Origin of the sequence: Sphingobium vermicomposti, assembly GCF_011762025.1 — a bacterium.
Lineage (GTDB): Bacteria > Pseudomonadota > Alphaproteobacteria > Sphingomonadales > Sphingomonadaceae > Sphingobium > Sphingobium vermicomposti.
The window spans coordinates 1-57,671 of sequence record NZ_JAASQR010000002.1 but is presented as its reverse complement, the minus strand read 5'-3'; the positions used below and the strand labels follow the sequence as shown (position 1 = coordinate 57,671).

At 61.6% G+C, this 57,671-nt stretch carries 53 protein-coding genes (1 of these 53 running past the window's edge); 11 read left to right on the top strand and 42 right to left on the bottom strand.

The genetic code is table 11. From position 1 onward, the window contains the following. Positions 1-180 carry the 3' portion of a ferredoxin FdxA gene (gene fdxA, locus FHS54_RS05115; RefSeq protein WP_167302765.1) on the top strand. Its footprint begins 159 nt before the window's first position, so only the last 180 of its 339 coding nucleotides appear in the window; its start codon lies beyond the left edge, outside the window; it ends in the stop codon at positions 178-180. A 297-nt stretch (positions 181-477) separates the two neighbouring features. Beyond that, entirely contained in the window at positions 478-1,005 is a 528-nt protein-coding gene (locus FHS54_RS05110; RefSeq protein WP_167303551.1) for a CarD family transcriptional regulator, read from the top strand. A gap of 118 nt (positions 1,006-1,123) precedes the next feature. Here the strand turns inward: FHS54_RS05110 and FHS54_RS05105 are convergent, their stop codons facing one another. The 9 genes from FHS54_RS05105 to FHS54_RS05065 all read right to left on the bottom strand — a co-directional run bounded on the left by FHS54_RS05105 (position 1,124) and on the right by FHS54_RS05065 (position 11,090). Further along, positions 1,124-1,633: an asparaginase domain-containing protein gene (locus tag FHS54_RS05105; RefSeq protein WP_167302764.1), complete on the bottom strand. Its 510-nt coding sequence runs from the start codon at positions 1,631-1,633 to the stop codon at positions 1,124-1,126. A gap of 75 nt (positions 1,634-1,708) precedes the next feature. Continuing rightward, on the bottom strand, positions 1,709-2,521 hold the full coding sequence (locus tag FHS54_RS05100) for a pyrroline-5-carboxylate reductase family protein (protein WP_167302763.1): 813 nt from the start codon (positions 2,519-2,521) through the stop codon (positions 1,709-1,711). A gap of 6 nt (positions 2,522-2,527) precedes the next feature. Continuing rightward, the gene (locus FHS54_RS05095) at positions 2,528-3,034 is read right to left on the bottom strand and encodes a type III secretion system chaperone family protein (protein ID WP_167302762.1); all 507 of its coding nucleotides are present in this window, start codon (positions 3,032-3,034) and stop codon (positions 2,528-2,530) included. Positions 3,035-3,142: 108 nt separating this feature from the next. Beyond that, entirely contained in the window at positions 3,143-3,442 is a 300-nt protein-coding gene (locus FHS54_RS05090; RefSeq protein ID WP_167302761.1) for an accessory factor UbiK family protein, read from the bottom strand. 49 nt (positions 3,443-3,491) lie between these two features. After that, positions 3,492-4,040 carry a TspO/MBR family protein gene (locus FHS54_RS05085; RefSeq protein ID WP_167302760.1) on the bottom strand — a complete coding sequence of 183 codons (549 nt, stop codon included), beginning with the start codon at positions 4,038-4,040 and terminating at the stop codon, positions 3,492-3,494. Between the two features lie 16 nt (positions 4,041-4,056). After that, positions 4,057-7,167 carry an efflux RND transporter permease subunit gene (locus FHS54_RS05080; RefSeq protein ID WP_167302759.1) on the bottom strand — a complete coding sequence of 1,037 codons (3,111 nt, stop codon included), beginning with the start codon at positions 7,165-7,167 and terminating at the stop codon, positions 4,057-4,059. Positions 7,168-7,178: 11 nt separating this feature from the next. Next, entirely contained in the window at positions 7,179-8,243 is a 1,065-nt protein-coding gene (locus FHS54_RS05075) for an efflux RND transporter periplasmic adaptor subunit (protein ID WP_167302758.1), read from the bottom strand. Positions 8,244-8,331: 88 nt separating this feature from the next. Beyond that, on the bottom strand, positions 8,332-9,069 hold the full coding sequence (locus FHS54_RS05070) for a TlyA family RNA methyltransferase (protein WP_167302757.1): 738 nt from the start codon (positions 9,067-9,069) through the stop codon (positions 8,332-8,334). Then, positions 9,069-11,090 (bottom strand): protein-disulfide reductase DsbD family protein, encoded by a 2,022-nt coding sequence (locus FHS54_RS05065; RefSeq protein WP_167302756.1) that lies wholly within the window; start codon positions 11,088-11,090, stop codon positions 9,069-9,071. Before FHS54_RS05065 ends, FHS54_RS05070 begins: the two co-directional genes overlap by 1 nt. A 78-nt stretch (positions 11,091-11,168) precedes the next feature. On the opposite strand from FHS54_RS05065, the gene FHS54_RS05060 reads away from it, so the two are divergent. Next, complete coding sequence (locus FHS54_RS05060) at positions 11,169-12,818, top strand: alkaline phosphatase family protein (protein ID WP_167302755.1); 1,650 nt, start codon at positions 11,169-11,171, stop codon at positions 12,816-12,818. Here the strand turns inward: FHS54_RS05060 and epsC are convergent, their stop codons facing one another. The 7 genes from epsC to FHS54_RS05025 form a co-directional block, all read right to left on the bottom strand. After that, positions 12,819-13,829, bottom strand: coding sequence for a serine O-acetyltransferase EpsC (gene epsC, locus FHS54_RS05055; RefSeq protein WP_167302754.1), 1,011 nt, complete (start codon positions 13,827-13,829; stop codon positions 12,819-12,821). A 62-nt stretch (positions 13,830-13,891) separates the two neighbouring features. Continuing rightward, entirely contained in the window at positions 13,892-15,265 is a 1,374-nt protein-coding gene (locus FHS54_RS05050; RefSeq protein ID WP_167302753.1) for an ATP-binding protein, read from the bottom strand. Then, a complete protein-coding gene (locus FHS54_RS05045; protein WP_167302752.1) occupies positions 15,262-15,972 on the bottom strand; it encodes a response regulator in 711 nt (236 codons plus the stop codon). The genes FHS54_RS05050 and FHS54_RS05045 overlap by 4 nt, the downstream gene beginning before the upstream one ends. Positions 15,973-16,159: 187 nt before the next feature. Next, positions 16,160-17,011: a TorF family putative porin gene (locus FHS54_RS05040; protein ID WP_167302751.1), complete on the bottom strand. Its 852-nt coding sequence runs from the start codon at positions 17,009-17,011 to the stop codon at positions 16,160-16,162. Between the two features lie 289 nt (positions 17,012-17,300). After that, the gene (locus tag FHS54_RS05035; protein ID WP_167302750.1) at positions 17,301-18,794 is read right to left on the bottom strand and encodes a SulP family inorganic anion transporter; all 1,494 of its coding nucleotides are present in this window, start codon (positions 18,792-18,794) and stop codon (positions 17,301-17,303) included. A gap of 4 nt (positions 18,795-18,798) precedes the next feature. Next, on the bottom strand, positions 18,799-19,500 hold the full coding sequence (locus FHS54_RS05030; protein ID WP_167302749.1) for a carbonic anhydrase: 702 nt from the start codon (positions 19,498-19,500) through the stop codon (positions 18,799-18,801). Positions 19,501-19,628: 128 nt separating this feature from the next. Further along, positions 19,629-20,339, bottom strand: coding sequence for a response regulator (locus FHS54_RS05025; RefSeq protein ID WP_167302748.1), 711 nt, complete (start codon positions 20,337-20,339; stop codon positions 19,629-19,631). A 486-nt stretch (positions 20,340-20,825) separates the two neighbouring features. Here FHS54_RS05025 and FHS54_RS05020 point away from each other — a divergent pair, with 486 nt between their 5' ends. Further along, positions 20,826-21,926 carry a glycosyltransferase family 4 protein gene (locus tag FHS54_RS05020; RefSeq protein WP_167302747.1) on the top strand — a complete coding sequence of 367 codons (1,101 nt, stop codon included), beginning with the start codon at positions 20,826-20,828 and terminating at the stop codon, positions 21,924-21,926. Positions 21,927-21,936: 10 nt separating this feature from the next. After that, positions 21,937-24,156: an amylo-alpha-1,6-glucosidase gene (locus tag FHS54_RS05015; protein ID WP_167302746.1), complete on the top strand. Its 2,220-nt coding sequence runs from the start codon at positions 21,937-21,939 to the stop codon at positions 24,154-24,156. Positions 24,157-24,174: 18 nt separating this feature from the next. On the opposite strand, the gene FHS54_RS05010 is transcribed toward FHS54_RS05015, so the two are convergent. The 6 genes from FHS54_RS05010 to creD form a co-directional block, all read right to left on the bottom strand. Next, the gene (locus tag FHS54_RS05010; protein WP_208404792.1) at positions 24,175-24,873 is read right to left on the bottom strand and encodes a spermidine synthase family protein; all 699 of its coding nucleotides are present in this window, start codon (positions 24,871-24,873) and stop codon (positions 24,175-24,177) included. Positions 24,874-25,085: 212 nt separating this feature from the next. Next, positions 25,086-25,295: a hypothetical protein gene (locus tag FHS54_RS05005; RefSeq protein WP_167302744.1), complete on the bottom strand. Its 210-nt coding sequence runs from the start codon at positions 25,293-25,295 to the stop codon at positions 25,086-25,088. Positions 25,296-25,352: 57 nt separating this feature from the next. Beyond that, positions 25,353-25,493: a hypothetical protein gene (locus FHS54_RS05000; RefSeq protein WP_167302743.1), complete on the bottom strand. Its 141-nt coding sequence runs from the start codon at positions 25,491-25,493 to the stop codon at positions 25,353-25,355. A 126-nt stretch (positions 25,494-25,619) separates the two neighbouring features. Next, complete coding sequence (locus tag FHS54_RS04995; RefSeq protein WP_167302742.1) at positions 25,620-25,955, bottom strand: DUF6481 family protein; 336 nt, start codon at positions 25,953-25,955, stop codon at positions 25,620-25,622. 68 nt (positions 25,956-26,023) lie between these two features. Continuing rightward, the gene (locus tag FHS54_RS04990) at positions 26,024-26,230 is read right to left on the bottom strand and encodes a cold-shock protein (RefSeq protein WP_167302741.1); all 207 of its coding nucleotides are present in this window, start codon (positions 26,228-26,230) and stop codon (positions 26,024-26,026) included. Positions 26,231-26,423: 193 nt separating this feature from the next. Continuing rightward, the gene (gene creD, locus FHS54_RS04985) at positions 26,424-27,872 is read right to left on the bottom strand and encodes a cell envelope integrity protein CreD (protein WP_243855664.1); all 1,449 of its coding nucleotides are present in this window, start codon (positions 27,870-27,872) and stop codon (positions 26,424-26,426) included. Between the two features lie 199 nt (positions 27,873-28,071). Here creD and FHS54_RS04980 point away from each other — a divergent pair, with 199 nt between their 5' ends. Beyond that, entirely contained in the window at positions 28,072-29,037 is a 966-nt protein-coding gene (locus FHS54_RS04980; RefSeq protein ID WP_167302739.1) for a lysylphosphatidylglycerol synthase transmembrane domain-containing protein, read from the top strand. On the opposite strand, the gene FHS54_RS04975 is transcribed toward FHS54_RS04980, so the two are convergent. The 12 genes from FHS54_RS04975 to FHS54_RS04920 all read right to left on the bottom strand — a co-directional run bounded on the left by FHS54_RS04975 (position 29,017) and on the right by FHS54_RS04920 (position 42,350). Next, on the bottom strand, positions 29,017-30,039 hold the full coding sequence (locus FHS54_RS04975; protein WP_167302738.1) for an NAD-dependent epimerase/dehydratase family protein: 1,023 nt from the start codon (positions 30,037-30,039) through the stop codon (positions 29,017-29,019). The two genes, FHS54_RS04980 and FHS54_RS04975, sit on opposite strands and share 21 nt — an antisense overlap. Continuing rightward, the gene (locus tag FHS54_RS04970; protein WP_167302737.1) at positions 30,036-31,460 is read right to left on the bottom strand and encodes a GMC family oxidoreductase; all 1,425 of its coding nucleotides are present in this window, start codon (positions 31,458-31,460) and stop codon (positions 30,036-30,038) included. Before FHS54_RS04970 ends, FHS54_RS04975 begins: the two co-directional genes overlap by 4 nt. After that, a complete protein-coding gene (locus tag FHS54_RS04965) occupies positions 31,453-31,815 on the bottom strand; it encodes a hypothetical protein (RefSeq protein ID WP_167302736.1) in 363 nt (120 codons plus the stop codon). Before FHS54_RS04965 ends, FHS54_RS04970 begins: the two co-directional genes overlap by 8 nt. Then, positions 31,787-32,428 carry an HAD family hydrolase gene (locus FHS54_RS04960; protein WP_167302735.1) on the bottom strand — a complete coding sequence of 214 codons (642 nt, stop codon included), beginning with the start codon at positions 32,426-32,428 and terminating at the stop codon, positions 31,787-31,789. The genes FHS54_RS04965 and FHS54_RS04960 overlap by 29 nt, the downstream gene beginning before the upstream one ends. Beyond that, a complete protein-coding gene (locus tag FHS54_RS04955) occupies positions 32,425-33,414 on the bottom strand; it encodes a UbiA family prenyltransferase (protein ID WP_167302734.1) in 990 nt (329 codons plus the stop codon). Before FHS54_RS04955 ends, FHS54_RS04960 begins: the two co-directional genes overlap by 4 nt. Continuing rightward, on the bottom strand, positions 33,411-34,967 hold the full coding sequence (locus FHS54_RS04950; protein ID WP_167302733.1) for an ArnT family glycosyltransferase: 1,557 nt from the start codon (positions 34,965-34,967) through the stop codon (positions 33,411-33,413). Before FHS54_RS04950 ends, FHS54_RS04955 begins: the two co-directional genes overlap by 4 nt. Continuing rightward, positions 34,967-36,451, bottom strand: coding sequence for an aspartate aminotransferase family protein (locus FHS54_RS04945; protein WP_167302732.1), 1,485 nt, complete (start codon positions 36,449-36,451; stop codon positions 34,967-34,969). The genes FHS54_RS04950 and FHS54_RS04945 overlap by 1 nt, the downstream gene beginning before the upstream one ends. A 103-nt stretch (positions 36,452-36,554) precedes the next feature. Then, on the bottom strand, positions 36,555-37,211 hold the full coding sequence (locus tag FHS54_RS04940; RefSeq protein ID WP_208404791.1) for a response regulator: 657 nt from the start codon (positions 37,209-37,211) through the stop codon (positions 36,555-36,557). Then, on the bottom strand, positions 37,208-38,872 hold the full coding sequence (locus FHS54_RS04935; protein ID WP_167302731.1) for a sensor histidine kinase: 1,665 nt from the start codon (positions 38,870-38,872) through the stop codon (positions 37,208-37,210). Before FHS54_RS04935 ends, FHS54_RS04940 begins: the two co-directional genes overlap by 4 nt. 534 nt (positions 38,873-39,406) lie before the next feature. Next, complete coding sequence (locus FHS54_RS04930; protein WP_167302730.1) at positions 39,407-41,173, bottom strand: ABC-three component system protein; 1,767 nt, start codon at positions 41,171-41,173, stop codon at positions 39,407-39,409. After that, positions 41,170-41,421 (bottom strand): ABC-three component system middle component 6, encoded by a 252-nt coding sequence (locus tag FHS54_RS04925; RefSeq protein WP_167302729.1) that lies wholly within the window; start codon positions 41,419-41,421, stop codon positions 41,170-41,172. Before FHS54_RS04925 ends, FHS54_RS04930 begins: the two co-directional genes overlap by 4 nt. Beyond that, positions 41,418-42,350, bottom strand: a complete 933-nt coding sequence (locus FHS54_RS04920) for an ABC-three component system protein (protein WP_167302728.1) — start codon at positions 42,348-42,350, stop codon at positions 41,418-41,420. The genes FHS54_RS04925 and FHS54_RS04920 overlap by 4 nt, the downstream gene beginning before the upstream one ends. 168 nt (positions 42,351-42,518) lie before the next feature. On the opposite strand from FHS54_RS04920, the gene FHS54_RS04915 reads away from it, so the two are divergent. After that, positions 42,519-43,493 (top strand): hypothetical protein, encoded by a 975-nt coding sequence (locus tag FHS54_RS04915; RefSeq protein WP_167302727.1) that lies wholly within the window; start codon positions 42,519-42,521, stop codon positions 43,491-43,493. Positions 43,494-43,769: 276 nt separating this feature from the next. On the opposite strand, the gene FHS54_RS04910 is transcribed toward FHS54_RS04915, so the two are convergent. From FHS54_RS04910 to FHS54_RS04900, 3 genes are all read right to left on the bottom strand, one after another. Then, entirely contained in the window at positions 43,770-44,180 is a 411-nt protein-coding gene (locus FHS54_RS04910; protein ID WP_167302726.1) for a DUF1810 family protein, read from the bottom strand. Then, entirely contained in the window at positions 44,177-44,716 is a 540-nt protein-coding gene (locus tag FHS54_RS04905) for an SOS response-associated peptidase family protein (RefSeq protein WP_167302725.1), read from the bottom strand. The genes FHS54_RS04910 and FHS54_RS04905 overlap by 4 nt, the downstream gene beginning before the upstream one ends. Before the next feature lie 140 nt (positions 44,717-44,856). Next, positions 44,857-45,810 (bottom strand): DNA N-6-adenine-methyltransferase, encoded by a 954-nt coding sequence (locus FHS54_RS04900; RefSeq protein ID WP_167302724.1) that lies wholly within the window; start codon positions 45,808-45,810, stop codon positions 44,857-44,859. A gap of 411 nt (positions 45,811-46,221) precedes the next feature. Between FHS54_RS04900 and FHS54_RS04895 the strand changes: the two genes are divergently transcribed. Genes FHS54_RS04895 through FHS54_RS04880 form a run of 4 tightly spaced genes read left to right on the top strand, consistent with a single transcriptional unit; the run spans position 46,222 to position 50,985 of the window. Next, on the top strand, positions 46,222-48,114 hold the full coding sequence (locus tag FHS54_RS04895; RefSeq protein WP_167302723.1) for a DEAD/DEAH box helicase: 1,893 nt from the start codon (positions 46,222-46,224) through the stop codon (positions 48,112-48,114). Next, positions 48,115-48,531, top strand: coding sequence for an EcoRII N-terminal effector-binding domain-containing protein (locus FHS54_RS04890; protein ID WP_167302722.1), 417 nt, complete (start codon positions 48,115-48,117; stop codon positions 48,529-48,531). A gap of 8 nt (positions 48,532-48,539) precedes the next feature. After that, entirely contained in the window at positions 48,540-50,147 is a 1,608-nt protein-coding gene (locus FHS54_RS04885) for an ATP-binding protein (protein ID WP_167302721.1), read from the top strand. After that, positions 50,137-50,985 (top strand): HNH endonuclease, encoded by an 849-nt coding sequence (locus FHS54_RS04880; protein ID WP_167302720.1) that lies wholly within the window; start codon positions 50,137-50,139, stop codon positions 50,983-50,985. The genes FHS54_RS04885 and FHS54_RS04880 overlap by 11 nt, the downstream gene beginning before the upstream one ends. On the opposite strand, the gene FHS54_RS04875 is transcribed toward FHS54_RS04880, so the two are convergent. From FHS54_RS04875 to FHS54_RS04855, 5 genes are all read right to left on the bottom strand, one after another. Then, positions 50,943-52,172, bottom strand: a complete 1,230-nt coding sequence (locus FHS54_RS04875; protein ID WP_167302719.1) for a type II restriction endonuclease — start codon at positions 52,170-52,172, stop codon at positions 50,943-50,945. The genes FHS54_RS04880 and FHS54_RS04875 overlap by 43 nt on opposite strands. Then, on the bottom strand, positions 52,169-52,579 hold the full coding sequence (locus FHS54_RS04870) for a very short patch repair endonuclease (protein ID WP_243855693.1): 411 nt from the start codon (positions 52,577-52,579) through the stop codon (positions 52,169-52,171). The genes FHS54_RS04875 and FHS54_RS04870 overlap by 4 nt, the downstream gene beginning before the upstream one ends. A 31-nt stretch (positions 52,580-52,610) precedes the next feature. Beyond that, the gene (gene dcm, locus FHS54_RS04865; protein WP_167302717.1) at positions 52,611-53,876 is read right to left on the bottom strand and encodes a DNA (cytosine-5-)-methyltransferase; all 1,266 of its coding nucleotides are present in this window, start codon (positions 53,874-53,876) and stop codon (positions 52,611-52,613) included. Positions 53,877-54,001: 125 nt separating this feature from the next. Further along, a complete protein-coding gene (locus FHS54_RS04860) occupies positions 54,002-55,675 on the bottom strand; it encodes a UvrD-helicase domain-containing protein (RefSeq protein ID WP_341785958.1) in 1,674 nt (557 codons plus the stop codon). Between the two features lie 37 nt (positions 55,676-55,712). Continuing rightward, on the bottom strand, positions 55,713-57,521 hold the full coding sequence (locus tag FHS54_RS04855; protein ID WP_167302715.1) for an ATP-dependent nuclease: 1,809 nt from the start codon (positions 57,519-57,521) through the stop codon (positions 55,713-55,715). Positions 57,522-57,671 lie beyond the last annotated feature (150 nt).

Here is a 57,671-nt window from a genome sequence, read left to right as displayed (position 1 = left end):
GCGATTTTGCCGGACACGGAAAACGGCCTTGAAAAATGGCTGGAGCTCAACACGAAATTTTCCGCCGAATGGCCCAACATCACCGTCAAGGGCGAAGCCCCAGCCGACGCCGACGATATGAAGGGCGTGGAAAACAAGCTGGAGCAATTCTTCTCACCGGAACCCGGTTCGGGCGATTGACGGCTGGGGCTGGCGGGCGCTGCCAAGGCGATAAATAGCCTCCTGCGCCCCCGTCGGCTCTGCTTCTAAAAACTAGGCATTGCGCATCATTCTGTCCTCCGCCGCTCGATATTGTGGCGGGGGGTGGAATTTTTGTTACGAATCTGCTAAAAGAACGGTGAAAGACGGATAGGTCGCATCCGCTCTGGAGAATTCGCCCAATGTCCTCACGGTAGCGCCGTGGGCCTTTCGCTGTGCCGCACTTTGCGCAACTGGTCCTCGACGGTCGCCGTCTCCGTTCAATTAGAAAGGTTACAAATGGCTGCCAAAGCGCTGTCCTTTGATGTTGGTGATTATGTCGTTTATCCCAAGCACGGCGTTGGCCGTGTGGTGGAGCTTCAGAAGGAGCAGATTGCGGGCATGGAGCTTGAGCTCTATGTCCTGCGCTTCGAAAAAGAACGCATGACCCTCCGCGTGCCTACCAACAAGGCGGAAGGAGTCGGCATGCGCAAGCTGTCCTCCAACAAAACCCTGGAAGAAGCGATCGAAACGCTCAAGGGTAAGCCCAAGGTAAAGCGCACCATGTGGTCGCGCCGTGCCCAGGAATATGAAGCGAAGATCAATTCGGGCGATCTGGTGTCAATCGCCGAAGTGACGCGCGACTTGTTCAGGGCTGATGATCAGCCGGAACAGAGCTATTCCGAACGGCAGATCTTTGAAGCCGCCTCCAGCCGTCTGGCACGCGAACTCGCCGCCATGGAAGAGACGGATGAGCCGAGCGCGCTCAAGAAAATCCTGCGGATTTTGAACGAAGCCGCACCCAAATATGTAAAGGTTGAAGCCTGAACGATCTTGGCTGAGCCTTTAACGGCTCACTGAACAAGGAAAGAGCGCCTCAACGGGCGCTCTTTTTTTTGTCGGGCGACCTTCCTCATCCGGGGCCTTGCTGAACGACCGAAATGGTTCAGCCCTTCGGCTCAATCGGGACGAATGCGCCCCTTGCCCGATCCTTCACCACCTTGTCAGCCCGGAAAACCGATCCGCTCATGGTGATGTAAACGCCGGGCGCGGCGGTCTGCACCGTGGCGAACGCCATGCCCAGATTGAAGCTGGCGTCGCTCTCACCAAAGCGCGCAGGGGCCAGTGCCCCCACCAGAACGATCGTCTTGCCGCCTATCGCGCTCAGCAGCTTGGCCGTGTCCGTCATCGTGTCGGTGCCATGGGTAATGATGACATGGCTTTCGGGCGCAGCAGCCACCCGGTCGCGAATCTTCGCCCGATCGACGTCATCCAGTTCCAGGCTGTCCTTGCGAACGACTTCCTCGATGCGAAACGGGTGCTTGACCCGCGCAATGTCCAGCAGCTTGGCCATGACGGTTTCGCCGACCTGATAATCCGACAGGGCATCGAAATAGATTTTGTCGATCGTGCCGCCCGTGGTGAGGATCAGGATTGGCGTATCGGAAGGCAGCATAGGACAGCTCCGCACTGAAAAATGGAAAGGCAACCGGCAGCATCGGTCACCGGCGCTGCGGCCATCTTCGCTGATCTAACCACCACGCGCCATGTCTTCGCCCCGGTCGCGCGCAGCGGCCAGCGTGTCGATCATCAGCTTGAGCAGCCTGTCATCGGCATCCAGAACGTTCAGCCCCTGCCGTGTCATGCCGCCCGGACTGGCCACGCGGTCGGCGAGCACGCCGGGACTATCCGCAGCCTGCTTTGCCATGTCAGCCGATCCGCAAACGGTGGCCAGCGCCATCCGGGCTGCTTGCTCCGTCGGCAGCCCAATGGCCTCCCCCGCCCGCGCGAAGGCGTCAATGAAACGGAACAGGAAAGCCGGGCCGCAGCCCGACAGGGCGGTGACCTCGTTGAACTGGCCTTCATCCAATATTCTCTCAGCCAGGCCCAGCGGCGCCATGAGAGCATCGACAGCATCATAGGCCGTCGCCGAGGTCGCCTGGTCGGCGCACAGCGCGATCACGCCTCCGCCAATACCCACCGGCAGATTGGGTATGGCGCGCACGATGTCGCTTACCATCGGAAAATGGCGGCGCAAGTCAGCGATGGGCGTGCCTGCGAGAATGGACACAAGGCGTGTATCAGCAGCGCAGATCGGCGCCAATGATGCCGCGACGTCCGCCAGCTGATAAGGTTTCATGCCCAGCAGGACGGTCGATCCCGCCGGGAGAGAGGCGGGATAGTCCGTCACCACCCGAACGCCGTCTGCCACGGCGCGGCCACTAGGCCGCAAGACCGTCACTCTCGCCGGGTCAAGGCCACAGGCAAGCCAGCGGGCGAGCATCTGCCCGGCCATGTTGCCGCAACCGACAAGGAAAAGATGAGCTGGCCAGTTGATGGGCATCCAGCGTCAGGCCTCGCCACGCGTTTCGATCAGGCTGGCGGAGATCGCCTCCGCCGGGGTCTTGCCGCCCCAAAGGACGAACTGGAACACCGGATAGATGCGTTCGCATTCATCAATCGCCGTTTCAACCAGCAGTTGCGCCTGATCCAAGGTCAGCGTGCCACCCGCACCCAGTAGCGCGCCATGGCGGAATAATATGATCCCGCTCGACGACCATAGTTCAAAATGACCGAGCCAAAGCTGTTCGTTGATCAGCCCCAATGTTTCGTAGATAGCGGCGCGCTTTTCATCGCTCACCCTGATGTCGGGCAGCGCGAGCAGTTGCAGCACCTGATCTTCGTCGCGCCAAATTCCGCGCAACTCATATTGCGCCCAGGAACCCTGGGTGCTCGCGACGATTTCATCCTCGCCAACCTGTTCGAAACTCCATCCATGCGCTTCGAAATAGGCGGCCAGCATGTCGATCGGTGCGGCTTCCTGGCCACCATTTTCATATTCGTCGCTGTCCATCATCGGCTGGCCTTAGAGCATTTCCCGACCGGGAGGAAACCGATCGAATCGGGAAAATGCTTGAAACCTGTGGATCGTTGCAGAAATCGAATGGACAGGTGGAGACGCCCGTTATTGCGCGTCGGCCGATTTTCCCTTCGATGGCCGAACCGTCTTGGTAACCGGTTCAGCAGACCGGCCTTCCAGCGCGTCGATTCGCGCTTTCAGCAATTCCACTTCCTCACGTGCTGCGGCCGCCAGCGCCTTGACCGCGTCAAATTCTTCGCGGCTAACGAAATCCACGCCGCCAATCCATTGCTTGGCTTTTTCCCGCGCGTTGGTTTCAAATTCGCGGCTCATGCCGGCGACCGTCCCGGCGGCGCCGTTCACCAGCTTGGCAAGGTCGTCGAAAAAGCGGTTTTCGCTCTGCATGGTCCTGTATCCTGTTTTGAAAGGCGCGTGGGGAAAGTGCGCCGTTAGCCTATATCTGGGCCTTGAGCGCGGGCGCGACAAGGGTCTCCGCTTCGGGATTGAGCCGCCCGATCTCATAATTAAGCACCGAGGCAAAGGCCAGCCAGGCCAGATAGGGCAGCAGCAGCAGCCCCGCCGCGGGCCTGATCCTCCAGAAAAGGAAAGTCGTGGCGGCCACGGTGGCGATCAGCAGCAGGATCAGGATAAAAGCGTTGTCCACCTGATGCGCGCGAAAGAACAGTGGCGACCAGAGCAGGTTCATCGCCAGTTGGACGAGAAAGAGCAGAATGGCGATCCCCCGCCCCCGCGATCCCCGCGCGTAAATGATCATCGCCAGCGCCAGACCCATGAGGATGTAGAGAACGGTCCAGGCCGCGCCGAACGCCCAGCCCGGTGGCATGAAGGCAGGCTTTTCCAACGCATCGAACCAGCGATTGCCATAGCCGCTATTGGCCGCCCGGCCAGACATAAAGCCCAGGAACAGGATAAGGGGAACGGTGACCAGCGCCCAGCGCAGATAGGCAAGTCGTAGCTGACCGGGGGACGCGATCTCGTTCATCGGCTGGACGCCTCCACTAATCCTCACTCACGGCTTGGGGCGAATCTTTCAGTGCCGAGTCAAGCCGTCTGCCCACGGTTTGCGGTGAAACGGTTCGCCCCGCAACCCGCGAATAAAGGATGGGGATCAGGAACAGCGTGATCAACGTCGCCAGCGACACGCCGGATACGACCACGACGCCGATCGACTGGCGCGCCGCTGCGCCCGCGCCACCCCGGATGACCAGAGGGAGCGCCCCGACGACAGTCGCTATGGAGGTCATCAGGATGGGGCGCAGACGACGTGCAGCCGCTTGCCTGATGGCTTGCGCAACCTCCTGCCCTTCGTCGCGCAACTGGTTGGCGAACTCGACGATCAGAATGCCGTTCTTGGCAGCCAGGCCCACCAGCATGACGATGCCGATCTGACTATAGAGGTTGATAGACCCGCCACTCAGCGCCAACCCCAGCACGCCGCCCGCCACCGCCAGCGGCACCGTGGCGATGATGACGCCGGGGTGGACGAAGCTTTCGAACTGGGCGGCGAGCAACAGGTAGACGATCAGGATCGTCAGGCCGAACACCAGCCAGATCGACCCGCCGGTTTCCTGCAACGACTGGCTTTCGCCGCGATAGCCGATGGCGAGCACTTCAGGCGATTGGCGCGCCTGATCCTCCAGATAGGCGAGCGCTTCGCCCAACGAATAGCCCGGTGCCAGCCCTGCGGTCAGGGTGATCGCCCTCAGCTTGTTATAGCGGTTGAGCTGACGCGGCCCGGCGACTTCGCGCACAGTCACCACCGCCGACAGCGGCACCAGCGCGCCTGTGCGGGTGCGGACCTGAATGCGCTCCAGGTCGGCTAGCGTCTGCCGCCCCTCCCTTTCCGCCTGGACCAGCACGCGATATTCCTCGCCCCGATCGACATAAGTGGTGACCCGGCGCGAACCAAGCAGGGTCTGTAGCGCCTGGCTGATGTCATTCGCCGAAATGCCCAGGTCCCCGGCCCGCTGCTGGTTCACTTCGACCCGCATTTGCGGCTTGGTTTCCTTGAAATCGCTGTCGAGGTTGATCAGCCCCGGATTGCTCGCGGCGGCGGCCATGATCCGGTCGCGGGCGGCGACCAGCCCTTCATAGGTCGATCCGGTCAGCACGACATTCACCGGCAAGCCCCTGCCCCGTCCCAGCCCCGAACGGGGGGATACATTGCCGCGCACGCCCGGTTGATTGGCGATGGCCTTGTTGATGACGTCGGCGACTTGGGCGGTGGTGACCGTCCGTTCCTCCCACGGCCGCAGAAATGCGATGACATTACCACTATTGAAATCGTCGCTCGCGCCGAATCCGCCGGGTGTGCGCGTGATCAGCACCTTCAGGCGACCGTCCTTCAACAAGGGCGACAAATCATCCTCCAGCCCGCGCATATATGCCTGCATCCGATCAAAGCCGGTGCCTTCCGGCGCAGTGATCTGGCCGTCCGCGACGCCTGTGTCCTCGGCTGGTGCCAGTTCATTGGGCAACGTCATGAACAGCGCGCCTGCCGTCCCCAGAAACAACGCGAGAGCGATCAACGCCGCAAATGGCCGCCGCAGCACTTTGTCGAGCAGCCGGGAATAGGCCCGTTCCAGCCATTGAAAACGATCATCAACCCATTTCGCCAGCCGCCCGCGCTCACTGTGCCGCAGCAGCTTTGAACAGAGCATCGGCGCAAGGCTGAGTGAGATAAAACCGGAAAAGGCGATGGCGGCGATCATCGCAATCGCCAGCTCGCGGAACAGCAGGCCGGTCTGCCCGGCCAGGAACATCACCGGCACGAACACCGCGCAGACAACCAAAGTCGTCGAAATGATCGCGAAGCCCACCTGCCGGGTGCCCAGATACGCAGCGAGCAGCGGGTCCTCCCCCTGTTCGATCCGGTGATAGACATTTTCCAGCACCACGATGGCATCATCGACGACAAGGCCGATGGCGAGGACGAACGCCAGCAGGGTCAACAGATTGATCGACAGGCCGGTCAACCACATTACCGCGCAGGTCGCGAGGAGACAGATCGGCACCGTGATCGACGGGATGATGGTCGCCCGCATCGACCCCAGGAACAGGAAGATGACGAGTATCACCAGGATCGCGGCTTCCAGCAGCGTGTCGTAGACATTTTCGATTGCCCGGCTGATGAACAGCGACTCATCCGAACCGATGTTCACCGCCATCCCCTTCGGCAGGTCAGGGCGGATCTGTTCGATCAACGCCTTGGCCCGGTCGGCAACCTCCAGCGTGTTCGCGCCCGACTGGCGGACGATGCCAAGCCCTACGCCCGTCGCCCGATTGGCGCGGAAGGACACATAGGGATTTTCCGGTCCTTCCTCTATCCGCGCCACGTCCCCCAGCTTGACCTGATAGCCATCCGTTCCCCGGCCAACGACCAGCTGCGCGAACTGGTCAGGCGTCGAAAAAGCGCGTTCGACGCGCAAGGTCTGGTTCTGATCTTTCGATTCAAAACGTCCGGCGGGCAGCTCCACATTCTGCGCGCGCAGGGCAGATTCGATGTCGGCGGGCGTCAGGGAAAAAGCGGCCAGCCTTTCCGCGTTCAGCCATATCCGGGTCGCGGGACGCTGGTCGCCGCCGCCGTTCACGCGAGCCACTCCGTTGATCGCGGAAAAGCGGTCGACGATGTTGCGGTCCAGATAGTCGGCTATCTGGACCGGCGACCATCCGGGCCTGCTGAAAGTGATGTACATGATGGGCCGCGCGTCGGCGTCGACCTTGCGAATTTCCGGTGCGATTGCGTCTTCCGGCAAATCCTCGATCACGGCACCGACCCGATCGCGCACGTCGTTGGCAGATGAATCGATGTCGCGCGACGGGTCGAATTCGATGCTGATCGTCGATGTGCCATCGCGCGACGCAGAGGTTATGTTACGGATGCCCTGAACGCCGGCGACCGAATCCTCCAATATCTGGGTGATGCGGGTTTCGACGACGGACGCCGCGGCGCCGGTATAGGTGGTCTCCACCGACACGATGGGCGGATCGGTGTCAGGATATTCACGGACGGACAGGCTGATATAGCCGACAACGCCCACGATACACAGCAGCACCGCGATCACCGCGGCAAAGACCGGGCGGCGAACGGACAGATCGGACAGTTGCACCGGCCTGTCCTTCAGCTACCGGCCGCGGCGCGATCCGCAACCTTGGGGCGTGGCTGCGCATCGTCACCGACCAGTCGCACAGGCGCGCCGTCGCTCAGCTTGACGACGCCCTCGGTCACAATCTTTTGCCCCGCCTCTACGCCGTCCAATATCTCGACAAGGCCATTCTGACGAATGCCGGTCGCTACCTCGACCCGCTTTGCCTTCCCTTCCGCCACGACGAAAAGAAAGCGATCGTCGCCATCCCCCACCACGGCGAGTTCGGGAACCGCGAGCGACTGACGCTGCCGCGCGATCACGCTGACCGTCAGCAACATGCCCGGTTTCAGCATCCGGTCGGGGTTGGGCAGAATCGCCCGGACCCTGACGGCACGGGTCGCCGGATCGATCACCGGGTCGATGGTTCCGATAATGCCGGAAAAGGGCCGGTCGGGATAAGCCGAAGAGATCGCCTTGATCGGCTGACCTTCGCGGATCAGCGGTAGCCGGGTTTCTGGCACGGTGAAGTCCAGCTTGATACGCGAAATGTCGCTGACGGTGGCAATCGGCGTTCCCGCGCTGACGATCGCGCCGGGCGACACTGTGCGCAGGCTGACCCAGCCTGCAAATGGCGCGCGAATGATGCGGTCGCCGATGGAGGCGCGCGCAAGCTGCGCACTGGCTCGCGCAGAATTCGCGGCCGCGACCTGCTGGTCCAGACTGGCGGAGGTGGCAAAGCCGCGATTTTTTAGCGCCTGAACCCGTTCCAGCTGCTGGCCCGCCTGTAACGCCTGCGCTTCGGCGGCAGCCAGCTCGGCGCGTTCCTGTCCTACCGCAAGGGTCGCGATCACCTGTCCCCGGCTGACATGGGCACCGTCAGCGAAATTGATGGAGGTGATCCGCTCCGTCACTGGCGCGGACAGCACGACCTGTTCATTGGCAAGTGCGGTGCCGACTGCTTCCAGATTGTCCGTGAAGGTCGCGCGCTGAATGGGCTGCGCTTCCACAAGCGCGGCGGGACGGGCCTTATTTTCCGTTTCCCCGCCGCAGGATGCAAGGGTCAGCACAAAAAGGCACAAGGACAAAGTGGAGCGCATAGAAAGGGGCTAACGAGCCTTTGCGAACGAGACAACCGGGGCATTTGTCGCGAAATGTAACGTGCCGTCACGCAATATGGTGCCGGGTCTATTCACCAAGCCGCGCATGAATCAGAAATTCGATATTGCCTTGCGGTCCGGTGATCGGGCTGGGGGTGATGCCGGTGACGGTCCATCCTTGTGTCGTCAGCCAGATTCTCACCTGCTCACAGACTCGCTCATGCACTTGCGGGTCGCGCACGACACCGCCCTTGCCCACTTCATCCCGCCCCGCTTCGAACTGCGGTTTGATCAGCGCGGCCAGCTGCGCGCCGGGGCGAGCGAAGGCGAGAGGCCGTTCCAGCACCTTGGCGAGCGAGATGAAGCTGGCGTCGCATACGATGATGTCGATGGCTTCGGGGATATGGTCTGCGGTCAGGATGCGGGCGCTGGTCTGTTCATGCACGATGACGCGCGGGTCGGAACGCAGTTTCCAGGCGAGCTGGTTCGTGCCGCTGTCCACCGCATAGACCCGCGCCGCGCCGTTGCTGAGCAGCACGTCGGTAAAGCCGCCGGTGGAGCTACCCACATCGATCGCCACCATGCCGGTCACATCGATGCCGAAATGATCGATCGCATGGGCAAGCTTTATCCCTCCACGCGAAACCCAGGGATGATCCCGTCCCCGGACATCCAGTTCGGCATCGTCAGCGACTTGCTGCCCAGCCTTCTCCACCTTCCTGTCGCCCAGAAAGACGAGGCCCGCCAGGATCAGCGCCTGCGCCCGCGCGCGGCTTTCGGCGAGGCCCCTGTCCACCAGCAACTGGTCGGCACGCAGCTTGGCCATCAGCGCACCAGCCCGGTCAGCGTGGCGGGCGTCAGCAGTTGCGGCAGGACCAGCGCGTCCTTGCCCGGCGCGTACCAGAGGTAGAGCGGAACACCCGACCGGCCCTTTGCCTCCAGAAAGCGAGTGATCGCAGGATCGGCATTGGTCCAGTCACCGACCATCACCGCCACGCCGCCTTTGGCGAAGGCCGCGCGCGTTTCCGTCCGGTCAATGGCGGCAGCTTCATTGACCTTGCAAGTGAGGCACCAGTCGGCGGTGAAGTAGAGGAAAATCGGTTTGCCCTGCGCGCGGAGACTGGCCAGCCGCGCTTCGTCAAAGGGAATGGCGGTGCCATCGGCAACGGCGGTTGCGGGCGCGCGGCCCGGCAGAAGGACGACGCCCGCACCCAGCAGCAGCGCCGCGCCCAGTGCCACGATCAGGCCGCCCCTTCTCCCCCTTTGCTGGCGGACGCCCAGCCACCAGAGAACGAGGCCCAGCGCCAACGACAGGCCAATACCGACGGTAATCGCCGCAACGCCCCGCTGCTGCCCCAGCAGCCAGGCGAGGCCCAGCGCCGTGATGAACATCGGCACCGACAGTATCTTCTGCAATGTTTCCATCCAGCCACCCGGCTGCGGCAGACGGCGGCGCAGCGAAGGCACCCAGGCAAGCGCCACGAAAGGCGCGGCAAGGCCGATACCCAACCCGGCAAACAGAGCCAGCGCAGCTGGCACCGGCAGTATCAGCGCAGCCCCCATGGCCGCGCCCATGAACGGCCCGGTGCACGGCGTCGCGACAAAGGCGACCAGCGCGCCGGTCCAGAATGCGCCCGTAGCGCCTGCCCTGCCCGCCAGCCGTTCGCCGCCGCCAAAGCCGCCAAGCTGGAACAGCCCGGCCAGATTGAGCGCGATTGCCGTCACCAGCAGCAACAGCAGCAGGATGACGCGTGGGTCCTGCAATTGAAACGCCCAGCCGACGGCGCTGCCCGCCGCGCGGAGCGCCAACAACGTGCCCCCCAGGATCAGGCAGGTCAGGACCACCCCTGCGCCATAGGCGAACGCTTCCCGGCGCACCGCGCCCTCATCGCCACCTGCCCGCGCAAGCTTGAGCGCTTTCAGCGCCAATATCGGAAAGACGCAGGGCATGATGTTAAGCAGCAGCCCGCCCAGCAGAGCGCCCGCCAGAGCGATCAGCGTGGTCCGCAGCAATCCGCTTTTCGCCGCCGCCACATCACCGGGGCGTGCGGTGAGCAGGAAGCCGACATGGTCGCCAGTTCGCAATATCGCGTTGACGGTTCCGCCCTGGAAGCCTTCTCCAGCCTCGGTTTCCAGCAACAGGCGGTCGCCTTCGCGCGTGAGGGATTGCGGGGCGGCATAGCGCACCGCCCCTTCTGTCAGCGCGAACAGATGAACATCGCTCGCCATCGCCTCCGCGGGAAAGGGCACCGACAGGCGAAAGCGACCGTCGCTGATCGCATAATGTGCTTCATTGCCCAGTGGTCGCGGCATGCGGGCGCGCCACTGGTCAAAGCGCGCAGCGGTTGCGGGGCTGACCGCGCCATCCCCTGCCCGCAGGTTCAGCGCCAGCTCAGCGCTTTCGGGGACGCAGACCTTGTCCGTGCAGGCCAGCCATTCCGCCTTTCCCCGGATAGGCAGCAGGGTTCCAGGCCGCACATCCGCCGCGACGGTCATGGGCGCAAGAACGGCATAAGGCCCTTCATAGACATGGTTCATCAGCCCGGAAATCAGCAGCGTTTCTGGCACCGGGTGGCGCAGCGCGCCGATGGTGACGCCCTTGGGCAGCGTCCATTCAACGGTCATGCCGACGCCCGCATCGCCCGGATTTTCCCAATAGCCATGCCAGCCCGCATCCGGCTTCATGGAAAATGCGATGCTGCTGGTGCGGCCCGGCGCGGGCGCGGATGTTTCCGCCACCAACGCCGCGCTGATATGCGGGTCGCGGGCCGCAAAAGCACCCTGCGCGCCCGCCCCCGAAGCGGTAACAAGCGCCAACGTCATCAGAAGGATATGAAAAATCCGCATCGGGCCTCTGGTCGGGTGAATGGCTTTTGGGCTAGGTCCGCCTGCATTCGCCGTCAAGGTCGAGGAGGGGTTCTTTCAATGTTCAAAAAAGTCCTGGCAGCGCTGATCTTCACCACCAGCATGCCCGTGCTGGCCCAGCAGACGGCAAAGCCGGTCGCCGCAGCGCCCGCGCCCCGGCTGATCGTCGCCATCGCAGTCGATCAGTTTTCCGCCGACCTGTTCAGCGAATATCGCCCCTATTATACCGGCGGGCTCAAGCGCCTGATGCAAGGCGCGGTATTTCCGAAAGGCTATCAAAGCCACGCCGCGACCGAAACCTGTCCGGGTCACAGCACCATATTGACGGGCAGCCGCCCGTCGCGCACGGGCATCATCGCCAATAGCTGGTTCGACCTGAAGGCGGATCGTGCCGACAAGGTCATATATTGCGCCGAGGATGAAAAGCAGCCCGGCACCAGCAACAATAATTATGTCGTTTCGCCGATACATCTGCGCGTTCCCACGCTGGGCGACCGGATGAAGGCCGCCAATCCGGCCACCCGCGTCGTTTCAGTCGCGGGCAAGGACCGGGCGGCTGTCATGATGGGCGGGGCAAAGGCCGATCATGTCTGGTGGATGGGGTCCAAAGGCTTTGTGAGCTATGCCGGAGTGCCCGTCCCGCCGCTCGTGGAACAGGTGAACGCAGCCTATATGCAGCGCATCGCGCAGGGAAATCCCGCCTTTGAACTGCCAGAACAGTGCGTGGCAAAGGATTTTCCTGTCAGCATCGGCAAAGACAAGACCGTCGGCACCGGTCGGTTTGAGCGCGCGCCGGGCATGGCCGGAGGGTTCCGCATATCGCCCGAACTGGATGCGATGACCCTGGCCTTCGCCGCCGCCGCCATCAAAAGCATGGCGCTGGGCCAGCAGGGGCAGACCGATGTCATCGCCATCGGCCTGTCCGCCACGGACTATATCGGCCACAGCTACGGCACCGAAGGCACCGAAAGCTGCATCCAGGTGGACCGGCTGGACCGCGAACTGGGCGCTTTTTTCGACAGGCTGGATAGTGACGGGATCGACTATGCGGTCGTGCTGACCGCCGATCATGGCGGCCATGACCTGCCCGAAAGGCATCAGCTCAACGCCATGCCAGAAGAACAGCGGGTCGATCCGGCGCTCGCGCCCAAGGCGCTGAACCGTTCGGTCGCGGCCAGCACCGGCATCAACGGCAAGACCTTGATCCATGGCGACGGTCCGGCGGGCGATCTTTATTTCGACCTCAGCCTGACGCCCGCTGAGCGCGCCAAGGTAGAAACCGCGACGCTGGCCCTGCTGCGCGCCCATCGCCAGGTCGAGGTCGTCTTTACCAAGGCGCAGATTGCCGCCACCCCTTCGCCTTCGGGACCACCCGAAAGCTGGAGCCTGCTTCAGGAAGCGCGCGCCAGTTTCGACCCGGAACGGTCAGGCGACCTGCTGCTGCTGCTGAAACCGCGCGTCATGCCCATCGCCACCGCCTTTTCGGGCTTTGTGGCGACGCACGGGTCGCCATGGGATATGGACCGTCGCGTGCCCATATTGTTCTGGCGCAAGGGCATGCGCCCGTTCGAACAGCCTTTGGGCGTAGAGACGGCGGATATCCTGCCGACCCTGGCCGCCCTTATCGACTTGCCGGTGCCGAAAGATGAGATTGATGGCCGCTGCCTGGACCTGATCGCGGGCGAAGGGGACAGCTGCGCGGGCAAATGATCAGATATTGTCCGCGAACGCGCCGCTCTGCCCTTCGGCCAGGGAGTGGACGCGGTGCGGCGCGGACACTTCGATGCGGCTTGTCACCTCATATTGCGCTTTGGCTTGCCGCACATTGCTGTTGGCCGGGACGCTGTCGGTCAACCAGACATTGCCGCCGATGACCGATTTGCTGCCGATGATGATGCGCCCCAATATCGTCGCGCCAGCATAGATCACGACGTCATCCTCGATGATGGGATGACGCGGCAGCGCCTTTGCCAACGCGCCCTTTTCGTCCGACGGAAAGCTGCGCGCGCCCAGCGTCACGCCTTGATATAAACGCACCCGTTCGCCCACGATGGCCGTTTCGCCGATCACCACGCCCGTGCCATGGTCGATGAAGAAGCTGTGGCCGATCCGCGCGCCGGGATGAATGTCGATGCCCGTCTGGGAATGGGCGATTTCGGAGATGATCCGGGCGACCAGCGGCGCGCCGAGTTCGTAGAGCCGATGCGCCAGGCGGTGGTGGATGATCGCCAGCATCGACGGATAGCAGATCAGCACCTCATCCACGCTGCGGGCGGCTGGATCGCCCAGAAAGGCCGCCTTCACATCGCTGTCGAGCAGAGTGCGGATAGTGGGCAGGCTTTGCGCGAAATCGCTGATGATGCGCCCGGCCTGCACGTTCGCATCTGGCCCCGCGCTGTCCTGCACCGCGTAGAGCAGCTCAAGCCGAACCTGGGCATGGAGCCGATCGAGCGCGGACTGCAGCGTCTGCGCGACAAAGGCGTCTTCATTATGCACGCGAACGAAACTCGGCCCCAGCCGCAGGGGAAATAGCGCGGCGCAGAGCGAGCGCATGACCTTCACCAGATTGGCGCGCGAAGGAAAGCCTTCCGCGCCATATTCGGCATGGTGCTGTTGTTCCTGCCGCCACTGGCTCCGCACCGCGCCCAGTTCCGCCGCCAGTCGGTCAATATCCCAACAGCCGTCGGGGGTGGGACCTTTGCTTTCGCCCTCGTCCGTCATATGCGCCTCAATGTTGAACAGGCACGGCATAGCCCGGCACGGGGCGTTCCGATATGCGCGTTTTACTTGGGGGCTGCGAGATTCTTTTTCTCTTTCCCAAGGGCGCGGGGATCAGCGCGCGCGGACGGCGCGGGCAGCCGAATTTCCACGCGCAGCCCGCCTTCCGACCGGTTGATGAGGAGAAGGCGACCCCCTTCCCTGTCCACAGCGGCGGCGACGATGGCCAGACCCAGCCCCAACCCCCGCGTGTTGCGTTGCCGCGCTTCATCCAACCGGGCAAAGGGTTTGAGAACCTCCTCCAGCTTGTCCGGCGGAATGCCCGGCCCGTCATCATCGACGCGGATCATCACTTCATCGCCCTGCCGTTCAACGCTAACCCTGGCGCGGACGCCATAATGCAGCGCATTTTCAATGAGGTTCATCACCGCCCTGCGCAGGGATATGGGCCGCGCCTCCATCTCCAGATGGTCCGGCCCTTCATAGGTGACATCCTTGTCCTCATCCTGAAAGGCATCGACCACCGTCGCGACCGTCACCGCGACATCGGTGCGCACGACTGTCTCGCCATTTTTTTCTCCGCCCAGGAAAGCCAGCAGAGACTCGATCATCTCGGCCATTTCCCTGACGTCGCCGCTCATCGCGTCGCGCGCTTCGGCGTCGCCCAGATTTTCCAGCCGCAACTGCAGCCGGGCCAGCGGCGTGCGCAGGTCGTGGCCCACGGCGGCCAGCGTTTCCGTCCGTTCGGTGATCAGCAGGTGGATGCGTTTTTGCATCGTGTTAAAGGCCTGGATCAGGTCGCGCACATCGCTGGTCCCGCTTTCGGTGACGACCACCTCGTCCGACAGGCCAATATGCTCGGTCGCTTTCGTCAACTCCTTGAGCGGCGCAAGCGTGCGGCGGATCATCACCCCGCCCGCCACCAGCAGCGCGACCACGGGGATGAGAGCCAGCCCCATTCGCCCGACCGTGAAGGCCAATTTCCCGCCGCTATGGTGCATGCCGAAATAGAGCCAGCTCTTGTCCGGCAATTGCAGCCCGCCATTGATTTCGGACACCCGCCCCGGCGATGCGAGCCGAAGCCACAGGCGGGATCGTTCAAGGCTGGGTTCCCAATCGATGATCTGGCGCCGCATCCGCTGCAATTCCGGGGCAAGCGGCGGGGGCGGCGGCGACGATGCCGACCAGTGAACGTCGTACCGATCGGTGGTCAGCTGGATCGCCAGCGCGTGCCGTTCCGCCACCGGCTGTTCGGCGACCAGCTTGCGCGCGATGACGAGATGTTCGGCCAGACGCCGCGCCTCGTCATCTTGCAGCGAAAGATGCCCGGCCCGCTCATAGATCAGCGTGCCGACCGCAAATTCCAACGTCAGCGCCAGCAGCAGGATCACAAACAGGCGGCCGACCAGCCCCAGCGACCGGCTGACATGCAGTCTCAAGCGCGGCTGACTTCCGCGTTAAACATGTATCCGACGCCGCGAACGGTCGTGATCGGCGCGGCCCTGTCCTCCATCGACAGCTTGCGGCGAAGCCGGCTGACCAGCACGTCGATGCTGCGGTCGGAACTGTCGCCCATGCGGGTGCGCGACAGTTCGATTAATCGCTCGCGCGCGATGACGCGTTGCGGGTGGCTGAGGAAACTGCCCAGCAGGTCGAACTCCGCGCCGGTCAGGTCGACAATTCCGCCGGTAGGAGAGCGCAATTCACGCCGGGGGAAGTTGACGACCCAGCCATCGAACCGCGCTTCATTGTCGCGATGCTCGTCCGGTCCGCGCTCCACCCCGACGCGGCGCAGGATTGCGCGGATGCGCGCGATCAGCTCACGCGTGCCAAAGGGTTTGGGCAGATAATCGTCCGCGCCCAGTTCCAGCCCGACGATGCGATCGGTTTCGCTGCCCTTGGCGCTGATGAAGATGATGGGGACGTCGCTTTTGCGGCGGATCTGGCGGCAAAGGTCGATGCCGTTGGTGCCCGGCAGCATGACGTCCAGCACGACCAGATCGACAGGCCCCGCGTCGAAGGCGACCCACATTTCCGGTCCCGAAGAGGCAGGCCGGACCTGATAGCCATGTTCCTGGAGCGCCCGGGCGGTCAGCGTGCGAAGTGGCGGGTCATCCTCTACCAGGATGATCGTCGGAGCGGTCATGCCGCAGTCGTCGCGCTGAAATCTGCAATCATAGCTGCGAAATACGGGCCGTATCCGGGGCGGTCAACCAAACCGTGCCTCAGCAACGGTTCCTGGCCCGATCAGCAACAATTTGTCATGGAAATGACAAATGCGCCGGGGGCGGTAGAATGTGCCGGGACCGGCGAACCGGTCCCGGCACTGTTCATCAGAAGGCAGCCGACAGGGAGAAGACGACCTGGCTACGTGCGATCGATTCGCCAAAGCCCTTGCCGTCGTTGACCATGAAGTTCGGACGGATGTAGTTTTCTTCAACCCGTGCGATGTCGGTGTCGACATAGGCGACGCCCAGCGTCAGCGGCGTGCCGGGGATGGCGACATCCGCACCCACCAGCCAGTCGAGATACTTGCCGGTCGGCGCGATCGACGTGCCGTTCGGGCCAAGGCCGGAATTGCCGTTCGACCAACCCAGATGCGCCTTCAGCGTTACCGGCGTGTTCGGAACCGAACCGCTGATGTCACCCCAGACGTACAGATTGTCTTCCTTGTCGCCCGGATTGTCCGGGATACCTGCCGCGTTGCTGGCGGCGTTGTTGTAGACCTTGCCCAGCGCCTGCTGCTTGGGAGCATAGGCGACGCCCAGCAGGCCCTTGACCGGACCAACCTGGCTCGACAGCTTCAAATAGACTTCGGCGAAATCGGTTTCATCGGCACCCGACGGATACATGTACCAGGTCAGGCCACCGTCCAGCGTGGCGGAATCGCCCAGCGGAATGGCATAGCCTGCGAACAGGTCGAGTTCCATGTTGGCGCCGCCGAAACGACCCCAACCGCCCAGGTTGGAAGCCCAGGTGCCGGCATAGAGGCCGCTTTCATGGGTTGCGGTGATGCCGCCCTGAATGGCCATGCCCTTGTCGGTCTGGGATACGCCGCGGAAGCGATAGTCGGAAACCAGAGCAACGCTGCCCGAAATGGTAACGGGGCCAGCTGGCTCTTCCTGAGCGAAGGCAGGTACGCTCGACATCAAGGCGAGAGCGGCACAGGCGATCTGATATTTCATGAAACATTCCCCTCATGGTAAGAATGTTCCGTCCTGCGTCCAACCAAGGCCCAAGGATCTATTCGCCCTCGATACCGGTGGATCAGCGCCCTGATAGGCGCGGATTCCCCTCAAGAGAATGGCGATTTCTCGCAACTGCGAAGACAGCAACCACCTGTGCCTCTGAAAGCACAGTTTTTTGCTAAAACACTTCTATATTATTTCTATAATGTTTCCGCCTGTCGTGTCGCCATAGAAAAACCGCCGCACCCTTGGGATGCGGCGGCTTCACTATGCAGTGATGAAAGGGTCAGGCAGCCAGGTTGCGCAAGCGCCCTGCCCCCGACAATTCGACTGGCGTTCCCCCGCCGCGACGGCGATCGATCCATTCACGCAACATTTCCGCGCAGGTATGGTCGATATGACCCAAACGTTCCACGTTCAGGATCACATTGCGCCCAGCAGGAACGGAATCCAGCTTGGCCGACAGCTTGGGCAGCGTCAGGAAAGTCGCCGACCCGTGCAAAGCGAGCTCATGCGCATCGCCGTCAGGGCTTTCATCAAAGCCCAGGCCCAGGCGACGCACATGCGGCACCAGTTCAAGCAGCGACAGGCCGATGCCGACGAGGACACCCGTCAGCAGGTCCACCGCCACGACCATGATCAAGGTCGCGGCCCATACAATCGCAGGAAGCGGGCCGTAGCGATGCAACAAATGCCTTGCATGATCGAGGCTGACCAGCCTGACGCCGGTCACCACCAAAATGCCCGCCAGTGCAGCCATCGGGATTTCGCGCAGCAGCCAGGGAAGGAGGGCGACAAAGCCCAATATCCAGACGCCGTGCAGGATTGCCGAAAGGCGCGTCTTGGCACCTGCCTGCACGTTGGCGGAGCTTCGCACGATCACACCGGTCATCGGCAGCGCGCCCGCAAAGCCGCAAAGCAGGTTGCCGACGCCCTGCGCGCTCAGTTCGCGATTATAATTGGTGCGGACGCCATCATGCATGCGGTCGACCGCAGCCGCCGACAACAGCGTTTCAGCGCTGGCGATAAAGGCGATTGCGATGGCGGTGGTGATGACGGTCGGACTCAGCAGCAGCTGGAGCAGGCCTTCGCCGGGGAGGGACACTGCCGCCGTGATGGATTCCGGCACCACAACGCGCGCAACTGGTAGGCTGAGCAGAAATGCGACGAGCGTCGCCAGAACCACGCCGACCAGCGCGCCCGGTAGCAATTTCAGCGATGCCGGTCGGATCTTTTCCCAACCGACCATGCCGCCAATGGTGACCAGGCCAATCGCAAAGGCGGTGGCTGCATCCTGGTTGCTGAGGCCGAAAATCTGCCCCGGCATCGCGATCAGATTGGCAAGCCCGCTCGACAGCGGCTTATCGTCAAACAGGACATGAAACTGACCCACGACGATCAGCACGCCGATACCGGCGAGCATGCCATGAACGACCGCTGGAGAAATGGCGCGGAACCAGCCGCCCACGCGCAACAGCCCGGCCACCACCTGAATGGCACCCGCCAAAATCAGGATCGGACCCAGAGCGGACAAGCCCTGTTCCCGCACGATTTCAAAGACGATGACCGCAAGACCGGCCGCCGGACCGCTGACCTGCAAGGGCGAACCCGCCAGCAGGCCAACGATCACGCCGCCGATGATGCCGGTGATCAACCCCTTTTCCGGCGGAACGCCCGAGGCGACCGCGATGCCCATGCACAGCGGCATCGCCACCAGGAACACGACGATGGAAGCAGTGAAGTCGCGGCTGAACGTGCCGCCAGATAGGGCTTTCAACATGCGCTTACTCCGCCGCTTGCGCGACAGGAGGCACGCCCGCAGCCAGACGTTGGGCGTGTGGCAGGGCGACCGGCATAGGCTCACCTTCGCGCAGCGGCACGAAGCGGCCCGTCTCTCCATCCAGGCCCAGCACTTGGCCAGCGTGAATATCCACCATCCAACCATGGAGGGCGATTTCACCGCGAGCGATACCGGACGCGACCGACGGGTGGGTGCGCAAATGTGCAAGCTGAACGACGACATTTTCCAGCGTCATGTTGCGCACTTTTTCGGCATCGCTCACATCATCGGGATAGCTGTCCTGACACACTTTCTGCGCGGCGCGAGAGTGACGCAGCCAGGCGGCGACATTGGGCATGGCGGCAAGCGGCGCTTCATTGACCAGCGCCTTCATTGCGCCGCAGTCGCTGTGGCCGCACACGATGATGTCGCGCACGCCCAGCGCCATGACCGCATATTCCACGGTCGACGACACGCCGCCATTTTGCGTCGCATAGGGGGGCACGATGTTCCCGGCGTTGCGGCAGACGAAAAGGTCACCGGGATCGGCCTGCATGATATGTTCGGGCACGATGCGGGAATCGGCGCAGGAAATCATCAGCGCCTTGGGGCTCTGTCCATCGCTGGCGAGCCGGTTATAGAGCACGCTCTGGTTCGGGAAGACATGCTTCTCGAAACTGAAGACGCGACCGATGAGCTCGTTCATGGCTTCTTTCCTTCATATTGCATTTCGCCGGTCAGGGGGCAGACCGGTCTAAGCATGAAGGATAGGATCGCGTTTTTGCTGCGTCGCAGCGCTTTTGTTAAATTATGTGTCTGGCCGATTTTTTGGGATCAGCGCCGGTCGATGGCCGCGCTCAACATATACCCCACCCCACGCACGGTGATAATCGGCGCGGTGCCGCCGCCCCGGCTGAGCTTGCGACGCAGACGGCTGACCAGCACGTCGATGCTGCGATCGGAGGATGGCGCTTCACGCACGCCCGCCAATTCCATGACGCGGTTGCGGGCGATCACCGATTGGGCATGGTCGATCAGCACAGCCAGCAACGAAAATTCCGCAGCCGTCAGGTGTATGGGGCGACCATCAGGACCCAGCACCTCTCGCCGGGCGAAGTTGACGGCCCATCCGTCAAAACATGCCTCGCTCTGGCGGCGAAGGCCCAAAGCCCTTTCGGTCCTCCCCCGCCGCATCACCGCGCGAAGCCGCGCGACCAGTTCCCGCGTGGAATAGGGTTTGGCCATATAATCGTCAGCCCCCAGTTCCAGGCCGACGACGCGATCAACCTCGGTGCAGTTGGCGCTCACCAGGATGACAGGCACTTGGCTGCGTTCCCGCACGTCGCGGCACAAGTCCATCCCGTCCGCTCCGCGCAGGTCGGCGTCGAGCACGAGGGCGCTGACCGGCGTGCTGTCCAACGCATTCCATATGTCCGGCGCAGACCCGGCACCGATAGCGCGAAAGCCGCTGTCTTCCAGGGATGCGCACAGCTGCTGGCGTGTGTCCGGGTGCCGATCGGCCACCAATATCAGGGGCACACTCATCCGCACTCGACTGACGATGTTTGCCAACCGCCAACCGCGCCGCTCCTGACATCAATGGCCCGGCAACGAGTGGTGCCAAGACCCAGGTCCGCAAGATGCCGCAACGGCGCAGGCGGCTGTATGGTGGCCGAGGCGAGGAAGGACAGCATGGCATCTTCTTTGCAGACAGAGATCGGATCGCAAAGGCCTTAGGAAGGATGAATGTCTCTGAAATTTGCCGATCGTTACAAAATATTGCTCATAGCCATGCAGCGACTTTGCATTGGGCCACAACAACGCTCATGATGCCCGCCCCGGCTCACCCCCAGCCGTCCATGGCATCGTGACGAAATCGTAACGGCAAACCGATCCGCTGGCACCATGGCTATATTTATCGTGGAGGAACGTTTCCATGCAACTCAGGGGTAGCGTCGCGCTTTCTACCCACGCCATCGTTTCGCGCCGAAGCGGCTGCGGAGCGACTTTCTTATATTAGGAAACGCGCGCATGAAGATTGCCCAGATTGCACCCTTGGCTGAAAGTGTCCCTCCCCAGTTTTACGGCGGCACAGAGCGCATCGTTTCCTATTTGACCGAAGCCCTGGTCGATCAGGGGCATGAAGTGACCCTGTTTGCCAGTGGCGATTCAGTGACTCGCGCCAAATTGGTGCCGATCACCAAGACGGCGCTGCGCCTGAACCCCCTGGTTCAGGACCCCATCCCCTATCACATGATGCTGTTGGACGCCGTGCGCCAGCGGGCCGATGAGTTCGACGCCCTGCATTTCCACATCGACCTTTTGCACATGCCGATGGTGCAGGACTTTATCGGCCGAACGGTCACCACCCTGCACGGCCGTCTGGACTTGCCCGATCTTCCTGCCTTTTACCGGGCTTTCCCGGACCACAGGCTGGTGTCGATCTCTGACAATCAAAGGCTGCCGATGCCCCCGGTGAACTGGGCCGGAACGGTGCTTCACGGTCTTCCGCCGGATTTGCTTTCGCCCCGCATCGACAGGCAGGACGGCTATCTCGCCTTCCTTGGCCGCATCTCTCCTGAAAAACGACCCGACAGGGCGATCCGCATCGCCGCCCGGTCTGGAAAGCCGCTGAAGATCGCGGCGAAGATCGACAATGTGGACCGGGGATATTGGGAAAGCGAGATCGCGCCCCTGCTCGATCTTTATCGCAATATCGAGTTCATCGGTGAGATCAACGAAGCGCAAAAGGCCGAATTTCTGGGCAATGCGAGCGCCCTGCTCTTCCCCATCGACTGGCCAGAACCATTTGGGCTGGTCATGATCGAAGCGATGGCCTGCGGCACGCCCGTCATTGCCTTTCGCTGTGGGTCGGTGCCGGAAATCATCGATCATGGCGTGTCGGGGTTCATCGTGAATGACGAAGACCAGGCGGTCGACGCGGTCGCGCGACTGGACGAACTGGACCGCGCCAAGGTGCGCGCCGCCTTTGACGCACGTTTCACGGCAGACCGTATGGCGGCGGATTATGTCGCCATCTATCAGGACCTGTCCGGCGCGCGCACTCCGGCCGTCCGCCTCCCCGATCGGCGGGGCAAGGAGGCGGAACTTCACTTTCAGGCCGCTGGCTAAGGAGGGACGCATGACCGCGAGCCAGGTGCAGCCCGACCTGCCAACCCCAGAACCGGGACAGATGCTGTCGCAGGCGCAGATGCAATTCTTCATTCCGGCCACCGCGTCGCTGCATGAACGCAGGCCCCGGACGATGAAGCATGGCGACAGCTTTGCGGTGTTTGACCATAGTGGCGACGCCATCGCCGGACCGGGCAGCCCCGAAGGCCTGTATCACCGCGACACACGGCATCTGTCGCACCTCTATCTGACCATCAACGGGCTGCGCCCCATCCTGCTGAGCTCCGCCTTGCGGGACGATAATGCGATCCTGACCTGCGATCTTACCAATCCCGATTTTTCGGGCGGCGACGGACGGGTCGTGGTCGAACATGACCTTATCCACCTGCGCCGCACCCGCTTCCTGTGGGAAGGTGCCGTTCAGGAACGCATCACCATTCGCAATTTCGATGCCGAACCGCGAACGGTCACGGTCGATATCAGCTTTGCCGCCGATTTTGCCGACCTGTTCGAAATTCGGGGCATGACCCGATTGCGCAAGGGCAACATGAACGACCCGGTGATTGGTGAGGCAGATGTCCTGCTAAGCTATGAAGGGCGGGATTCGCGCACGCGCGAAACGCATCTGTGTTTCGATCCGAAACCGCAGGAGCTGACCGACAACCATGCGCGGTTCACGCTGACTGTCCTGCCCGGTGAACGGGCGACGCTCTACATGCGCATCAGTTGCGGGCGAATGGAGCTGACGGACGAACCGCTTTCGCGGCCTTTCCTGAAATCGCTGCGGGATTCGATGCAGGCGCTCAAACAATCACGCGCCCGTTCCGCTACCGTCCGGTCGTCAAACCAGCTGTTCAATGAAGTCGCGCGGCGTTCGGTCGCCGATATCACGATGCTGTCCACAGACACGGAATATGGCCCCTATCCCTACGCCGGCATCCCTTGGTTCAGCACGGTGTTCGGCAGGGACGCGATCATCACCGCCTTGGAAACATTATGGCTGGACCCCAGCATCAGCCGCGGCGTTCTGGGCTATCTCGCCGCGCATCAGGCGCATGAGTTCGACGCCGCCGCCGACGCGGAACCGGGCAAGATCCTGCATGAGGTGCGCCATGGCGAAATGGCCGAACTGGGCGAAGTCCCGTTCCGCCATTATTATGGCAGCATCGATTCCACGCCGCTGTTCGTCATGCTGGCGGGTGCTTATCTGGAGCGCACTGCCGATAGCGCCTATCTGACTTCGTTATTGCCGAACATTGAAGCAGCGTTGCAGTGGATCGACGAACATGGCGACCGCGACGGCGACGGCTTTGTCGAATATGGCCGCCTGACCGATCAGGGGCTGATCAACCAGGGGTGGAAGGACAGCCACGATTCCGTCTTTCATGCAGACGGCACGATCGCGCGCGGACCGATCGCGCTGGCGGAGGTGCAGGCCTATGTCTACGGCGCGTGGACGGCTGCGGAAGCCATCTACACGGCGATAGGAAAGCTGGAGCGGGCGGCCCATTATCGGGACCGCGCGCAAGACCTGCGCACAAGGTTCGACGCAGCCTTTTTCGACGGACAGCTGGGCACCTATGTGCTGGCGCTGGATGGCGAAAAGCGTCCCTGCCGCGTCCGATCCTCCAATGCCGGGCACGTCCTGTTCACTGGTCTTGCCCTGGAAGAACGCGCGGAACAGGTGGTGGGGGCGCTGATGGCCCCGTCATCCTTTTCCGGCTGGGGCGTGCGGACCATCGCGTCGACCGAGGCGCGCTATAATCCCATGAGCTATCATAACGGGTCGATCTGGCCGCATGACAATGCGCTCATCGCATCGGGTTTCTCGCGCTATGGCTATCGCACGCAGGCTGCCCGGATATTCGAAGGATTGTTCGCGGCGGCGACCTATGTCGACCTGATGCGTCTGCCCGAATTGTTCTGCGGCTTCCCGCGCCGCCGCGCGCAGGGTCCGACATTCTACCCCGTCGCCTGCAGCCCCCAGGCATGGTCAGCCGCCGCCCCGCTTTCGCTGGTCCAGTCGTGCCTTGGCCTTGGCTTCAACGTCGCGGGCGCGGAAATTACGCTTAACGAACCGACATTGCCCCGATTCCTGGATGAATTGCAGCTTTACGGGCTGGTGGTCGGCGAAGCGCAAGTAGATATCGCCTTCGACCGTATGGGCGACAAGGTAGTGGTTAAGCCAATGGACCGGATCGGCCGGGCGAGGGTCGTGGTGATTACCTGACGCGGCCTGTCGCTGCCGTCATTCCTGCCTGGTCGCGAGCCAGATGCTGTGGACTATGTCCTCGCCATCGACGACAGCTGCCACGCTGACTTCTTCAACGTCAAAGCGGGCATTTCCCAGGCGGGTGACAAAGTCACCATCGGTATAAGCGGACCATATGGCGAGTATCCCCTGGGGCCTTAACGCAGAATGCGCGGCACGCAGTCCCCAATTGCAGTAGAGCCGTTCATTGGCCAGGTGGATCAGTCCGTCAGGACCATTGTCGACATCCAGCAGAATAGCGTCAAAGGCCGCGACTTCCCCATCGATCACATCATGAACGTCGCCCATATGGAGCGTCACACGCGGGTCAGCGAGGGAGTCGCCAAAGATGTGGGCCAAGGGGCCATTGGCCCATTCCGCGATTTTGGGGATCAGTTCCGCAACCGTGATCATGGCCGTCGATGGCAGCGATCTACGTGCAGCGCCCAGCGTGAAGCCCATGCCCAGCCCACCGATGAGAATCCGGCTATTGGGATTGACCAGACGCTGGCAAGCCAAGGTGGCAAGTGCTTCTTCCGAATGCCGAACCTGGTTGCCCATCAGTTCATTGTCACCGAAGCGGATCGAATAATCGTCCCCGCGACGCAACAGGCGCAATTGCCCGCCATCTGGCAGTTCCGCCACGTCGACCAATTCGACAGGGACTGCCCCACCGTCTTCGGGAATTGCCAGCATCCGCATGTTCCATACTGATACCGCCCCCGTGCCAAGCATCGCTCGGCACCAAGGCACGGTTTGTTATCCAGGGAAGGATTTTGATGGGTCGAGCCGGTCGATAACGTCGGGACGTTTCGACGGCAGGCCAGATCCCCGCTGACATATCACGACAGAGTAAGAGGTTCAGGACAGATGATCCGACAGCATCGGATCGCAATCTGTCCCCCCCCTCATTTCGTGGCGTATTGACCCGGTTCAGCCTTGAACGTGTCGCGCGCGAAATTGCGCGCCGCCGTCGCGGTCTTGAACGTCTCTTCCTGCAGGTGAGACGTCACCAAGGGATAGCCCTGGGAATTGTAGCGTGTCTCACGAACCGTGAGCCGGAAAACACCCTCCTCATCCTTGGTGATCAAAAACGGGCGGATAATTTCTCGGCTCATGATGGCTCCTGATGACAATGCAAAAAATCGGCGGAACGGCCCGCCGCCAAATAGTGATCAGCCCAGCATGGCAGCGACGATCTGCTTCAGCTCGCCATTGGACAGCGTTGCTGAGCGAACCGGCGTCGCCCGCGAGTCCGACGCTTTGCGAAAAAGCTGGCGAAGGCCCATATGGGTGATGGATTTTGAAAAGTTCATATAAATGTCCTTGCGGCCCATGCCGCATATATTTCTATCAAGTTGTGCGTAGCTGCCATGCGCAGGACAGGTCGCCATTTCATTGGGAAGACCGTCAATCTGCAACATGCGCAGCACGCGCGTTAATCAGCTGGAAGCTCGCTTTTTCCGGGCCAGGTATCGCGCATCACGCGCGGCCTTGCGCTCGGCTTCCGTCAGTTCGGGCTTAACCTTTGCAGCCTTGGCGGCTTCCGCTTCCAGAGCGAGCGCGCGCTTGGCGGCCCTTTGCTCTTTGGCTTCGCGCAAGGCGTTCTGGCGCTTTTCGCGCGCAGCAGCTTCCTTTGCGCGTCGTTGCTCAGCCCGGGCGGCCACGGCGGCCTCATCCACAGGCGCCCTTTCAGGCAGTCGTTCGAGAACCTCTGCCCGGGCACGCGCGGCTGCGGCGATGCGATCCTGGAAGTGAGGCTCTTTATATCTTTTCATGCAGAGAAATTTCCCGTTTCATTCGTCTTCAGTTGCTAAGGCGGGCAGCCGAAGCTGCCCGCTGCGCGTCAGGCTGACTGAAGATTAACAGCCGACGTCTTGCCGCGCTGATCCTTTTCCAGATCATAGGATACGCGCTGATCCTTTTCGAGGGTGCGCATACCGGCACGTTCCACCGCCGAAATATGAACGAAGGCATCGTCGCCGCCGCTTTCCGGCGCGATAAAGCCATAGCCCTTGTCAGCATTGAAAAATTTGACTGTTCCGGTGATCATGTGGGTCTCCAATATCCCAAGTAAGAAAGGGACACGCGATCATTCGCGCGCCCGGCTTTGAGAAGCAAATATGGGACAAAGAAGAGCCTAATCGGCCCAATATCCGTCAAAACGCGACGTTCAGCAAAGTTGCAATAGCATAGGTTGGGCAAAAATCAAAATCGGCCAATATGCGGGGCGCAGGATCAAGCCTCTATACGGCCCTGCCCTGCCCCACATTGCTCCATTCCACATTCCGCGTGGCGTACATCACGCCGGCAAGTGCGATCAGCAGCAGCACCGAGCCGATCAGAAGCGACCATGCCTCCAGATTGAGCAGCACGAACAGCAACGCATAAAGCCCGATCAGCAATGCCCCTATGAAGCGACCGCGTCGCCAGCTGCGCAGCACTGCGGCGCTATAGGCAGACAGCAGGCCGATGATCGCGCCCGCCCCCAATATATAGGCGGCGGTGAAACCGATCACTTCGGCAAAGGCAAGCAACAGCACGAAAAACAGCACCAGCGCCGCCCCGGTCAGCAGATATTCCGCCGCCGCAACCCGCGCCCCGCCGACAATGTCGAACAGCAGAAACGCCAGAAAGGTGAACCCGATAAACAGGAAGCCATATTTTACCGATCTGTCGACCTTGGAATAAAGGTCGATCGGTTCGACAAGGCCCACGGTCACCGCCCGCGAATTGCCGCTGACGCTTTCCAACGCCCGCCCAGTGCCCCTACCGCCCGCAGTCGCGCTGCTGTCGACCACCGGCGTCATTGCATAACCGGCCTCATGATCCAGAAGCGGCGGGCCAAGTTCTTCCATGCCCACGGGCGGCTGCCCAAGTGCCAGTTTATCGACGGCATAGCGCGCCGTGAAACCGCTGTCCGACACATCCCGATTTTCCGGCAGGAATGCCCCGCCAAAGCTGGGGCTGGGCCAGGCGGACGATATGTTCCACAATGTTTTTCCGCCACGGGGCACCAGGCTAAGCGACCGGCTTCCTCGCAGACCGAAATCATATGTCACGGCCAGCTTCCCCTCGCCGGACCATGGCACGAAGGCGAAAAATCCTTGTCCGCCGGTAGCTCCCGGCCCTTTACCCGGTTGCACGGCCAGCGCCTTTCCATCAGCGGACAGCGACCCTCCACTGGTCAGTCCCCGCGCATCCGATGCCCCTACGCGCAATTCTGCGCGATCCCACATCAGCCGGTCGGCGGTGACGCCGAAACGCGGCAGGTCAGGCGGCAGCGCGAAATGAGCGGTTCCCTTGATACGCGCGTCGTAAAGCACGCTGCGATAGATCGACTTGCGACGCTCCTGCGGGTTGACGATGGTCGTCACGACATTTTCAACAGGGGAGATGTAGAGCAGCTTTTCGATTTCGACGGTGCGGGACACGGCCTGGCCGTTGACCTGCTCATCCTGCACCTGGGTGACGCGAAACGGAACGACGATGACTGGACCGGCAATGATCTGCGGCCCGCCCCAGCCCGCGTTGATCGCGTCCTGGGCGGTTTGCGACTGGCTCTGCCGATCCCATACCAAAGCATAGACCAGCATCAACGGCACGATGAGCGCCAACGCGACCAGCGCCGCGAACAACAGCTTGATGCCCGGCGACCTTGCCTTGCGCGTCTCGTTGGATGAGCTGTCGGTCAATTGTCGCTCCTGCATAAACTGCCGTGTCTATAGGCGCTTCGCCGGGCAGGCCCAACAATTTTGAAAATTGCAGCCGAACGGAGCATCTGGATATCATAGTGGGTAAGACTTCAGCGCACCGGACGCAGGCGTCATTCTGGACTAGTTTCCAGACATGGCGACAGAGGCGGCTTGGTGGAATTTCGCAGTGGGGCACTGCATGTCATTGCGCCAACGCTGTATGCGCATTGCGCACCGACCAGCCGTCCGCATCGGCCTGCACCTGGCGATCGGCACCATTTTCCTTTGGCTCTTCCTGCGACAGGTCAATTTGGGCCACGCGATTTCGGCTGCTGCCCATGCCGCAATTCTGCCCCTTGCCATTGCGCTGCTTGTCTATGCGGTCGATTTCCTGCTCCGCGCATTCCGCTTCTGGATGTTGCTGCAACAGGCATCGGCCCAGCGCCTGCCCTGGCGCGCCGTGCCGGGGCCATTCATTGCCAGCTTCGGCATCAGCGACCTGCTGCCATTGCGCGCGGGAGACGTGTTTCGCCTGCTGTGGTTTCAGCGGCAGATGGAACTGCGCCCCAGCATCGTTCTGGGTTCGATGATGATTGAGCGCTTCCTGGATCTCTTCGCCCTGCTGTTGCTCGCCGTCGCCATATTTGGCTGGCATTTGGGCGACGCGTGGCTTCTCTCCTTGGGGCTGCTCGCACTGCTGGGCGCAGGCACGGGCGCTCTGATACTCGTCGGCACCCGGCTTTCCGGGCGAGCCGATGACATGCGCTGGAGGTGGCTGGCCGGGCTGGTGGCGGCTCTGGGCTGTTTTCGTCTGTTGCGTTCACCCCGGCTGTTTTGCAACCTGACCGGCATTTCGCTTGTCTGCTGGCTGCTCGAAGCGGTGGTCCTGCTTGCTGCGTGGATCAGTCTGGGCGGGGTCATCAGCCAATGGATCGCGCCGATGGCGGCGTTTATCGCCAGCACGCTTGGCACATTATTCCCCGGCCTGCCCGGTCATTTCGGCACGTTCGAATTGTTCGGACTGGAAACATTCTCCCGCATGGGCGTGGCGCCGGACTTTGCCGCCGCTGTCCTGCTGCTGGCCCACATGATCCTGTGGGCACCGACGGCCCTGTTCGCGATCCTGTGGTTGATGCTCAGCCGCTCAGGAAAGGCGGCGAAGTAGCCCCAGCGCCTGCTGCCCGATCAACGAGCGGTGAGGAGAAGCGCCCTTGCTGGAGGAGCGGTTCGCACAGAACCAGTCATAGCTTTCGGCGAGCATGTCCGCGTTGGAATGGCGCGGACGCCATCCCAGTGCCTTCAACGGTTCGACATCGAACCAGCAATCACGATGATATGTCCGATACTGCCACGGCACGAGCGGCGAAAGCCGAGCCGCGCGCAGCAATCCCAGAGCCGCCATGGCAGGCGCGACCGGCAAACCCGTAATGCGAGAGCGGCTGCCGGCATAGGCGATCAACCTTTCCAGATCGTCGCGCAACGTGCCGAAGCGGTCCGTACCGACATTGTAGATGCCGCCACGCCCGCGCGAAAGGGTCAGCAATATGGCGCTGATCAGATCGTCGGCGTGGATGAACTGGATGCGGTTGTGTCCATCGCCAATGATATAGAGGCGACGTCCTTCGGCGATCCACTGGAAAAGTATCTGATATATGCCGAGCCGCCCTTCCCCCAATGTCGCGCGCGGACGGATGATGATGCGTGCTATGCCTGCGCGGTCGCAAATCTCCGTCACCAGATGTTCACCGGCCAGTTTCGATCGGCCATAATGTTCAAAGGGCTGGGGCACGGTATCCGCCGTGATCGGACCGCTGGGCGGCAGGCCGAAAACGGCGGTGCTGCTGACGTGGACGAATGCCGCGACACCGGCGCGCACGGCTTCTTCCGCGACGATCCGCGTTCCCTGCACATTGACCATGTCATAAGCGCGCCCGGCACCGGCCTGCGCAACCAATGCTGCATGGTGGTGGACCACGTCCACGCCCTCCATCGCGCTGGCGACCGCCGCCCGGTCGCAAATGCTGCCCTGACGAAACGCGATCCCTTCAGGAAGATCGGCATCGCGGATCACGTCCAGGATGCGCACTCGTTCGCCCTCCTCAACCAGCCGCCGCGCCAGCCGCGCGCCGATGAAGCCAGAACCGCCGGTGATCAGGTGAGTCCTCAACCAAAGCCCCTTTCCATGGCGTGCAACGCATTGCGATGCGCGATCGCCATGACTGACCCCTGCGGATTGGCGATGGTAGGGCCGCACATCAACGACGCATCCGCGATCCGCAACCCATCGCCGTCATGCACGCGGCCCCAGCTGTCGGTCGCGCTCAGCCGCCGGTCCTCCCCCATCGGGCAGGACGCGAAAACATGGACAGAAGTAAGCATCGCCGACTTGCGGGGGAGATGCGGTGGCAAGGCTGCGATATCCGCCTCCGAACGAAGCAGGGGCAGGCCCGGAATACATGGCTGCACCGCTTCCGCCCCGGCGGCGAACAACGCTCGCAACAGATGTTTGAGGCCGTCATATAGGCTATCCAGGTCCACCGCGTCATGGCGCACCGATATCAGCGGATCGCGCAGGCCCGGCAGACCGCGCACCCGCGCGTGACCGCTGCCATTCTGCACATAATAAATGCCCATGCGCGGTGCGTCATCGGCAATGTGCGCCCGCATTTCAGCATTGCCGGCCAGCGCCAGCGCCAACAGGGCAGGCGAACTAATGGAACAGCCTATGCCAAAGCGCGGTTCGAACATCTTGATCTGGTGCACTGGATCAGGATCGCCGGGGCGATTGACCGGCTTGTCAAACAGGGCCACCGCCTTGAGCATGGGATGAAAGCGCAGGCTATTCCCGATATTGTGCCGGAAGCCGGATCGACGGAGCAGAGCGGGCGTCTGCACTGCGCCACAGGCAATGAACAGCGCATCGGCATCGATCGACAGCGGTCTGCCTTGATGCGATGTGAGTACTTCCCAGCGATTGCCGGTCCGGCGGATACGAACCGCGCGCGTATTGGCCAGCAACCGCCCGCCCGCGCGCAGAAATTGGGGGATGACCGTCGCGCTCATCGACTGCTTTCGCCCCGCCTCATAGTCGAATAATCGGGGTGCCCGGATCGCATCCCAGCCCAAACGCGCGGCTCCATCGCTCAATCGCTGGGACGATGGCGGCGCTTCACCGGCTATGTCCGCCACCCCGACCCGTGCTTCGCAGGCTTCGAAATGCGGCGTCATTGACCTCTCGCTCAAATCGTCCACCTGAAAATCCCTGGCCCATTGCTCCAGCAGATATGATGGCGTGCGATGATACAGGCCACGATTGACCTCACTGCCACCGCCGACGCAGCATCCTTCCATATAGCTGATCGACGGATTGCCGAAGGCGACGCTAAGCCCCCTGTTGCGATATTTGCTCAATATCTCCTCACCCGAATAATGGGCGCAGGAATCAAGCGGCAGGTCGGGGCCTTCTTCAAGCAGCAGCGTGTCGTGGCCTGCTTGGGCACAGAGCATCGCCGTGACGGCACCGCCGGGGCCTGATCCTAGGATGGCGACCTTGGCGCGTTGGCGGTCGGGCCGCTGGCGATCAGCCATGTCGCGCATCGTCGGGCCAAAGGCCGAACAGCGACAGGCTGACATAGAATGTCATCAGCATGCGGGCCGGGCCAAGGAATGAGCGCTCCCACGCTTCCACCGTCCGCCGCCTCTCTTCCGGGGGCAGGTCATGAAAATAGGTCCGCTGCCCGATGACGGGCCAGGCATCGAAAATCAGCGTCGCCGCGCGCAGGGGCGGACGAAGATAGCCAGGCAACCCCGCGAAGCTCGCCAGCACAAAGGCGCTCGCCTGCCCGGCAGTGCCAACCGGTCGCTGCTCGCGCAATGCAACGGTGTCGGCAATGGCGCGAACCGTTGCGTCGAAATCAGGAAGCATGGCGAAAAATCGGATCATCAAAATGCCGGAAATCACGGCCCCGGATCAGTGCCCGCACACCAGCGCGGCGCGCGGCTTCCCCATCCCGTTCATCGCGATCGCCGATCATCAGCGTCCGTTGGGGCGTGGTTTTGGCCTGCTCCATCAACCACAATAGACCGGCGGGGTCGGGCTTCAGCCGCCCCACATCTTCGGCGGTTACGCAATAGCGGGCCGACAGCCCCAGCGCCGCCAGCTTGGCTTGCGCAGCATAGTCGGAAAATATCGCAATGGCATGGTTGCGCGCCAGCCGCGTGAACAGCGTCCCCGCTCCCGGCGTGCGATATTCGCGCAGCATGGCAAGAGGGCGCTGTTCCATCCAGTCGATCACAGTGGCGCGCACCGCGTCCGGGCTGTGACCCGGCAGCCTATATTGCGCGACGGCGAAGTCGTTCGTCACCGCATTGGCCATCGCTTCGCGTTGCCGTCGAAATGCGGCAAGCGTTCGCATCACCGACAAGCTGCGTTGGCGGATCGCCTCCCGCGCTAGCAGTGCCGCCATCCGGCGTCTCAACGGCGGCTGGTCATACAGCGTCCCGTCCATGTCGAACACGATCAGGTCGAAACTGTCCCAGGGGATCGCGATGCTCATAGATTGACACGCAGGAAGCTCGGCGCGGACAACGCATTGAGGAACGGCATGTCGATGAAGGTCAGCGCTGTCAGCGATGCCACAACCACCAATGACGCCAGCATCAGCCGCCGCGATCGGAAGAGACGCTCTGGGCGCGCAGCCACTGAACCCGGCAGCATCGCCAACCAGAAATAGCTGGCGAACAGGATGGCGATGAGGGGAAGCGCGAAAATATATTCCTGCCGATATTTGATAAGGAACACGGCCAGGAAAAAGGCCGACAGGATCGCATAGAGCAGGCAGGATACGGCAAGATTTTCTGCAGTGTAGCGGCCAAAAGACCTGCGATAGCGAGGCAGCAGGTCCGCGCCGCCACCGGCGCTGATGTCGCGATATTCGGCCAGCCGCTTCGCCGCCATCAGGAAAGCGCCACCCATCCAATAGGTCAGCAAAAGGCTGGCCGGGGGGATGGTGTAGGGCGCGATCATGGCCCATCCCAGCATCAGGCGGATGGGGTTATTGACGCTCTCACTCAACACGTCGAGATAGACGCGGTCCTTTGTCCGCACCGGCATCACATTGTAGATGATGCCAGAAAGCACGAAGCCCACGGCTGTCCAGGCGAACACGGTGCCCAATCCCATGGCCAGCGAAAGGCCGACGATCACGAGCAGCATATATTCGGTATAGATGATCGGCGCGGACAGGCTGCGATGGACGGCCGTGCGCGCACATTTCAACGGATGAAAAGCATCGAACTCGCGATCGAGCCACTCGTTGATGACGTAATTGGCCGACGCGATGGCCACCGCGCTCAACAAGCCGAACAGGATCGTCAGCGGTCCGGTTTGTACCGCAGGATGAACCAGCACATAGGCCAGGATTATGCCGGGCAGAATGAAGACATGCTTCGTCATATGGTCCAGGCGGGCGATGGCGACATAGTCGCGAAAGCGGCCTCGTGACGTCGGGATCGGACCAGCAGTCATCGCCTTGTCAATCATTGCTGCCTCTCTTCTTTTATGGAACCCTTATAAATCGTGCCGTCTTCCAGTTTCGCGACCGGAACCAGGCGCAACAGCCTGATCAGTTCCTGTTCCGATGCCATGTAAAAGCGCCAATCGATGCGGTTCAGAAACACCACATAAGTGTTGCCGCGAGCGAGTGCGGCTTGCGCCCCGGCAAGCTGCACCCGATAGGGAAAATTGGGATCGTCCCGACCGGTGCGCAGCATGAAGGGCGCGGGAATATCTCGCGCCGGGCGGCGCAGCACATAGCCGATGGCGTCGGAGCCGTTTGAGTAGATCACGGCGTCGCGCGGCAACCGATCGACGGCTGCAAGCGTCGGGGAACGTGCCCAATCGAGTGACGCGAAGCCCACGCCTTCCTGCCATGCCTGGTGCACGCGAACAGTGCTGCGAATGCCGTGACTGACCAGCATTAGGCATGCCAGGCCGATCAGCGCGCGGTGCAACCACCTGATAACAGGGTCGGCAATATTCACCTGCGCCATCGCGATCGTCACCGCCATGATGCTGGTGCAGTAGATCGGATAGGCATAGCGGCCGTTGAGGTGCAGGTTGGTTTCGATCGCCGTGGCCAGAACCATGAAGCCCAGATAGGTGAAGAAGAAGAAGCCCAGCGGGATGGCGATCAGGGACGCTTCGGCGTTTCCGTTGGCGGCCCGACCCAGAACGCTGCGTCCATGGCGGACAAGGATGAACAGGCTGGCCGACATGGCCATCAGGAACAAGATGCGCCGCATTACAGCGGGCAGTTCATCGGATACGATCCATGCGGCCAATGCGTTGAAGCTCAGCCACCACTCCCTGGCGGTCATATTGCCCAGCCATTCCAGCGGACGCCCTGTCGACCGCCCGCTGACTTCAGCGGCGATAGCCGCCCAGCCAAGGAAAATGACCGCCGAGGGGATGAGGATGCGGGCCACGTCGGCCACCCGACGTTTGGCATCATGGCGCGGATCTATGATCAGGAACAGCGCCATGGCGGCACCCAGCGCCGGTCCTGTGAAGCGGACGAGCGATGCCACCCCGATGCCAACGCCCACGGCAATCAGCCAACGCCTGTCGCCGCTCTGAACATAGCGCAGGAAAGCGAGCAGCGTCGCGAGGATCGCAGTCAGGAATGGCGGTTCCGACATGGCCAGCCCGTAAAGCGCCACTGTCTGCGGCGCGATCACGACCAGCGCAGTACCCATGGCGGCATAGGTCGCCCGTCCGCTCGCCACGCGCAGGATATGCCAGGTCAGGAAAGCGTTCAGCCCGCTGAGAACCAGTCCAATGCCCCAGGCACCGGCGACAATGTCTATGCCGGTCAATGCCACAAGCTGCAGCATGGCGGCATAGACCGGAGCATCCCACGGCGTTGCCGCCATGTTCATGTAGCGCGCGCTGTCGGGCAGGATGCCGATCCCCTGATGGGTGGACATCAGGAAGATCAGAACCGCCAGAAGGGGGAAGCCCACTGCCCAGAATCGATCCGGGTCAGCGTTCGTTTTCGCTTCGTTCAGCGCTTGGGTGGGGGCGTAGCTGTCCATCAGCTTTTCACCCGGCTGGAAATGATCCGCTTCACATTGCCAGCGACGAACCGGACCGCGGATTCTGCAATCCCGCGACCCAGAATGTCGTCCAGTCCGTCGATCAATTGATCGATCTGCGCCTTTGTCACAACGAAGGGCGGCATGAAATGCAGCATGTCGCGCGCGCCCGGCTGAAAGTGCACCATGACATCGTGCCGTTCGAACAATTGCCGCGCCAATGCACCGATCAGGACCGTCTGATAGGTCTGGAACAGCGAGCTGCCCGAAACATCGACCAGCTTCGATACCCGATCCTCACCAAAATTGAGCCGGATGGCACGGAACAGTCCCCGCCCCCGAACCTCCAGCAGCGTGCGCGGATATTTGGCGCGCAACGCCTCCAGCCGCGCTTCAAGATAACCGCCCATTGTCCGGGCATTGTCGATCAGCCCGTCTTCATAAAGGGCGTTAAGCGTTTCGATCGCAACCGCGCAGGTTTCACCAATGCCGCTGAAGGTCGAACTGTGCAGAGTGCAATCGTTGCGATTGCCATAAGCCTTTTCAAACAGGGCCTGAGACGTCACCATCGCACCGATGGCCCGTTTTCCGCCGCCTAGCGTCTTTGCTAGCGTCACAATGTCCGGCACGACATCTTCATGCATGAAGGCGCAAAAGCGCCCGGTGCGCCCACAGCCCACCTTCACCTCGTCAAAGATCGACACTATGTCGTTCGCCCGGCAAAGGTCGGCAAATTGCGTCAGATATCCCGGTGGCGGCACTTCGCAGGCGGTGCCGCGTATGGTTTCGATGATCGCGGCGATGATGCTGTTGCCCTTTGGCCCGCCTTCCTGCGCGATCGCGCTACGCATCGCCTCGATATCGCCATAGGGAATATAGAGAATGTTCTCCTTGGGCACGCCCAGCAGGAAGCCGGTGTGCACGTTGGTGGCGGTGGTGAGTGACAGCGCCCCATGTGTCTTGCCGTGGAAAGCTCCCTGCATGCACAGGAATTTGGTCTTGCCCTTCGGAGTCTGGACCCGTTCGGCCAGCTTCATCGCGGCCTCGTTCGCTTCGGCCCCGGACGTGGCAAAGAAGCTCGTGTCCAGCGGATCGGGCAGGATTTCAGCAAGATTATAGGCCAGCGCAGCTTGCAGCTTGTGCGGGGCCAGCTTGATAATGTCCAGCACCGCCCGATCGTGGCAAAGGCGCTCGGCCGCTATGATGCGCGGATGATTGTGGCCAAGTCCAACGGCCCCCATGCCCGTCGAAAAATCAAGTATCCGCCGACCATCGGCAAGGTGCAGCACTGTCCCCTTCGAGGCGCGCACATCCAGGTCGTCCAGGCCCAGGATCGCATAGATTTCCAGCAAATGGCGGTTGAGGTGACGTGCATAAAGCCGGTTGGATTCTCGCACGTCCAGATTGAGCGCCTGGTCCAATGTCAGGATGTTCGGATTTTCGGTGGAGCTGGACGAAAAATCCGGCCTGAGTTGCGTGGCCATAATGTCTGATTCCCCTCCGCCTGAATGGCGATGGGGACATGTTTATGACCTCGTGAAGAAGGCCGGAATCCATGGATTTATATACTTCCAAAAAGCAGCGGGCCTATCCATTTGAGGCATCCCCCTTTGCCTCGCCCGTCTGCTCAAAATAGAGCGCGGCCATGGCGGTGCGATTTGTGATGCGCAGCTTCTGGAAAATATTGTGCAGGTGGATCTTCACCGTACCTTCGCCGGCACCCAATTCCCTCGCAATCTCCTTGTTGGAAAGACCGCGGCATGCCCGGCTGGCGATCTCTCGTTCGCGCGGCGTAAGGGCGTCGAAGGTGGAGGATGCCATATCCTCATCCCATAGAGGATCGGCATTGCGCACGATTTCAGCGGGCAACCAGCGTCGGCCATCGGCCACGGCGCGCAGGCAATCGACCAGCGTATCTGGAGCCGCTTCCTTCAGGACGATACCCCATATGCCATTGGCGATGGCTTCCGACAATTGCGCCGGCGTGATCAGCGACGTCAGAAAAACGGCGCGAACCGGCAGGTCTGCCGCGCAAAGCCGTCTTAACAGCGCAAGGCCACTGACATCGGGCAAATTGATATCGAGAATGGCGATATCCGGTCTCAGCCGATCAATCATCGCAAAGGCACCGGCGCCTTCGGTCGTGCTGCCGACAACCTGAAAATCCGGCTCCATCGCGACCAGATCGGCCAGCCCGCGAAGTACGACCGGGTGGTCGTCCATCAGAAAGACCGACCGGATCATGGCAACGGCACCTCGATCTTCATGGCAAGTCCCGGCGCATAGCGTGTGATGGCAAGGCGACCCCCCATGTCCCGCACCCGCGCGCGGAGCGACCGGGGCCATGTCGGCTCATCATCGGCTGACGGAACCCTGCCGCATCCATTGTCCACTATGGTCAGGCACAAGCCTTTGTCCTGCTGCTGCAGTTCGACCGCAAGACGAGTGGCACCACCGTGGCGAACGGCGTTAGCAGTAGCTTCATTCAACAACTGTGTCAGTTCCCGATGAAGGCTGCCGGGTGCCTCCATATCAGGCGGTTGCACCGAAAGCGCGATGTCGCAGCCCCACTGATCGGACAATTCGTCGGCTCGTTCCGCGAGCAAGAGGGACAGGTCGCGCAAGGGCAATGACTCCCGCGTGCGGCTGTTTTCAACGAACAGGCGGATGCGGCGCTGCTGTTCCGCCATGATGTGGCTGACACCGTTCAACGGCTCCCGCGCTTCCTCCGGCATGGCAGCGCGCGCGGCCTTCAACTTCAGGGACGCAGCCGTCAGCTCCTGCAGGACGCTATCGTGCAGGTCCCGCGTCAGGCGCACCCGTTCCTGGTCCCGCGCCTTGTCCGCGACGGCACGGATCAGCGCCAGGCGCTCCAGCTCATGTCCGATCCTGAGGGCGGTGATCTGGGTCAGATGTTGCGCATCCTCATGACGATTATTGGCATCCACCACATAGAGCCGCCCGACGGCGGTCGCGCCCGCAAAGTGCGCGGAACGCACCATCGCCGCGTCGATGATCAGGTTGGGCCACTGCAGGGCAGCGCCGATCGCCTGCAGTTGCGCCACTTCCTTTTTTCGGGACAGCGGATTTTGAACAAGACTGGCGGCATGTGTCCGCCAGAAAGACGGGTCTTCGATGGCACTATAGCGAAGTCCTTCCGGTCCCCACAGCGCCACCGAACCGCTTGCCCCCTTCTTGTCTTGCCAAATCAGGACGAGCCGCTCAGCGCGCAACAGGCCAGAAGCATGGCCCAGCAAATCCGTCAGCCAAACCTGCGCGTCCGTCGTGGCCGGTGCGAAGGACCAACTGGCGAGTTGCGCGAAACGTTTGCTGTTGCTGGCCCGGCACGCTCCGAAATAGCCGAGCATGGCTGCCGCTACCAGAAAATAGGCGGACCGCATGATGAACACGTTGAGTTCGGAATCTCCATCCCAAAGATCGCCCCATCCGATCGCGAGCAAAAGGGCTTCCATGGCCAGTGCCCCGATGACCGCCCCTAAAATTCCCCAGCGCAGTGTCGTCGCCAACAGGATGAAGGGAAGGAACGGGAAAAATGGGCTGCTCAGTTCATCAGTCAGATAGACCAGCGCCGCCAGGGCGAGAACATCGACCCCATGGGAAATCAGGTGCAGGCTGCTTCCGAAAGGCCATGATGGCGGCGCAATCACCAGCGACAACGAAAATGCCAGATACACAGCCAGCAGATAATGCGCTTCATTCAGGAAACCGGCGGGCCGTGTAGGGTCAAGAAAAATGGCAAGCGCCGCGAAGAGCACCGCCACCAGCCTGCCAGTAGAAATGAGCCTTTCTGGAGAAGGGCTGACCCGCAGTCGCTCCCGCAAAGACCGCCATATCCCGCCCGGCGGTTGGATCGGTACGAACCCGGATAGTTTGCGCGTTGCCATATCTGCGCGGCAATTTGTCAGTAAGTCCGCCGCTACACAAATGCGATTGTGGATGACTTGTCATGCTCGGGCGGCAAACGGGCCGATCATTCAGTCCGCAAATCATTGCGGTGAAATGGTGCACCCAACATGAAAGCGATGGGCACCCAAATCATTGGGAAATCCTGATCCCGCGGGCAGCTTAACGGTCGCAAGGCGCCATTCTCTGCCGCTTACCGTTCGGGATGCTGCATTTTGAAGCGGACTTTCGCCCAAGCCAGCGGCCGACCACCAAGAAGGACCGGGTCTGGGACATTTCTGCCGCTCGCAAACAACTTGCTGAACTGCAGCTAATTGTCAGAAGCCGACGTCCAATTCGCGGCCGACCGGGTTTGCAGAGCGACAGAACTTGAGCCGGAGGGCGACAGGTATAAGATTTCGCCGTTCGCACCCGGTGAAGCGAACGGGAGATGGTCGCCTGGATCGACGAGGTGAACGATTTGAGGGAAAGATACGGAAGGTACGAGTCCGATGTCGACGACACTATCTGTGCGGCTAGTCAAATCGGAACCCAAAGAGCCCGCCATCTTCGCCGTCATCAGAGAGGCGCGTCGACAATACGAACGCCTGCTTATCGAAGGATCCCGGCAACGGCAATCGGTCGAAAACGTCCGAGTTCATCGTGACGAGATATTGGCCACAGATGCGGTCTGCGGCCGCTTTTCCCAGCTGGAGGGCTTTTGCTACCTGACGCTCGTCGACGCCGTCGAACAGGTGGCTGTCGTGAACGAGGAAACGGGGACCGCGATTCGCGTCAGCTGTCAGGGACAACAAAGCGAGATCGAGACAGAATATCTCGATCTGCGAGATGCCCCCGCCCCGGTCTCCCTGAATCGTAATCTCAAACGCCGGGCCACTGTCCCTGGCGGCAATGACAAACTCCCCCGTTCGATCGCCGTACAGATCGGCGATGGCTCCACCGATGAACAGGATCGCCTTGTCGAGTTGCGCGCGCCGGGCCTGATGATCCTCCTGCAGCCGGCGTTTGAGATTGATGCGATCGCCCTCCAGCTCTGTCTTCTCGCCTTCGAGAATCTCGGCGGCCTTGTAGCGTTCGCGTAAAGCGGCCGCCTCGACGGCTTGCGCTGCCAAGCGCTCCTGCAACGCAGTGAAATCTTCCAGCGCACCACTGCCTTCGAGGAAGCGGAGGATCTCGCTGCGTTCGGCATCCAGCGCTGCCGATCGGGCTTCCCCATCCGCCAGTTCCAGCCGGGTCGCCTCGATCTGTTGTTCCAGCCGCTTGCGCCGGTTCGACACCACCGACTCGTGGAAGATCTTAACCTCTTCGAACCGGCGGATCGCGATGTTCGGCAGCTCGATGCCGACGGCCTTGTACAAGCGATCGAGGTCAGTCGAGGCGGGTGGCTTCTCGTCGTTGTAATTGGCTTCGAGATGCTCGAGAGTCTGTTTCAGCGTGACGAAATGCCGCTCGATCGCAAGCATCTCGCCACGGATCGCCGCGGCCCGGTCGGACATCTCCCGGTAGCTGTCGACGACTTTGAATGCCGTCAAATCCGCCCGGAGTTTCTCGACGTTCGCTTCCGCGACAACCACCCTTGGGCGCAGCTCTGCCACCGTGCCGATAATGTCGCCGACCGCTCCAGCCGTCGCGGCCTTTTTGAGTTCCTTGAGTTGGTTCTCCCGTTGCCGGACCTTCTCGAGTTCGAACGGTATCGTCCAATCAAGCCCCAGCAGGTAGGATAGATTAACCTGACTATCCCATGCCCCCTGCTTCTCGGCGTGTTTTTCCGGCCGCAGAAACCCGCCGCGCCGTCGAACGAAATACGCGACCATCGATCGGAAGCTCGGGGTGTAGGATTGTTCGAACGCGGTTCCCCTGGTGGGGAATGGCAGCGAGAATAGCCGGTTGCCGAGGAACTCCTTCCAGACCTCGTTCGAGATCCAGTGCAGGCCGGTCTTCTTGTCCAGCTTTGGGGTCAACCCGAAGGCGGTAGCTGCAACCTCGTCGACGATGATCTTCGACGGCTCGTCGCCGGACCGGCCGACCCGGAGCCGACCACCCCGAAACGCAAAAGTGCCGTAGAAGGTGTAGGCTTTCAAGGCGTCGTGCGATGGGAGGGCGCCAGCCGACTTGCCGCCGAGCAGGAAGTGGATGAGTTCGACCAGGCTGGATTTGCCCGCACTGTTCCGCGTCTGCTTCTCGCCGGAATTTGGTGATTTGTCGGCGAGCAGGACGTTCAGGCCCGGCCCGAGCCGGACCGGCTTGAAACTCGGCAGGTCGCTCTCGATCGCGATGATCATCGCCGAGCCTCGATGCGCTGGATGAGCCCTTGCGACAGTTCGACGGCAAAGATCGCATGGAGGAAGGTCAGCGCGAGGATGAACCAGTCATAGGGCAACGCAGCGCCGCGCCCAGCCGCTCGACGCGCGGACACGACGCGCTCCCAGATCTCCGAGACCGCACGCGGTTCCTCGAGCTGAGCGAGGATTTCACCGCCGATCGCTGCGAGCGAGCGGCTTTCTGGGATGTGCTTGGAGGGCAGGATCATGCCGTAACCTTGTCGGGATGATCCTCGAAGATGTCGCAGGCATCGAACAGATACGCCAACACGGCCTGGGCTGCGACCTGTCTGACGGCGGTGACCGATCCCATCCCGGTGATCTGCTCGTACAGTGCGTCCATGATGTCGCCGGGCGCGAGCGCCTCCTGCTTCAACGCCGCATATCGTCTGGCGAATTCCCGTGCGATCTCGGCCCCGGTTTCCACTGTGGGATGCTGGTCGAAATATTGCTGCAGGTATGGCCCATTGCTCGACGCCGCGGTCAGCAGCTGGACCCAGTGATTTGGCAGCTTGTTGAAGGCCAATTTGTCGGCCGGTACGGGTTTAACCTCCCCGCTGGCGGGGCTGCCTGTCGCGATCGACGCCATCAACGATTCTGTCAGCAGTTTGACTTCTTCCAGCTTCAGGTTCTGGCTGTCTTCGGCCGTCGCCGTGGGACCAAGCAGACTGAACAGGGCGCTGTCGGGTAGTTCCTCCACGATGGCCCAGAGGCTCGTTGGCCCATATGTGCCGACGACATGCGAGCCAGCGGCCTTGAGTTCTTCGATCTTGAGAACGGCCTCGACCGGCAGGCCGTTAACCAAGTTATGGGCGAAGTGCCATTCCTTCATAATCGTCCCGAGATGGCCGCCGGCAAGCACGTAATCGTCGACAATCTTTTTCGCGATGCCGGTGGCGCTGGGCGCCGCATCTTCCAATTTGCCATAGCATTGGAAAACCTGTCCGGCAGTGCTTCGATAGCCGTCGCAGCCTTTGTCACCGAGCGAGCCAAAGGGGCGGACTCGAATGAAGTCGCTGCCGTAACGCACCTCCAGCACAGTCGAAAAGAAATCCTGGAACGCGACCCCGTAGGCGTTGCGAACCTTTAAATCGAATGCAACCCGATATTGCCAGCGCTGAATCGGCTGCATCGCCATGGCTACAGAAACGCCCCCTCATGAAAATTCGACATCGCGATTTTGCTCGCGAGCGAACCTGCGCCATAGGTAACGAAGGGGAGCGCGTCGCGCTAGTCGAGATGGCTTGCTTCATCCCGACGTGGCGATGACCGCTCGCCCAAGCTGGGAAGCTGCTTGCCATTGCGGATGCCTACGTCCGATGGCAGCATCGGCTGGGGCAAGTATACGGCGGCACCGGATGCTCCGGGCAGCCGAAAACGGGGGGGCAACATATTTACCATCAACTTCTTCGATGCACTCGGCCGATGGCAGCGGGGCTGGAGGCGCGATAAGGCCGCTCGACTGCCAATTGCCCAGGCGCTTGAGCAAGAGGCGGCTACGCTTCCTGCGCAGTTTCGCCAGTTCAACGGGAAGCTTTATCGCAAACGGCACCTCTACAAAACCGATGACCTCTCGGAGCTCGCTCCGCTCTTTCTGACAGGCACCCTGGACGAAGGTAGCGCGACGAGTTGGAGTTCCGACTACAACTACATCGAACGTCTCGGCGACGATCTCTCTTTTGCGCAGCCGAACGTGGCTAGTGGCGCGATCTTCGCGCACGTACCCGGCCCGAACGATATAGTCCTGAATATTTCTGCGCTTTGGGCCGATCCTACCTTTGTAGCGGCGGCAGATGCATACAGGGCGAACGGAGGAGCAGAAGCGGTCGGCCTGCACCACTTTAATCTCACGCAAAGCGAGGTCGTGCTCCGCACGCCGCTCCAGCTCAGTGAGATTTATGCGCTCAGTCTTCCGGGAAACTTTCAGCATCTCGCTGCCTCAATGGGCGTTGGCAGTGAGAACCAGGATATCCTGCATCAGATGCTGCAGACGGCAGGGATCGACCTGTCGCGACCTTTCATCATCAAGCAGACCAAGTCGGCATCGATCATCTCCAAGGTCGTCGCCTCGATCACAGCAAAGATCGCGGCGCGGCAGGCTGTCCGGTCTCCGCACCCGGGAAAGCTCGCGGATGCTTTCGCGCTGGGCGAGGCGATACGCGCGCCCAGCGCGCAGTTCATGGGCTGGCGGCGGCTCCACAGCCGCGACGGAGCCATGGAGGCACGGTGGTCAGACGGCACCGTCGCTTATCAGCGCAGGGGCTACGTTTGGCTGCATTGAACCCCTCTCTAAACTCCTGCCAGTGGCGGGACCGCCGAACACGCTAATCAGCATGCCAAAGCAGCGAATGAGTGCTTTCGAGAACGATGGGTCGCGGTCATGACATCCTGCAGCGGCCGCGCTTCGGGTGTATGACAGAGAATATCGCCGGTAGCGACGCTGTGTACGCCTGCCTGCCGCGCCATGGCATCAAGCCCGTGCAGACGGGCAAGGTCATCCGGGCGACGCCGGAAGGACAGCGCCATATAGGCACGGCGGCCAAAGACATTGTGAAGATCAGTGAGGTTGGCGAGCGTCTCGCTGTCGGGCAGGCCCGGCAATCGCGCTGGCGAACAGCGGATCGGGTTTCGCCGCGTCGAACAGGGTGAGCGATGATCGCAGCTTCATCGCATCGATGCTGCCGAACACGGCAACGGGATCGCTGGTCCCAAGCTGCCACAGTGCTTCCACGCACGCGCGATAACGGGGTCCAAGCAGTTCGTGATTTAGATAGGCACGTGCCTCCTCCATCGAAGCGATGCCATAATAGTGCGCGGTAGGGCTGTGCCCCAAGTCACGCAGCTGAGGAAAAACAAACCACATCCAGTGCGAGCGCTTCGCGCCGGCGCGGATCTCGGCCAGAGCCACTGAATAGCTGTTCGCCTGAGCCTCGACAAAGCGGGCCAGAGTGGCGCCGCTTGTTGTCACAGCAGCGCTCGCTGGGCTGGCGGCGTGCCATAGACCTGGGTGACCGGCAGACTGCCTCGGGGCAGCCAGCGCAGCACGTCAGCAGCGGCTACTTTCGGATCAAGCCAGTCAGCCCATTGATCGCGAGCCAAGGGGATGATCTGCCGGTGATGATAGGGCGCGACATCAGAACCTGCATCCATGGTCAGCATGGTGAATGCTTCCCCCTGCGGACTATCCCGCCAGATGCCCGCGATGCAGAACCAGCGGTGATCGGTCATGGTGAAGAGCCATTTGTCGAGCCGCTTCTGCCTGGGGTCAGCGGGATCAGTAAACTCGTAAAAGCCGTCGGCAAGGATGAGGCAGCGGTTGGAGGCGAACGCGCGTCCTTCAGAGCGGAAATTGTAAACGGGCTTGCCCTTGGGACCTGGCCAGCTCCATCGCCGGTTGACCAGCTCGCCTGATCCGCGCTCATCCTCAATCGACCGGACGATCGGCGCAACATCGGTGATCTTGATGTCCTCCCGCGCGGGCACATTGGGCTTGCCCTCGGGCATCTTGATCTTGATTTTGAGGTCCTCGAAATCCTCGGCGATCGAGGCGATGTCGACCTCCAGCCTATACCAACCTCGCCGAGGCAGGCAGCTTCGCGCGTTAGAGGTCCAGCCTTTCGCAATGCTGCTTGAGTCACGCGCTATTAAAGGAATCCAGCAACGGCGTTGCTTCGCGTCAACCAATAGCCAGGAACGAGTGTCGCGTAACGCTGCTTCTGTTCCTCCGTCGCGCCCAGTGTCACGAGCATGAGGGAAAAGGGCGTGTGCTGGCCTTTACCGGAGGCGTCCAAGAAACGCACTCGTCCCCGCAGCAGAAACATATCGGCATCAATGCTCAGCGTTTCGTGGAACCATGCGGAATCTGTTCGAACTGGAACTAGGCAAACTACAGTCCTGATACGGCCTGAATGCCATTGCTCATGAGCGCGGCGAAGCCACACAAGTAGCCGGGAGAAAGGCGGATTCACAAAGGCTAGATCGCCGGACCATGCATCCGTCAGTCCGTCACCTCCCTCATTGAGTAAGATTTTACGCTTCGCAATGACGGGGCTGTGAATGTTGGCGCATGGGTCGAGATCAACGGGACCAAATGCTGCATAAATGCCCTCCATAAATTCCGGAGGCGTAAAGCGGCTGTCGCGATCGACTTTGTTCGCCTGTCCCCAATATGCACGCTCTGGTGCTCTGCGGCGAGCGCGGGGTGCCACCACGGCGAGCACCTTGATCAAGCTACCGACCGTGGCCTTGCCTTGTTCAAGGCTTGCCACTGTTGCGCGCGACAATCCCGCTTTCGTCGCGACCGTCGTAATTGACAAGCACCGCTTGCGCCGTGCGGATTTCAACTGTTCGGGTAAGGTGCCGCCTTCACCCAGTCCCATCAAATGGAAGTCTAGCGCGGTCATGACGCTCATGACCGTTTCGAGGCTGCCTATACCGCGCTCTAGCCGCTTCACCGCCTGAACGCTGACGCCCGAACGCGCCGCCAGCGTCGCCTGCGACCACCCTCTTTGAAGCCGAGCCTCCTTTAGATGATCGATCAAAATATGATACCAAATGAGATCACATATTGCTCTATTGCTGATCTGATTGAGGGGCACAAGTCGGACATTCCTGCCGATCGCAGACGCCAATGGGAATGTCTGGCTACGCCCAGACCAGTCATTCGTAGATCGCCGTAAGCTCTCGCTACACTGTCCCGGCCTGCGGACGATCCAGTAAGTCTCCTCCGGGACCGGGACTGGCCCGAGCTGCCCTTCATTCACCAGCAGCAAACTCGGCCCCAGAATGCCCATGGCTGGGGACTGTCCGGAATGTGTCCTCCGGATCTAAAAGGCAGAAAGTTGCCGTTCTAGCTGGTCCGCCGCCGCCGCAAACGAATCAAACCGCGGAAGCAAAATTGACTGCCAACTTCAGCCAAATCTCATAAGGTGGCTGGATGAGGGGAATGCTGCAGATGAAAGCAGGATTCGCCTCGCAAGGCGGCACTAAAGAGTTGGCATGTAGGTTGTATGGGCGAAGGCGCATGGGATATCAGGGGAAAAGAACTCTGGCTGCTCGATCCTGACGGCAACGCCCGTGTATCGAAGGTCGATGAAGTCTATCGCGCGCTGATCGAGAAAAAGCCGAGCGAGGAATGGATCCCTGCGCAAGTAGAGGGACTGCGTCCGTCCCGATATCCGCTCGATCCTGTTGTCGTGATCGACGACGCGGAAGGTGATGGCGTTCCGGTCTTTTCGCTTTCGGGGTCGTGCCGCGGGAAGACGATCACGCTGCAGCCGGACGATCTTGAGAGGGGTCATGTGGTCGCGGATGGCGTCTGGTATCCAGTCGAGCCTGACCAGAGTTCCGAAATAATTGCGATGCTGTCTTCCTCGGGCGTGGCGCTTGGCCGTGCTGGTTCGCTCCGATCGTTCCTCGCGATCAGAAAAGCTACCGCCAGTGGCCTGATCGAGGACAATCTCGCCGATCGCAACATTTCGCCCCTAGCTTTCACACCGGCTGGCGAGGACTTGCCAGAGGGCGTGAACGCCACGCTCTACCCCTACCAAGCTTCGGGCTGGCGCTGGCTGAAGTTTCTCTTGTCGGAACAGGTAGGCGGGCTGCTGGCCGACGAGATGGGACTGGGCAAGACGCTGCAGATTATCAGCGCCCTGCGGGACTGCGGGGCGGGGCCGCTGCGGCCGGCGCTGATCGCAGCACCGGGATCGCTGCTCGAAAACTGGCGGCGCGAAATCGAAAAATTCGCCCCTGACCTCAAGGTCCTGAAGCATCACGGGCCCGATCGCACCGGGCGGCCGGCCGACCTGCAGGGCTATGATGTTGTCGTCACGTCCTATGACAGCGTGGTGCGTGACAATAGCCTTCTGAGCATGATCGACTGGCAAGTGATTGTCCTCGACGAGGCGCAATATATCCGCAATCCCGCTGCCCAGCGGACCAAGGCGGTCAAGGCGTTGACGCGGAAGGTAGGTCTTGCCGTGACGGGCACTCCGGTCGAGAACAGGCTGCTTGACCTGTGGTCCATCATGGATTTTGTCCTGCCGGGACACCTTGGCGATGCCGGCACCTTCCAGACCCATTTCCAAGATGATGTCGATGGCGCCGCCGCGCTGGAGCCGCTGGTGTCGCCGCTTATGCTGCGCCGGCGCGTTGCCGAGGTCGCCAAGGACCTGCCGCCGCGCATCGACATTCCGCAGGCGGTCGAACTGGATGAGGAAGAGGCCGCGCGTTACGACGCGCTGCGAGACAGGATCGCGGCACAGTACGGCGCGGCCGCGACGCTGGTGGCCCTCACGGCGATGCGGCGTTTCTGCGCCCATCCGGTCCTCACCGACAACGAGCATGCGACCGGCGACCCGATGGCCTTCTCGAAGTTCCGCCGGCTCGACGAGCTGGTCGAGGAAATTTTCGCCCTCGGCGAGAAGGTCATCATATTCACGTCCTTCACCGGCATGGCCGACCTGATCGCGCAGCATATCGCGCGCCGGCATAACGCCTTCACAGGCATCATCGACGGCCGCCTTGCAATCGACGACCGGCAGCCGCTGATCGACACCTTCGGGGCCGTGAAGGGCGGGGCGGCCCTGATCCTGAACCCCAGAGCGGGCGGGGCAGGACTCAACATCACCGCTGCCAATCACGTCATCCACTACAATCCCGAATGGAACCCGGCCCTAGAGGACCAGGCTTCGGCCCGCGCCCACAGGCGCGGGCAGGATCGCCCGGTCACGATCCACCGACTGCTCGTTGCCAATACGGTCGAGGACGTAATTGACGAGCGCCTAACGCGCAAACGGGCAATCTCCGGCACGGCGGTGATAGGTGTCGAGGGCGGCGACGACGACTATGCTGACATCGTGGCGGCCCTTGGCCGCTCGCCACTTGCAAAGCGGGGAAACTGAATGCCCGAGCGCAGTATCGCCAAGCTCCTGAGCAAAAACGACACGGGCGAGACGGGCGGCCATCAGGCCGGCATCCTCGTCCCCAAGGAAGAGAATATCCTGTCGTTCTTCCCGAAGCTCGACGCATCGCAATACAATCCGCGCTGTCATCTGCGCTTTCTCGACAGTAGCGGAACTTTCTGGGAGTTTGCCTTCATCTATTACAACGGCAAATTCTTTGAGGGGACCCGCAACGAGTACAGGCTAACCCGGATGACCAAATACATCCGACAGGCCGGACTGGTCGTCGGGGATGAAATCGTCCTGTCGCACGACGGCGACCGCTACCAGATTTCGCATCGCCGGCAGCGGCAGGCTGCATTGAATGAAGCAGGCGTTCTAAAGCTCGGGTCGGGCTGGCGCGTATTTCAGATATAGGGGGAATCATGACTGTCGAGCCAATCAACCTGCCGCCAAATCCGGAGCGAATGATTGAGGGACTGCGGGACACGGGCTACGAATTCAATACGGCCGTGGCGGACATCGTCGACAACTCGATCGCGGCGCATGCGACCAAGGTCCAGCTATGGCTCAGCGCCGACATGCAGCGGAAGATCAGGCTGTTGATCGTCGATAATGGCGACGGCATGAACAGGCAGGGCCTGATAAACGCCATGCAGTACGGCTCGGCTGCCCGGCCGAGCGCAGCCAGCCTCGGCAAATATGGCCTCGGCCTGAAAACGGCATCAACCGCGTTCTGCAAGCGGTTGTCGGTGATCTCACGTCCCGATGGTGACACCTCACCCCTTATGGCGACGTGGGACCTGAACCACGTCGCCGTGGCGAAGTCGTGGGAGCTGCTTCTAACGGACGATTGCGATCCCGAAGCGATTGAACAGCTCGACGCCGTAGCTCCTTACCACGCCGGTACAGTTGTTCTCTGGGAACAGGTCGACCGACTCATCAAGGATTTCGAGGACAAGAAGGCCGGATGGGCGAAGAAGGCTCTTCAAACGAAAGAAGACGATCTCCGCCAGCACCTCGGAATGATCTATCAGCGATTCCTCGACACGAAGGACAAGCGCGCGGCGAACGTCGAGATTGAGCTGAACGGCAAACCCGTCGAGGCTTGGGATCCGTTCCAGCGTCACTATTCTGAGCTCGTGGCGCAGCAGACCGTGCCGGCAGAGCTGGCGGACGGGAGCACCGCTGAATTCACGGTCAAGGCTTATATTCTGCCACGCGACGAGGAGTTTCCATCGAAAGAGGCTGCGGCTTTGGCCCGTGTGGGCAATGACACGCAGGGAATTTACATTTACCGGGAGGAGCGCCTGATTCACGCGGCCGACTGGCTCGGAATTTATCGCAGGGAACCGCATTACAACCTGATCCGCGTCGAATTTTCCTTCGACAATAAGCTCGATGATGCTTTTCATCTCGATATCAAGAAGTCGCAGATCATTCTCAACGAAGATTTGGCGCAATGGCTGGAGGATCAGTTCCTGCCCGCGCCGCGCCGCGAGGCGAATCGCCGGCGGCGAGAGGGCGAGCAGAAAAAGATCGCCAAGAAGAGCGAGGGTGCGCACGACAACTCGAACAACAATATCCGCAACCGCGAGGCCGACGCCGGCGGGGCCGAGGTCAACGTCGCCGACCCCAATACGGGCGAGGTTGTCATCAAGAATCAGCACGGCAAGTTCCGGCTAAAGCTGCCGATGGCCGAGGCTCAGCGACCAGGCGAGGTCTTCGTGCAGCCGGTCAATGGGATCACCAACGGCCTGCTGTTCCAGCCAGTCATGATCGAGCAGCATCGCGCTGTGCAGATCAACACGAGCCATCCCTATTACAGCAAGGTATATGTCCCAAACCTCTCGAAAAGCGTCACCATGCAGGGCCTCGATTCCCTGCTGTGGGCGCTCTGCGTCGCCGAGCACTCGACGGTCCGCGACAACACCAACGAACTGTTCCGTGATCTGCGTTATGAGGTCTCGCGCATCCTAGAGAAGCTGGTCGAAACGCTGCCAGACCCAGAGATCGAGAAGGATGTCGCCTGATCCGCACACGCTTGCCGGCCGGGTATCGACCGAGGCCGGGCTGGATTTCGAGGGGAGCGAGGGCCGCGATGGCGAGGGCCGGCGCTGGCTGGAGCTACATCCTGCCGGCCATCCCAAGGCCAGTACCTTTGCGATCCGCGCGACGGTGGGCTGGCGCCGTCTCGATGTCCAACTCCTGCCCGGCACCTTCGCCGGCGGCCTTGTCGAGGCAATGGGCTCGGCCGATGAGACGGGGCGCGCGACCTTCTCGGCCGTTCTGGAGAAATGCCGGGCCGATGGCGCGGAAGTTGATTTCACAGTCAACGGTGGTGCAGTCGCGGCTGACGCGCTCGCGACATGGTCGTCGCCCTGGCGCAGCATGGGCCTTGTCGTCCGGCGAGGCATGCTGGCAATCAACGAGGGCGACGAAGAGGGCGACAGTCGTCTGATCGAGCGGTGGACTGCGCGGATTGCGGCTGCCGTTCTCGCCTTGCTCCCCCTGGAACCGCACGACGAAGACATTCCGGAGGCCGATGTCGAGGGCCTCCCCGAGGGCGCCAAGACTCGGATCGAGGTCAACCGCTACGAACGCGACCGGCGCAATCGCGCCGCAGCCCTTGCCATCCACGGCTATGCCTGCAAGGCCTGCGATCTGCAGCTGGACATCCTTTACGGCGATGCCGCCGCGGGGCTGATCGAGGTCCATCACCTCACGCCGGTTTCTGAGCTGGGACCCGGCTACATCATCAACCCGCGGGACGATCTGGCGCCGCTCTGCCCGAACTGCCACAGCGTCGCCCATCGACGCGCACCGCCCTATTCGATCGAAGAACTGCGGGCGATGCTGTCCCGGTCGTGAAGGATCTCAACCAACATCGAGATGGACAAGAGCGATGACTGCTGGCTCTGCGCGTAAGTGCCGTGCAATCGTGAGGGCAGGACCAGCTGGAGCCGTTGCCGACGCATTTCGTCGGTCTGGGCCAGACTGATCGAGGGCTCGAGCGTCAACAGATGCTTGTCTGGAATGCGGTCTGCCTCGGATAGCACCTGCCTCCAGCGATCCTTGCAGGTGCTCTTCACCCCCAGCATCGTCAGCCGCTGGGTCTCAAAAGCGGGATCACGATATTCTGTAATGCCCGGGAATATGAAGTCCGGCTTTGACTTGCCCTCTGTGACCGGATTGCGGTCTGCCCTGATTCCCAACTTCTGAAACATATGTTCAAGGTGATTCTCTAAAGCCGCGCCCATGCGCTTTTTGCGACGGTTCTGGACCGAGAGGCTGAACCTGACAAAATCGTCGACTTCGTCAAAGCCTTCCTGGAGCTGGTCGCCGATGAGGTGACGCTCGAATGTGCGGAACAATACCTCCTCGCGCTCCACCAGTGCCATCAGCGCTCCGTCAGGGTCACCCTTGACGTCGAGATCGCCGAGCGTTTCGCGCGCATAATTAGAAAATTCTCGAGTGCCGGGAAAGCTGGTGCCAAAGCGCTGGTTCATCTGGTCGAGGTAGTCGTCGTCAGCGGACTCGACATCCACGCCGAGCTCTTCGAGGATGAAACGCGAAGCGAATTCCAAGCTGAGCTGGTTGGTTTCAATCTCCCCCTTCACCGAATAACCCGGATGAGCATGGTCCACGCCGAAGAGCCAAAGGAGCTGGCCAGCGATCGTCGATCCGCCCTCTGCGATGATGGCCATGAGCGAATCGTCCGGCCGAACTCCAATGATGAGGAGGTCGCCCTCGGTTGCATTGTCTGAAACGACCGTGTCCGGAAAATACAGGCGATACTCCGGACCGCGATGGCTCTGCTTTCGGCGCGTATCGTACCAGCTGAGCCACGCCTGCTCTCTCAGCGGCTCTGGATCGTCGTCGGCCAGATAAATGAATGTAGTCGGGATATTTCGGCGATCTTCCTCGCCAAGCATGGTGCGCAGGGCGCCCACACCCCCGAACTCGTGCTGATGAGAACGATGCTGATCCGCGTCAACCGCGGTCAGTCGCTTCCAGGCGATCTGTCGAAAATAGTCTGAAAGGTGGCCGCTCCTCACCCGCGGATCTCTATCATCTGTTCCGGCCCCCTGATCCAGTCATCCAGCTGTCCGGCCACCTCTCTTACGGCTTCGGATCCTCTGGACCGCAAGGCACATTCCCAAACGGTAGCAATTCTCCACCCAGCCTCCCTGAGCGCACCTTCGTTCCGGCGGTCACGCTCCGTATTTCCTTCCAGCTTCGCCTTCCAGAATTCTGGTCGTGTCGCTGGAATGCGACAAAGGCCGCAGTCATGTGCGTGCCAAAAGCACCCATGGACGAAGATGACGGCTTTCCAGCGCGGCAATACTATATCTGGTCGGCCCGGAAGACGGCGGACGTCCGTCCTGTAGCGATACCCCCGGGCAAATAGCGCCTTGCGGATAGCCACCTCGATCTTGGTATCGCGAGCCCGGATGCCGGACATCATCCGGCTTCGGGTGGCCGCGTCGACCGTGTCAGCCATTCGCGACGGCTAGCCGCTCCCCATCAGGCTGAACCAGCTTCATGATCCCCGGCTTCATGCCGCGCGCTACCGCTTCGATCAAAGGCACAACAACGGAATTTCCGAATTGCTTGTATGCCCGCATATCCGAGACGGGAATTTCAAACGTCTCCGGATAGCCCATCAGACGCGCGCATTCCCTTGGGGTCAGCCGGCGCGGATTCTTGCCCTTGCCCCGATAGATCAGGATTTCCGAACCATCCTTATAGTAGCGCGCAGACAGCGTCCTGCTCGTTTCGTCGGGTCCAACGACGCTACAACCGAAGCCGTTGCCTGCCGCACGATGCTTTTCAGCATATCCCTGAAGATATGCCCAAAGCCGGTCCGTCAGCACATATTTTGGCTGAACTTTACCATTTGGAAGAAGAAAGCGGCCCTGATCGCCATCCTTCTCGCTTCCGTTTTCCGCATGGAGGATGGATCTGAGCTTCGGGCCACCCGCGACTTCCGGAAAGGTCGCCAGCAGTTCCTCCCACTCGAACCCGACGTCCTCTCTGAACCCCACGAGCAGAATGCGCTGACGGTGCTGCGGCACGAAGCGCCTCCCGTCGACGACCATTGGCTTGACCGTATATCCCAGCTGCCGCTCCAGCACGTCCATGATCACGCGGAAAGTGTTACCCTTGTCGTGACTGACAAGGTTTTTCACATTCTCAAGTAAAAAGGCCTTTGGCTGTTTCTTGGCGATGATGCGCTGCACATCGAAAAAGAGAGTTCCCTGCGTGGTGCATTCGAAGCCATGGGGTCGACCGAGAGCATTCTTTTTTGAAACGCCGGCCAAGCTGAAGGGCTGACAGGGGAAACCAGCCAAAAGCACATCATGGTCCGGGATGTCAGACTCATCAATTTTGGTTATGTCACCCGCGATGGGATGATCCTCACCGAAGTTGCGGCGATATGTCCTCTGGGCATAATCGTCCCATTCACTCGTAAAAACACAGCGACCGCCGATCGCTTCAAATCCGAGCCGGATCCCTCCGATGCCCGCAAACAGGTCGATAAAAGTAAAATCACTGTCGCCGTGGCTGGCGACGTTATGACCTCCGATAATCCGTTGAAGCGCAGGGACGACTGCCAAGGGAATCTCAAGTTCGCGCTTCTCCCACCGGCTTATCTGCTTTGGGTTGTAGTCCAACCGCTCCGCCAACTCGCGCTGCGTGAAGAGAGTTCGCGCTTCCAAAAGCACTTCAAACCGTGACGCCGACAGGATTTCGTTCATTCTTTGCACTCTCGGCATGGGGAAACTCACCGGACTTTTTGTCCCCTGGGAATCCCCACGTCAACCCCACGCGGAATGCAATGCGAACATTTTCTGCATGAGGATGGCTCGTAATGTCACCTCCCTCACGGAACGAGGCGGCAGGGATCACGCGAGGGGGTCATGATCGTGACGGCTGCCCGGGCGCGGGTTGCCGCGACATGGAGGTTGAACCTCGCTGTTCGCTCTTCATTGGCACCGCCCGGCCGAAGGTAACGCTGGAACAGCCCCTCGAACACGATCACCTCGTCAAACTCCTTCCCCTTCGCCTTGTGGATCGTCATCACCGTCACCCCGCGATGCGGACGGGCCGTGGCGGCAAACTGATCTTCCACGACTGCCGCGCGCAACAGGTCACGGGCATGGCGGTAAGCTCCGTGCTCGCGCCACGCTTCCGCCAGTCGCCCCTCGATCTGAGCTCCGCGACGAAGTAGTCGCATGTGCCGCGCCTCCTTTGCGACCGCCTGCAGCTCCGCTCGTTGGCTGGCTGCGAACAAGGCGCGGATCGCGCGCCAGTCCGTCACGGGATCGCCAGTCAATACCAGCGCCTCGACTGCGACTAGGAGTTGCTGAAGATCCGCGCCAATGCCTCGGGCGCCATAGCCAGCGTCACCGCGCTCGCGAACGGCTCGTGCGGTCTTGCGCAGTCTGCCGGCCTTGGTAATCGCGCCGGCAGAGGCCGCTTCGCTCCGCCCGACCTCGAATGCAGCAAGGGCTTCTAGGGCGAGCGGCCCGAGCGCGATTGCGGGATCTCGCGGTTCGAGCAACAGTGCAATCATTGCGCCTGCCAGCATCGGCCCCTCGGCCGCGACGAGCAGTTCGACCGGATAGCTCGGCAGGCCATGTTCGGCCTTCGCCATATATTCGAAGATGCTGGTCGCGAGCACGTTCGCCGGCACGAGGACGGCCAGCGACCAATCGCCTCCCCGGCGCAGCCGATTGGCCGTCCGGAGGATCGACTCTTTCAGCGGGCGCAGGCTTTGCCCACCATATTGGGAAACGGTGACGCCGGCATAAGGCTGTGGCCGGAAAACGCCCGTCAGCATCGCATCGGCAAAAAGGGTGATGTCTGTCCCTGCGCTGCGGCGGTTCTCGCCCTGAAAATCGAACTCGCTTGGCCGGAATGCGGCGATGAATTCATCGAACCGGCGAGGGTCTGCGCCCTTAAAATCGTAAATACGCTGCTTCGGATCGCCGAGCGCCATCAGTCGGCTCTGTCGGCCGAGAGCGACGATCATCCGCCATTCGTCGGCGTTCGTGTCCTGGAATTCATCGACGATGATGAAAGGGTAAGCACCGCCGTAGGCCCGCGCCAGCAACGGCACCGCCTCAAGGAGCTCCGCGACAAGGCTGGGGAACAGGTCAAAGGCGATCAACCCTTCCTCATCGAAAAGCCTCCGCTGTTCGGTGATGCGCGCTGCGCCGGTCAGGCCAGCGAGCCGATCGCGCGCCTGCGCCGGCAGCAACAGCGAGACGTTCGGCCTGGCGCACAGCAGATAGGCGTGGCTCTTGAGTATCGACCAGGCGAAGCCGTGATAGGTGTTGATCTCGATGCGGGCCATCAGCTCACGCGGGATCGTCGCCGTCGCCTGCTCGGCAACGCGCGCGATCGTCGCCCGCGCGAAACTCAGGAACAGCGCCTTGCCCCCCGCGCCGAGCCGGCCAGTCTCCAGATCCGCGCAGGCCTTCGCCAGCGCGATCGTTGTCTTCCCCGACCCGGCGCCGCCTCGCACCAGAATGTTGCCTGCCGTCGCCAACAAGCGTCGGCGCTGATCGCAAAGGACGAGAGCCAAGGGCTTAGCCGCCCGGCATCGGCGGAATGGGGGCCTGCGGTATTGGCGGCAGCGGGACAGGTGGCGGCGGCGGTGCTTCCACCATCGCCCTTAACTGACCGAGAATCTGCGTCATGGTCTGCGGAAAATGGCCCATCTGACATTGGCTGAAGAAGAGCGTCAGATAGTCATCGCCCTTCTTGTGCTTGAACAGGGCAAGGAACGGTACGGAATAGGCCGCGTCCGGCGACCCATCCGGGGGCACCTGGCCCGCCAGGGCGGCCGGCCATTCGCGCTCATCGACAAGCCACTGGACGAACCAGCGCTGCATGGCGGGCGCGACTTCATCGCGCAGCAGATGCTCGAACCCGGCATAGGGCTGCTCGAATGCGCGATCGCACGCCAGCTGGATCCCGGCGGCCGCGCCGGGATTCTGACGATCAAAGATCGTGGCGACGGTCTTGCCTAGCCCGCGGAAGAATGCGGCGAACGACGCGACCGCGGTCTCGCCGCCGGCATCGAACGGCACCCAGCCAAGGGAATCGAGACGTTTGTGCTGCCCCGGCTGCAATTCCGCCGCGCGCCGCGAGACGGCGCTGTAGGAGACGAACTCCGTTTTGCCTTCCACGACGAGAACGCGGCGGGCGAGAAGCGCCTCGCAGAAGCGGGTTCGGAACCCGTCGCGGAAGATCTTCAGCCGCAGGTTCTGCGGCAGGATTACGGCCGTCGCGGTGAGGAGCGCCGTTTGGTCGCGTCGCATCACCGTCATCTGTTCGGGCTGGAATTGCTCAATCACATAGGGCGAGTGAGAAGTGAACAGAGCCTGCGACGCCAGTCCCCGGACCTTGTCGACCACCCGCTGCTGAACATGCGGCGGCAAGGAGATTTCCGGCTCCTCCATCGCGAAGATGACCCGGCCGTTCCGGCGCTCGGCGATCAGCCCGAGCATCGCTAGGACGAGCGCGTTGATTGTGCCCGAGCCCTGATGTTGAAATGGGGCCGCGTAACCGGGCACGCCGGTCGCTAGGAACGATTTCAGCACCCGGCGCAGATCCTCACGGGTCAGCTCCGATACCCGCAGATGCGGCGCGTCGGCCCATTCACCCGGCACGATCTCGCGCATAGCCTCCTGAATGGCCGTCAGGATGCGACCAAATTCGGGATCGTTCGCACCGACGACGTCGAGGCCGCGCAGATTATCGAGTAGGCCCTCCCACATGCGCGTCCGGACCTCATAGGTCTTGAGGATCACGTCGAGCAGCGAGCCGCGTTCCATCGAGAGCGCGCGGCTCCCGGTGCGCAAAGCGCGAAGATGCAGGAAGCCGAATTCGCGCTTGTCGCTCGATCGGCATTCGCTGGTCGGTGTGCCATCCTCGGCATGGGGCACTGCAAACCATGTCTTCGCGGTGAACTCGTCCCCGTCCGGATCATAGGCGCCCTCGAAACGGATACGGACCGCCGGTTCTACGCCGGCTTGCCCCGCTTGGGCCGCTCTGCCAGGTCCGATCAGGGAGCGGCTGGCGGTGTGCCAGAATTCCAGATTGGCCCGGAAGCGATCGCAATGCTGTTGGTCGAGCCCGGCGACTATTACTTCGACGACAATCTTGGGCGCTGGCTGATCCGGTTGGGCAAGATACCGCCCACCATGGAAATCATGCTCATCTATCGCCTGAGTGCGCGATAGCCGATCCGCGCCCATTGCCAGTTCGATCGCCTCGAATACGGTCGACTTGCCGGTATTGTTGTCACCGAGGAGGACCGTGGTTCCTTCGAAGTGGAGGTCTGCAAGCCGTATTCCACGGAAATTCTCGATGTAGACCCGAACAACGCGCATGCAATCTTTCCCCCTAAGCGTAAAGATGAAGGTTGAGCTGGCAGGCAATTAACCTGTGCGGCTGAATTCGCTGACGTTCAGCACCAGGGCTCCCGCCTGCCGCTCCATGTTCGGGCTAGCCCCTCGCTAACCAACACATCACCGAGTGAC

Bases quoted from the DNA above. Each gene is read 5' to 3' on its own strand.
- FHS54_RS04960 (WP_167302735.1), bottom strand. From the start codon at position 32,428: ATGAGCATCGCGATCCCCTGGGACAGTTTCGACCTGATCGTGTTCGAC.
- FHS54_RS05105 (WP_167302764.1), bottom strand. From the start codon at position 1,633: ATGCTGCCTTCCGATACGCCAATCCTGATCCTCACCACGGGCGGCACG.
- FHS54_RS05045 (WP_167302752.1), bottom strand. From the start codon at position 15,972: ATGACCGCTCCGACGATCATCCTGGTAGAGGATGACCCGCCACTTCGC.
- FHS54_RS05035 (WP_167302750.1), bottom strand. From the start codon at position 18,794: ATGTTGAAAGCCCTATCTGGCGGCACGTTCAGCCGCGACTTCACTGCT.
- FHS54_RS04885 (WP_167302721.1), top strand. From the start codon at position 48,540: ATGACTGTCGAGCCAATCAACCTGCCGCCAAATCCGGAGCGAATGATT.
- FHS54_RS04955 (WP_167302734.1), bottom strand. From the start codon at position 33,414: ATGATTGACAAGGCGATGACTGCTGGTCCGATCCCGACGTCACGAGGC.
- FHS54_RS04970 (WP_167302737.1), bottom strand. From the start codon at position 31,460: ATGGCTGATCGCCAGCGGCCCGACCGCCAACGCGCCAAGGTCGCCATC.
- FHS54_RS05075 (WP_167302758.1), bottom strand. From the start codon at position 8,243: ATGCGCTCCACTTTGTCCTTGTGCCTTTTTGTGCTGACCCTTGCATCC.
- FHS54_RS04940 (WP_208404791.1), bottom strand. From the start codon at position 37,211: ATGATCCGGTCGGTCTTTCTGATGGACGACCACCCGGTCGTACTTCGC.
- FHS54_RS05025 (WP_167302748.1), bottom strand. From the start codon at position 20,339: ATGAGTGTGCCCCTGATATTGGTGGCCGATCGGCACCCGGACACACGC.
- FHS54_RS04920 (WP_167302728.1), bottom strand. From the start codon at position 42,350: ATGGCGATGCAGCCGATTCAGCGCTGGCAATATCGGGTTGCATTCGAT.
- FHS54_RS04950 (WP_167302733.1), bottom strand. From the start codon at position 34,967: ATGGACAGCTACGCCCCCACCCAAGCGCTGAACGAAGCGAAAACGAAC.
- FHS54_RS04915 (WP_167302727.1), top strand. From the start codon at position 42,519: ATGCCTACGTCCGATGGCAGCATCGGCTGGGGCAAGTATACGGCGGCA.
- FHS54_RS04925 (WP_167302729.1), bottom strand. From the start codon at position 41,421: ATGATCCTGCCCTCCAAGCACATCCCAGAAAGCCGCTCGCTCGCAGCG.
- FHS54_RS05070 (WP_167302757.1), bottom strand. From the start codon at position 9,069: ATGGCCAAGCTGCGTGCCGACCAGTTGCTGGTGGACAGGGGCCTCGCC.
- FHS54_RS05090 (WP_167302761.1), bottom strand. From the start codon at position 3,442: ATGCAGAGCGAAAACCGCTTTTTCGACGACCTTGCCAAGCTGGTGAAC.
- FHS54_RS05095 (WP_167302762.1), bottom strand. From the start codon at position 3,034: ATGATGGACAGCGACGAATATGAAAATGGTGGCCAGGAAGCCGCACCG.
- FHS54_RS05030 (WP_167302749.1), bottom strand. From the start codon at position 19,500: ATGAACGAGCTCATCGGTCGCGTCTTCAGTTTCGAGAAGCATGTCTTC.
- FHS54_RS05065 (WP_167302756.1), bottom strand. From the start codon at position 11,090: ATGCGGATTTTTCATATCCTTCTGATGACGTTGGCGCTTGTTACCGCT.
- FHS54_RS04890 (WP_167302722.1), top strand. From the start codon at position 48,115: ATGCCCGAGCGCAGTATCGCCAAGCTCCTGAGCAAAAACGACACGGGC.
- FHS54_RS04930 (WP_167302730.1), bottom strand. From the start codon at position 41,173: ATGATCATCGCGATCGAGAGCGACCTGCCGAGTTTCAAGCCGGTCCGG.
- FHS54_RS05020 (WP_167302747.1), top strand. From the start codon at position 20,826: ATGAAGATTGCCCAGATTGCACCCTTGGCTGAAAGTGTCCCTCCCCAG.
- FHS54_RS05000 (WP_167302743.1), bottom strand. From the start codon at position 25,493: ATGAACTTTTCAAAATCCATCACCCATATGGGCCTTCGCCAGCTTTTT.
- FHS54_RS05085 (WP_167302760.1), bottom strand. From the start codon at position 4,040: ATGAACGAGATCGCGTCCCCCGGTCAGCTACGACTTGCCTATCTGCGC.
- FHS54_RS05110 (WP_167303551.1), top strand. From the start codon at position 478: ATGGCTGCCAAAGCGCTGTCCTTTGATGTTGGTGATTATGTCGTTTAT.
- FHS54_RS04980 (WP_167302739.1), top strand. From the start codon at position 28,072: ATGTCATTGCGCCAACGCTGTATGCGCATTGCGCACCGACCAGCCGTC.
- FHS54_RS04895 (WP_167302723.1), top strand. From the start codon at position 46,222: ATGGGCGAAGGCGCATGGGATATCAGGGGAAAAGAACTCTGGCTGCTC.
- FHS54_RS04880 (WP_167302720.1), top strand. From the start codon at position 50,137: ATGTCGCCTGATCCGCACACGCTTGCCGGCCGGGTATCGACCGAGGCC.
- FHS54_RS05010 (WP_208404792.1), bottom strand. From the start codon at position 24,873: ATGCTGGCAATTCCCGAAGACGGTGGGGCAGTCCCTGTCGAATTGGTC.
- FHS54_RS04990 (WP_167302741.1), bottom strand. From the start codon at position 26,230: ATGATCACCGGAACAGTCAAATTTTTCAATGCTGACAAGGGCTATGGC.
- dcm (WP_167302717.1), bottom strand. From the start codon at position 53,876: ATGAACGAAATCCTGTCGGCGTCACGGTTTGAAGTGCTTTTGGAAGCG.
- FHS54_RS05005 (WP_167302744.1), bottom strand. From the start codon at position 25,295: ATGAGCCGAGAAATTATCCGCCCGTTTTTGATCACCAAGGATGAGGAG.
- FHS54_RS04855 (WP_167302715.1), bottom strand. From the start codon at position 57,521: ATGCGCGTTGTTCGGGTCTACATCGAGAATTTCCGTGGAATACGGCTT.
- FHS54_RS05015 (WP_167302746.1), top strand. From the start codon at position 21,937: ATGACCGCGAGCCAGGTGCAGCCCGACCTGCCAACCCCAGAACCGGGA.
- FHS54_RS04905 (WP_167302725.1), bottom strand. From the start codon at position 44,716: ATGCCCGAGGGCAAGCCCAATGTGCCCGCGCGGGAGGACATCAAGATC.
- FHS54_RS05100 (WP_167302763.1), bottom strand. From the start codon at position 2,521: ATGCCCATCAACTGGCCAGCTCATCTTTTCCTTGTCGGTTGCGGCAAC.
- FHS54_RS05040 (WP_167302751.1), bottom strand. From the start codon at position 17,011: ATGAAATATCAGATCGCCTGTGCCGCTCTCGCCTTGATGTCGAGCGTA.
- FHS54_RS04870 (WP_243855693.1), bottom strand. From the start codon at position 52,579: ATGTCCGGCATCCGGGCTCGCGATACCAAGATCGAGGTGGCTATCCGC.
- FHS54_RS04965 (WP_167302736.1), bottom strand. From the start codon at position 31,815: ATGATCCGATTTTTCGCCATGCTTCCTGATTTCGACGCAACGGTTCGC.
- epsC (WP_167302754.1), bottom strand. From the start codon at position 13,829: ATGACGGACGAGGGCGAAAGCAAAGGTCCCACCCCCGACGGCTGTTGG.
- FHS54_RS05060 (WP_167302755.1), top strand. From the start codon at position 11,169: ATGTTCAAAAAAGTCCTGGCAGCGCTGATCTTCACCACCAGCATGCCC.
- FHS54_RS04935 (WP_167302731.1), bottom strand. From the start codon at position 38,872: ATGGCAACGCGCAAACTATCCGGGTTCGTACCGATCCAACCGCCGGGC.
- FHS54_RS04945 (WP_167302732.1), bottom strand. From the start codon at position 36,451: ATGGCCACGCAACTCAGGCCGGATTTTTCGTCCAGCTCCACCGAAAAT.
- FHS54_RS04995 (WP_167302742.1), bottom strand. From the start codon at position 25,955: ATGAAAAGATATAAAGAGCCTCACTTCCAGGATCGCATCGCCGCAGCC.